Origin of the sequence: Pseudomonas sp. UBA3149, from assembly GCF_002364655.1 — a bacterium.
GTDB classification, from domain to species: Bacteria; Pseudomonadota; Gammaproteobacteria; order Pseudomonadales; family Pseudomonadaceae; genus Chryseomonas; species Chryseomonas luteola.
Genome location: NZ_DEYV01000047.1, coordinates 1 through 55,012, shown reverse-complemented (window position 1 = coordinate 55,012; position 55,012 = coordinate 1). Strand labels below are relative to the sequence as shown.

Sequence of the window (55,012 nt, the reverse complement as noted above, 5' to 3'; positions counted from 1 at the left end):
TGAGGCCTTGCGTGGAGATGGAGTCGACAAACGCTACCATGCGCTGGTTCGTGGTCACTGGCCTGCAGCAAAAAAACAGATTCGAGCGCCTTTGATGAAAAATAACTTGCGTTCCGGTGAGCGGATGGTTGAAGTCAATGTAGAGGGTAAGGACGCTCTCACGGAATTTCGAGTGCTCAGACGCTACGGTGATTTCGCTACTCTAGTAGAGGCAAAGCCGGTCACAGGACGTACTCACCAGATTCGTGTTCATGCCAAGCACGCAGGTCATTCCATTGCAGGGGATCCTAAGTACGGTGATGAGGCGTTTTCCAGGGAGATTCGGGATTTGGGCGGGAAGCGGCTGTTTCTTCATGCTGCCAGTCTTAATGTACCGCTCCCCGATGGGGAAACATTGCAACTGACTGCTCCTGTTGATGAGACCTGGGCGGCTACATTGAGTCGATTGGATGCCTAGTTACGACTTGCTGGTATTTGACTGGGACGGGACGCTCTCTGACTCGGTTGGTCGCATCGTGGACGTTATGCAGGCAGCTGCCGCCGACCTTCGGCTCCCCGTTCGAAGCGATCGATCGATTAAGTCCATTATCGGGCTGGGCTTGCCAGAGGCCATCCAGACGCTTTACCCGGAGATGACGCCAGGAGCTGTAGAGCGTTTTCGTCAGTGTTATAGCGATCATTTCGTTATGCGTGAGCAAGAGCCTTCTCCGTTTTTCGAGGGTGTGGCTGAAGGCTTGGCAGCGTTTCGGCGCAAAGGCTATCGTTTGGCTGTTGCTACCGGTAAAAGCCGAAGAGGGCTGGATAGGGTGCTTGCAGCCAAGGGGCTGGCTGACTTCTTTGACGTAACGCGTTGCGCTGATGAAACGGCCAGCAAGCCGGATCCGTTAATGCTTAACGAGATCTTGGCGCATTGTCAGGTGCATCCGTCAAAGGCGCTGATGATCGGGGATGCACCATTCGACCTTGAAATGGCTCGCAGAGCGCAAATGGCCTCGGTTGCAGTCAGTTACGGTGCTCAGCCAGTTGAGGTGCTGCGTAATTACGAGCCAACGCTTGTGGTTGATCGTTTTGAGGAGTTGCGTGTCTGGTTGGATGCGTAACGATTAATTGAACCAAGCAGGACTACCAATGGCAGATGATTGGAAAGCGTCGGATCGCCCGGCGGATGAAAAAAGCTGGAAGCTCATCGAAAAGGCGATGCTGGCCAGCGTGCATGAGCAAAGAAGGGCACGTCGTTGGGGAATCTTTTTTAAATTCCTAACGTTTACTTATCTTTTTATCATGCTGGCGCTCTTTGTTCCTTTTTCCGGGCTCAAGGGAGAAGCCTCGCGTGAGGGCTCCCATACGGCGCTTATTGAGGTGAAGGGAACCATTGCGGCTGATGAGAAGGCGAGTGCCGACAATATTGTTGGAGCACTGCGCGATGCCTTTAAAGACGAAGGTACCAAAGCCGTTATCCTTCGTATCAATAGCCCAGGAGGCAGTCCTGTGCAGTCAGGTTATGTCTATGACGAGATCAAGCGTCTGCGTGGATTGCATCCTGACATCAAGCTTTATGCCGTGATTTCTGATCTGGGAGCTTCGGGCGCCTATTACATCGCCAGTGCTGCCGATGCCATCTATGCTGATAAGGCCAGTCTTGTGGGCTCAATCGGCGTAACGGCAGCATCCTTTGGCTTTGTCGGAACCATGGATAAGCTAGGCGTTGAGCGTCGCGTTTACACATCCGGTGAGCACAAGGCCTTTTTGGACCCCTTCCAGCCTGCTAAAGAAGAGGAGACCCGCTTCTGGCAACAGGTGCTCGATACTACACATCAGCAGTTTATCGATAGCGTGAAAAAGGGGCGTGGTGATCGCTTGAAGGTCGAGGGTCATCCTGAGTTGTTTTCCGGGCTCGTATGGTCTGGAGAGCAAGCGCTTGGGCTGGGGCTAATCGATGGCCTGGGCAGTGCCAGCTTTGTAGCTCGGGAGGTGGTTGGTGAAGAAAAGATTGTGGATTACACCGTTCAGGAAAGCCCATTCGACCGCTTTGCCAAGCGCCTGGGGACCAGTGTGGCGGAGCGCCTGGCACTGCTGGTGGGGTGGCAGGGACCTGTGTTGCGATAAGTTGAGAGGCTGATGCTAGGGTACTACCACGCCCTCATTGAGTAGGAGATCGGTCAGCCGAATAAGCGGCAGGCCGATCAAGCTGGTCACGTCCTCTCCTTCGGTAGAGCGAAAAAGGGTAATTCCTAGTCCCTCGACTTTAAAGCTTCCAGCGCAGTCATAGGGTTGTTCAATATTGAGGTAACGCTCGATTTGATCGCTTTCCAGCGTACGGAAATGAACGGTAAACGGTACGCAATCCAGCTGGCAGGTTCCGGTTTGAGTATTGAGCAGCGCGAGCCCGGTCATGAACGTCACGCTTTTTCCGCTGGCATTCGACAGTTGCTTATGGGCGCGCTCGTATGTCAGAGACTTGCCAAGTATCTGGCCGTCAAGCGAGGCGGTTTGATCGGAGCCAATAATAAGATGGTTGGGGTAATTAGGCGCCAGCGCGCGGGCCTTGGCTTCAGCCAGTCGCATAGCCAAGTGACGAGCGCTTTCGCCTGGATGAGAGCTTTCGTCTATATTAGGTGAAGCGTATGTAAAGTTTAGTTTCAGGCGAGCCAGCAGTTCGCGTCTATAGGGTGAGCTTGAAGCGAGCAGTAACGGAAGCATTATAATGAGTCTCTGTGAACGCAGAATCGTCGGTCTAACCGACCAAAAGTCAGCAAAGGATACTATCCTTTGCCTAATTTCCTTTGACAGGCCTGAGGTCGTCTCTATAATGGCGCGCTTATGTTGAATGGGCCACTTCCACCTCACGTAGATCCACGCAAACTGGCTGATCGCGGTGTCACGCTTCGGGGTGAACTGCCGGTATCTAGTTTGCCACGTCTTTGCGAGCAGCTGTCGAGCACTGAGGGAACGGTGAAGGCCGTCCTCGAGTTCTTCCGTGATGAGCAAAGGCTTGTCGTCATTCATGGCGCACTGGATACTGAAGTGCAAATGGTATGTCAGCGATGCCTGGAGCCGGGCGCGTTTCCTGTACACGGCGAGTACGATTACGCAGTGCTATGGGAAGGGCAGTCGGCGGATGCGTTGCCAAAAGGTTATGACGCACTGGAAGTCGGTGAAGAGCCTTTGGATCTGATTGGTTTGATTGAGGATGAGCTTTTGCTTGCCTTGCCAATCATTCCAACTCATGAGCCCGGCATCTGCCATCATCCAGCAGGATTCGAAGCGCCTGAAGCGCCCGAAGAAAGCGCGGACGAGGAAAAGCGAGCCAACCCGTTCAGCGTACTGGCGCAGTTGAAGCGTGACCCAAACGTTTAGGAGTTAATGAGTTATGGCTGTTCAGCAGAACAAAAAATCCCGTTCCGCCCGTGATATGCGTCGCTCCCACGATGCGCTCGAGCCGAATGCATTGTCTGTAGAAAAGAGCACTGGTGAAGTTCACCTGCGTCACCATGTGTCTCCGGACGGTTTTTACCGTGGTCGTAAAGTGATCGACAAGGGTTCCGACGAGTAATCCTTGTCGTCACCTGTCATCGCTATCGATGCAATGGGCGGGGACTTCGGTCCCCGCTGCATTGTGCCTGCCTGTATTTCCTTCCTCGCTAGTCATCCTGCCGTTACGTTGATCCTTGTTGGTGATCCTGATGTCATCCAAGGCCATGTTGGTCAGTTCTCATTTGATGATTCTCGTCTGCGTATCCATGTAGCCACTCAGGCCGTTGATATGGCGGAAAAGCCTTCTTATGCCCTTCGTAACAAGCCTGACTCCTCCATGAAGGTTGCGCTGGGGCTGGTTGCCAGTGGCGAGGCTGACGCATGCGTTAGTGCAGGTAATACTGGCGCCCTGATGGCCTTTGCTCGACAGACGCTGGATACGCTTCCTTGGATAGAGAGGCCGGCCATCTATACCCATCTGCCTGTGATGGGTCGTCAATGTGTATTGGTGGATCTTGGCGCTAATCTGGACTGTTCCGCTCTCAATCTTTACCAGTTTGCATGCCTGGGGGCCGCTGCTGCTAAAGCAACAGGGATACATGAACCTCGAGTCGCTCTTTTGAATGTAGGTGTTGAGCCGACCAAGGGTAATAGTGTCGTCCAGCAAGCATCAATCCTGCTGGAGAAGTGCAGGCGCCTTAACTATGTCGGCTTCATCGAGGCGAACGCAGTGTTCCGGTCTGAAGCGGATGTGGTGGTGTGTGACGGATTTGTTGGCAATGTCCTGCTTAAAGGAAGCGAGGGGCTTGTTTCCATGCTTTTCAAGCAGTTGGAAGGGGCGCCTGTTTTTCTAAGGCTCCTGGCTGCTCCCCTGTTATATCGTCTGCGAAAAGACATGATGCCTGCCCGTCATAATGGTGCCGGTTTTCTCGGGTTGCGTGGGCTGGTTATTAAAAGTCATGGCAGTGCTGATGAGTTCGGCTTTCAGCGTGCGATAGAGCAAGCGGTGCAGGCAGTAGAGCTTCGCCTGGATGCTTTGATAAAGGCGAATTTTCTAGAGCTTTATGAGGATTCAGTGCCTAAGTGTGACTGACCTCGGTTGCCTGACATCAAACCAAGAACCTGCTGCGGCATGCTGTTAGGCTGTGGCTTTTGATGAGACTAAAAAGAGATCGACTATGTCTGCTTCTTTCGCTTTCGTATTTCCAGGCCAAGGCTCACAGTCCTTGGGTATGCTGGCCGATATTGGAGCTCAACATTCGCAGATACGCGATACGTTTGCTGAGGCTTCTGATGCGCTTGGCTACGATATCTGGTCACTGGTTCAGCAAGGTCCGGAAGAGCAGCTGAATCAAACGGACAAGACTCAGCCCGCTATTCTGACGGCGTCTATTGCCTTGTGGCGACTGTGGGAGGCAAGGGGAGGCGTACGTCCTTCTTATGTGGCAGGTCATAGTCTTGGCGAATATTCCGCTCTGGTTGCTGCAAGTGCTCTGGCCTTTACTGACGCTGTAAGGCTCGTTGAGCGCCGTGGACAGCTGATGCAGGAGGCTGTGCCAGCGGGCGAGGGCGCAATGGCCGCTATCCTGGGGCTAGAAGATGCAGATATCGTTAACGCCTGTGCTGAAGCGGCCCAGGGTGATGTTGTGAGCGCAGTGAATTATAATGCGCCTGGACAGGTGGTCATTGCAGGTAACGCAGCTGCAGTGATGCGAGCTGTCGAGCTATGCAAGGCGCGTGGCGCAAAACGTGCGGTTCCGCTTCCGGTAAGTGTGCCCTCCCATTGTGAGTTGATGCGTCCGGCAGCGGAGCGCTTTGCCGAGGCTGTTAACGCAATCCAATGGCAGCAGCCCTCCATTCCGGTCGTTCAGAATGTAAACGCCGGAGTCAGTGCAGATCTTGCAGCGCTGAAGCAGAACCTGCTGGCGCAACTGTACAGTCCGGTGCGCTGGGTTGAGTCCGTTCAACTGCTTGCGGACAAAGGGGTTACTCAACTGGTAGAGTGCGGGCCCGGAAAAGTCCTGGCAGGTTTGAACAAGCGGTGTGTCAAAGGTATAGAGACCTATAGTCTTGACGCGCCTGATGCTTTTGCTGCTACCCAAGCAGCATTGGCTTGATTTAAGGAGAAAACATGAGCCTCCAAGGTAAAGTCGCATTGGTAACCGGTGCAACACGTGGCATCGGACAGGCCATTGCTCTTGAGCTCGGACGCCTCGGGGCTACCGTGATCGGTACGGCTACCAGCGAAAGCGGTGCCTTCCGTATCAGCGAAAGCCTGAAGGCCAATGGTATAGAGGGCACCGGACTGGTGCTGAACGTTGCAGACAACGCTTCGGTGACGGCGGCGTTGGAACAGATTCAGCAGCAATATGGTGCGCCTGCTATTCTGGTCAATAATGCGGGCATCACGCGAGATAATCTGATGCTGCGCATGAAAGACGACGAGTGGTTCGATGTAATCGATACCAACCTGAACAGCCTGTTCCGTTTGTCGAAAGCCGTATTGCGTGGGATGACCAAAGCTCGTTGGGGGCGCATCATCAGCATAGGCTCTGTTGTCGGGGCTATGGGTAATGTTGGCCAAGCCAATTATGCTGCCGCCAAGGCCGGTCTTGAGGGGTTTACTCGGGCGTTGGCTCGTGAAGTAGGTTCCAGAGCGATCACGGTAAATGCCGTGGCTCCAGGGTTTATTGATACTGATATGACGCGTGAGCTGCCAGACGCTCAGCGTGAAGCGCTTTTGACTCAAATTCCACTGGGTCGATTAGGGCAAGCTGAAGAAATTGCAAAAGTTGTCGCCTTTTTAGCAACGGACAGTGCTGCGTACGTTACAGGTGCTACTGTTCCAATTAACGGCGGAATGTATATGAGTTAAGCGATTTTTGACGGGTTGAACGACTTTTTGTGAATTTTCAAGACTAGCAAAAAGTCAGTTCAGAGGTCAGGATGTCGCGTCAGCTTGAAATATTGAAAACCCTTTCTATACACTTACGCGCAGTCCGGCTGCACGGATTATTCCATAGGAGTGAAAACACGGTATGAGCACCATCGAAGAACGCGTTAAGAAGATCGTCGCTGAACAACTCGGCGTGAAAGAAGAGGAAGTAACCAACAGCGCTTCCTTCGTCGAGGATCTGGGCGCCGACTCCCTTGACACCGTTGAGCTGGTGATGGCTCTGGAAGAGGAATTCGAAACTGAAATCCCGGACGAACAAGCCGAAAAGATCACCACTGTTCAGGAAGCTATCGACTACATCGTTGCTCACCAGCAATAAGTCGGTTCTTCTGTAGAACACGAAAGCCGCACGCCTGTCCAGGCGTGCGGCTTTTCTATATAACGGTCATCAATGTAATAACTTTAGATGATCGAACAAACGAGCTATGAGGAAATCGTTGTGTCACGTAGACGCGTCGTGATCACGGGCATGGGCATGGTATCGCCGCTGGGCGGGGACGTGCAAAGCAGCTGGGAAGGCATTCTTGCTGGTCGCAGCGGTATTGCCCCGATTGAACACATGGACGTTTCTGCCTTTGCCACCCGCTTTGGGGGATCAGTCAAAGGATTCAACGTAGAAGATTATCTCTCTGCGAAAGAAGCTCGGAAACTCGACCTCTTTATTCAATATGGCCTGGCGGCTAGCTTCCAGGCTATGCGTGATTCTGGACTTGAAGTGACAGATGCCAATCGGGATCGAATTGGTGTCGCCATGGGGTCTGGTATTGGTGGTCTCTCCAATATCGAGAACAACTGCAAGGCCTTGTTTGATCAAGGTCCCCGCCGCATTTCGCCATTTTTTGTCCCTGGCTCGATCATTAACATGGTCTCCGGCTTCCTTTCCATCCACTTGGGATTGAAAGGGCCTAATTATGCAATCGCTACAGCATGTACAACCTCCACGCATTGCGTAGGTATGGCTGCACGTAACATTGCCTATGGTGATGCTGATGTCATGGTGGCTGGCGGTGCCGAAATGGCTACCTGTGGGCTAGGGTTGGGTGGTTTTGGTGCTGCACGGGCCCTTTCTACCCGAAATGAAGAGCCTACTAAGGCCAGCAGACCTTGGGATCGTCAGCGAGACGGCTTTGTGCTGTCTGATGGCGCGGGTGCATTGATTCTGGAAGAGCTAGAGCATGCTCAAGCGCGTGGCGCCCATATTTATGCTGAGCTTATTGGGTTTGGCATGAGCGCTGATGCGTTTCATATGACGGCCCCCCCTGAAGATGGCGCTGGCGCAGCACAGTGCATGAGCAATGCACTGAAAGATGCGCGAATCGATCCATCCCAGGTCGATTACATCAATGCGCACGGTACGTCCACGCCTGCTGGTGATATGGCAGAGGCTTCTGCGGTAAAGCGGATCTTTGGTGAGCATGCCTACAAATTGTCGGTGAGCTCTACCAAGTCAATGACTGGGCATCTGTTAGGGGCTGCCGGGGCTGTTGAAGCCATTTTCAGCATCCTGGCTATTCGTGATCAACTGGCGCCACCTACCATCAACCTGGATGATCCGGATGATGGCTGTGATCTGGACTTTGTGCCGCATAAGCCAAAGGCAATACCTATCGAGATCAGCCTGTCCAACTCCTTCGGCTTCGGTGGTACTAATGGTAGTTTGATCTTCCGTCGCTTTTCTGAGTGATGAAAGACTGGGTTAATGGTCAGCCGGATGAGGCTGGCCTTTCCTTCCGGGATCGTGGTTTGGCATATGGCCATGGGCTTTTCGAAACGATAGGCGTCCATAACGGCCAACCACGATTCCTTGATGATCACCTGATGCGGCTGCTTGATGGATGTCGTCGTCTGGCAGTTCCCTTGGAGCTTGATGCAATCAGGCTTGAAATTCTTGAGTATGCTGCGTTGCTACGCAACGGTGTAGCCAAGCTGATCATTACGGCCGGCCTCGGTGAACGGGGTTATGCGGCTCCGTCGAATCCACTTCCGCAACGTCTTCTGCTGGCCTCTCCTGTGCCTCGCTATCCATCTGAGAATGCTGAGCAGGGGATCCGTCTGTTTCCCTGCCAGACACGTCTGGCTTGCCAACCGCTATTGGCTGGACTCAAGCACCTGAACCGTCTTGAGCAGGTATTAGCGCGGGGAGAGTGGCAGGGAGCAAACTATGCTGAAGGCCTCATGTGTGATGCATTTGGACATGTTGTAGAAGGCGTTTTCAGTAACCTTTTTATCGTGTCCAGGAACACATTGATAACGCCCGTGCTTGATAAGTGTGGTGTTGCTGGTGTGATGCGCTCCTATCTTCTTCGTTGCGCGGATGGGCTTGGCGTCATGACCGAAATCAGGCCGGTGACGTTGAGTGAGTTCATGGCCGCTGATGAGGTATTTATGTGCAACAGTCAGTATGGTGTTTGGCCAGTATGTACGTATGCTGAGCATGAATGGCCAATAGGCCCGTTGACACGTCAACTTCAACAGATTGCCTCGAAGGCTCTGGATTCGTAATGCGAAAATTATTGGTTCTGCTCGAGGGCGGCTTGCTCTTGATGGGGCTGGCGCTAGCCGGAATGGGCTGGTTGCAACACAAGGCACTCGAGCAGCCTGTGGCGGTTGGCCAGGAACAGCTTGTCGAAATACCCAAGGGCGCTACGCCGGGCGGTATGCTCCGGCATCTTGAGGAGGAGAAGTTACTGAGCGGATCCTTCTGGTTGCGTTTGTATTGGCGTTTCAATCTTTCCGGACAGGCTCTGCACAGCGGTGAGTACCGAGTAACGCCAGGGATGAGTGTTCGTGAATTACTTGCCCTCTGGCAAAAAGGCGAGGTGGTCCAATACAACGTTACGCTCGTTGAAGGCTGGAACTTCCATCAGGTTCGGGATGCCTTGGCTCGTCAGGAAAAGCTGGAGCAAACATTGGCTGGACTGAGTGACGAAGACGTCATGGTACGTTTAGGCAAGCCTAGTATGCATCCCGAGGGACGTTTCTTTCCCGACACCTATCGTTATGTAAAGGGAATGCGCGACGTCGAAATTCTGAAGCAGGCCAGTCAACGTTTGGAGCAGGTTCTTGCCGAGGAGTGGGAGGCGCGCGCCCCGGATGTGCCCTATCAAGAGCCGTATCAGGCTCTGATCATGGCCTCTTTAGTGGAGAAGGAAACCGGGGTTCCGCAAGAGCGGCCTCAAATAGCAGGCGTTTTTGTTCGCCGTCTAGCGTTGAATATGCTCTTGCAGACAGATCCTACGGTTATCTACGGGCTGGGTGACAACTACAAGGGCAAGTTGACCCGAGAGCACCTGCGCCAACCTACGCCTTACAATACCTATGTGAATCCTGGTTTGCCGCCTACGCCTATCTCCATGGTAGGGCGGGAGGCGATTCATGCTGCGCTGCACCCCGAACCAGGTAAAAGTCTTTACTTCGTAGCGCGCGGAGACGGAACGCATGTGTTCTCCGATGATATCGATGCCCATAACCGCGCTGTTCGTGAGTATCAACTTAAACGCCGAGCCGATTACCGTTCGAGTCCGGCACCTATTACCAAGGAGTCTGAGTGAGCGGGTTGTTTATTACGCTGGAGGGGCCGGAAGGGGCAGGTAAAAGCACTAACCGTGATTATCTGGCAAGGCAATTACAATCGCATGGCCTTGAAGTGGTGCTGACACGTGAGCCTGGTGGAACTCCATTGGCCGAGCGCATCCGCGGACTTTTGCTCGACCCCTGCGATGAGGGCATGCATGCGGATACTGAGCTGCTGCTTGTGTTTGCTGCACGTGCACAGCATTTAAACACTGTAATTAAGCCTGCCCTTGATCGTGGTGCGGTTGTCCTGTGTGATCGATTCACTGATGCGACCTACGCGTATCAGGGCGGGGGGCGTGGGCTTTCGGAAGCACGCATTGCCACCTTGGAGCACTTTGTTCAGTCAGGCCTGCAGCCTGATCTTACCTTGGTGTTCGATTTACCTATCGAAATAGGACTTGAAAGAGCAGCCAAACGAGGTCGCCTCGACCGGTTTGAGCGGGAACAACACAGCTTTTTCGAGGCCGTAAGGCAGACTTATCTCTCCCGTGCCGCGGCTAGTACCGACCGCTATCGGGTGATTGACGCAGCCCAGTCGCTTGCCGATGTACAGCAACAACTTGATCAGCTTGTGCCTGAGTTGTTGGAGCGCGCCCGTGGTTGAGCGGTACCCGTGGCAATCGGAACTATGGGAGCGGCTGACTCATCGTGAGCGGCATGCCCATGCTTATCTATTTCATGGGCCAGCGGGTATTGGCAAGCGGGCGCTGGCCGAGCGGCTTGTAGGGCGTTTGCTTTGCCAGAACGTAGCAGCAGGGGAGGCATGCGGCCAGTGTAAGGCTTGTCTTTTGTTAAGGGCTGGAACGCATCCTGACTATTTTCTTGTAGAGCCGGAAGAGGTGGAAAAGCCTATCCGCGTTGATCAAATCAGGAGCCTAGTTGACTTCGTTGCCCAAACCGCACAGTTGGGCGGCCGCAAGGTCATTCTGCTGGAACCAACTGAGGCAATGAACCTTAATGCCTCAAATGCTTTATTGAAAAGCCTGGAAGAGCCTTCCGGTGACACGGTCTTGGTGCTGATCAGTCATCAGCCGAGTCGACTATTGCCTACCATCAAAAGTCGTTGTGTGCAGCAGGCCTGCCCCGTGCCTCGTCCAGAAGAAAGCCTGGCTTGGTTAAGGCAGGCCTTGCCTGATCTCTCCTCGGAGGATCTCAATGATGTGCTGACGCTGGCTGGTGGTTCGCCTTTAACGGCTGCTCGTTTGCATGCGATGGGCGTTCAGGCTTACCGATCACATGTTGTAGATGGCTTGAAAAAGCTCTTGAAGCGGCAGATTGCGCCGAGTCCATTAGCCGAAGGCTGGAACAATATTCCGTTACTGCTATTGATGGACTGGTTCTGTGAGTGGGCATTGTTGATCCTGCGCTATCAAATGACTCGGGATCAAGCGGTGACCGGTTTGGCCGATATGAGCAAAGTAATCCAGTATCTGGGTGATAAGGCCGATTCCACTCAGGTCATAAACCTGCAGAACTGGCTGCTCGAGCAGCGGCAGAAAGTAATGGGTAAGGCTAATCTGAACCGCGTGCTGCTACTTGAAGCGCTGTTGATACGGTGGGCAAGCCTACCGCAGCAGGGCTAGAATTCACTTAATAATGGTTGAGTGCTGTCGTATGAGTTTGCCTCCGAATCTGGGTCCTCGAAACGGAATTCTGTCCCTTACGATCAAGGACAAATCAGTACTGTATGCCGCCTATATGCCTTTCATCCGTAATGGTGGCCTGTTTATTCCAACAAACAAGTCATACAAGCTAGGGGATGAAGTATTCATGCTGCTCAACCTGATGGATGAGCCTGAAAAAATCCCTGTTGCCGGAAAGGTCGTCTGGATAACGCCCCGGGGCGCACAGGGAAATCGTGCTGCTGGGGTTGGCGTTCAATTCAATGACGGCGATAACACGGCTCGAAACAAGATCGAGACCTATCTGGCGGGTACGCTCAAGTCGGACCGCCCTACGCATACCATGTAATTCTTTCTTTCGTGCAAGCATGGCCTTGCTGAAAGCGCACGTTTTTACCAGGAAAACCCATGAAACTGATCGACTCCCATTGTCATCTAGATCGCCTTGATCTAACGGCTCATAATGGATCGCTGGACGCGGCGCTTGAGGCGGCAAGGGAGAGAGGTGTAGGGCACTTTCTATGCATTGGTGTAAGCGCCGAAAATGCTGCCGATGTGAAGACTGTTGCCGAGCGTTACCCGGACGTGCATTGCTCTGTTGGAATTCATCCATTGGATGTTTCTGCTGAAAAGGAGCCTGCGCTGGAGTGGCTGTTGCGCGAGCTGGATCATCCTCGTGTGGTCGCCATCGGAGAAACTGGGCTGGACTATCATTACGAGCCTGAAAGCGCTGAGCTGCAGAAGCAGTCCTTTCGGTTGCATCTTGAGGCGGGGCGGATTACCGGTAAACCTGTCATTGTGCATACCCGTGAAGCCAGCGCTGACACGTTGGCCTTGCTCAGAGAGGCTGATCTGACTGCTGCAGGAGTATTGCACTGTTTTACCGAGGACTGGGAAATGGCCAAGGCTGCCCTGGACCTGGGTTTTTATATCTCTCTTTCAGGAATCGTGACGTTCCGAAATGCCGAGGCATTGCGTGAAGTGGCTCGTCAGGTGCCAGCCAATCGGCTTCTTGTGGAAACCGATTCGCCTTATCTGGCGCCTATTCCTTATCGTGGCAAACCGAACCTCCCTCAATATGTTCGTGAGGTGGCTGAGTTTTTAGCTTCGGTTCGTGGTGTCGAGCTGGAAGCACTGGCCGAGCAAACTACAGAAAATTTCTACCGGCTCTTTCCTCTGGCAAAAGCTGTATAAAACCAATAGTCAAAAAAAACCCGGTTTTTTCTAACCGGGCCAAGACCATTAGGAGTTTAACGGGATGCACCAATAGCGATGTATCCCACCGATAACGCCTCGGGGGAGTGGCGCTGCCGGTAAGTAGAAGTATTGATCAGTCATGGGGAACATCCAGTCGGGATTGATCATTTTTTAAACAGATTTGGAATAGGCAACCTTTCATTGAGCACTTATCGCGACAACTTCCGGATGATGTCCAGCGTCTCATCCAGTACCTGTTGCGGTGTGTAAAAGTGTGGCGAAAGACGGATGCCAGCACCGCGTTGAGCGCAGATAATGTTCTCGCGCTTCAGGCCTTCAAAAAGAGTCGTATTGTCTTTGCCATCCAGCGTAAACGTTAGAATACCAGCGCTGCGATTGGGATCTGTCGCACTGTGGACATGAGCGCCGGGAAGTGCTTTCAGTCCTTCAATCAACATGTGCATTCTGGTATGTAATTCCTGCGCAACTTGCACCATGCCTATCTCATCGAGCAATGAGAGACTGGCCTTCAAGGCGACAGCGCCGAGCATGTTGGGGCTACCGCATTCGAAGCGGCGGGCGGTGCGTGCAGGTTTCCATTCCCGACTATTATAATCACCAGCATTATCGAGCATATGCCAGCCATATTCGTTTAGCGTCAGCTGCTCTCTAAGATCACTCCGACAATAAAAAACGCCAAGCCCCTCTGGGCCTAGCATCCATTTATGCCCGTCTGCCATGGCAAAGGCGCACTCGCAGGCTTGTACGTCCAGAGGAAGTGCGCCTAGCTGTTGAATTGCATCAACACACAACAGTACGCCTTTCTGGCGACAGCCCTGGCCTAATTTGATTAAATCCAGGCGTAGGCCGCTTGCATATTGCACTGCGCTGATCGCCAGCAGGCGTGTCCGGGACGTACAGGCCTCTAGCAGCGCCTGTTCAGGATTTTTCCCAGCTAGACTGACTTCAATGACTTCGACTCCAAAGCGGGACAGTGCCTCCCAAACGATTCGGTTCGATGGGAATTCTTCATTGCTGATGACCACTTGATCGCCGGCCCGCCAGTCCAGACCAAACGCAACAAATGACAGAGCCTCTGACGTATTCTTGACCAAGGCTATATCTGCCGTGCTGGGCGCGTTAAGCAGCTTCATCAGAAGCGCTCTCAATTGCTGCTCGATTTCAAGCCAGGCGGGGTAATCCTTGGCTCCCTGGATAACGTTTTCCTGTGCAAACGCCGTTACGGCCTGCGATGCACGCGCTGGCCAAGGCGCTACTGCGGCATGGTTGAGGTAGCGCAGGGTTTCATGATGCGGAAACTCGTTCATCCAGGTGTTCATAAGAGGCTCATCCATACAAAAATATGTATTTTTAGGCATAATGCCGTAATCAATGTGACATCGCCTGTCAGATGCGTATCGTCCATCTCGCGTTGTGCCAGCCGATGTTAATAGCTTCCCCTACCGATACCTTCCGCATTCAGACTCTAAAAAGAAACTTATTTCTATGCAGAAAGAACCTCGAAAGGTCCGTGAATTTCGCCGCCGTGAGCAGGAGATTCTAGACACAGCCCTCAAGCTTTTCCTGGAAGAAGGGGAGGACAGTGTTACTGTAGAGATGATCGCTGACGCGGTCGGGATTGGAAAAGGAACGATTTATAAACATTTCCGATCCAAAGCCGAGATCTATCTTCGCCTGATGCTGGATTACGAGCGAGACCTGGCTTCGCTGTTTCACTCGGAAGACGTGGCACGTGATCGGGAGGCTCTGTCCCGGGACTACTTTGAGTTTCGTATGCGCGACCCTCAGCGCTACAGGCTTTTTGACCGGCTGGAAGAAAAGGTGGTCAAAGCTAATCAGGTTCCTGAGTTGGTCGAACAATTGCATAAGATCAGAGCGTCAAACTTCGATCGTTTGACTCAGCTGATCAAGGGACGAATCGCTGAAGGGAAGCTGGAAGATGTTCCTCCTTATTTTCACTATTGCGCTGCCTGGGCGCTGGTGCACGGGGCGGTAGCCTTGTATCACTCTCCCTTCTGGCGAGATGTCATTGAAGATCAGGACGGATTTTTTCAGTTTCTCATGGACATCGGCGTGCGTATGGGTAACCGCCGTAAGCGAGACACGGAAATACCGGCTTCCCGGTGAGGTCCGAAAGTCTGAGCTTGAATAAATCGTTCTCGACCCAGATATCTTTTTTCTCTGTTAAGCAGTTGGAGTTCAAGCATGATCGTTGACCGTCAGGGTCGAGCCTTTCGCAACCTACGGATCAGCTTAACCGCTGCATGCAATTATGCATGTACATATTGTGTTCCCAATGGGAAACGCCTCGTAGCGGCTCAAGATGAGTTATCGGCTGATGCCATGGCTCGTGGTGTTGAATACCTTATTGAGGCTGCAGGCATCGAGCGTCTGCGTATTACTGGTGGTGAGCCACTGGTCACTCCCAAGTTCGAGCCTTTCTTGCAGGCGGTTTCCGCCTTAAAGCTCAAAGACATTAGTCTTACCACTAACGGCCAGCTGCTGGCTAAAAAGCTGCCCATTATCATCGACAACGGGGTTCGCCGTCTGAACGTCTCTCTGGATACGCTCGATGCGGAAGCCTTCCCTGTACTCGCGCGGGGAGGCGACCTGAAGACGGTGCTTGCAGGTCTTGAAGAAGCCCGTCAGGCAGGACTTAAAATCAAGGTCAATATGGTCCCATTGCGTGACCAGAATCTTGATCAGATATTGCCGCTGCTCGAATACTGTCTCGAGCGCGGCTTCGAGTTACGGTTTATCGAGCTGATGAGGATGGGGCATCTCGCGCGTGATCCCAACGGCTTCCAGCAGCAGTTCGTACGGTTGGCAGAGCTTTTAGAGATCATCGGTGCGGTCCATCCCTTTGTACAGGCTGATGCGCCTGTAGACGCCACTGCCTTGCGTTATCAGGTAGAGGGTGGGGGCTACTTCGGCGTTATTGCGAATGAAAGCGTACCTTTCTGCCGTAGCTGTTCGCGTCTACGCTTGTCTTCAACAGGTTGGCTGCATGGCTGCTTGTCATCTAGTAATCGCCACTTTGTTGGTGATTTGCTGGACAAGCCCCGTCATCTAGCGCTTCCGGCGCTACAGCGGTTGCTGGTCAAGGCCTTGGGCGATAAGCAGGACGTTGCGTTCTCTGGTGGTGTAACGGTGATGAAGATCATCGGGGGCTAGCATATAGATTGGCCTGGAAACTGCTAGACGCGTGTCAGCGCCGGTTTTTCGTCGCCGGTTCAGGAGAAAGAGATGCGTCGTTTCCTCGCCATTTGTGCGATTGTATTGTTGTCCGGTTGTATGAATGTCAGCGATATGGCTGCTGGTACTACTTATCACCTACGGGATGCTGGGTTTCTCGACTACAGCCATACACAGCGATTGAACAACTTCCGGTTGCAGCCGGACTCTTATATCTATATCGCACAAGGTGCGTTCGTGCCGCCAGGGCATCCATATGCCAGGCCCAATGTCGTAGCGGAACAGGCCTTCAATGGTTTCGTGGAATATTTTCCACGGGTACGTCGTGCCAAAGGGCCCATTGGATTGGACGAAGCCATACTCGAGGCACGTAACCTGGGGGCTCACTATCTGCTGTATACCCGCTTTGCAGCCGCTGATGATGCCATTGGCAACTGGCAGGAGTGGGAAGATCAGGAAGCGTTGGATCGAGTAGGTCGGGACCGCAGTGTGGTTCAGGTCATGCTGATCGAAACGGCAACTTATTATCTGGTCGATACGGCCCGTATTCGCAGCCGGGGCGGTTTCCTGACATTTTACAATGAGAAACCCGAAGACCTGCTAGCGCCTCCGCTTGCGGAGTATGCTCAGCATCTGTTGGGTTTGACGCGATAAGGAGTGTTCATGAGTGAGTCGCATAAGGTTGATGACCTGATCGCCCAGTTACCGAACGGGGAGGGTAAGGCATTGCCGCTGGTTCATTCATGGAATCCCCCCTTCTGTGGCGATATCGACATGCGTATCGCGCGCGATGGCACTTGGTTTTACCAAGGCTCTGCTATAAATCGACCTGCCATGGTCCGGCTGTTTTCAACCATCCTGCGTAAGGATGAGCAAGGCTATGTGTTAGTGACGCCTGTTGAAAAGGTAGGTATTCAGGTTGAGGATGCTCCCTTTGTGGCCATTGATTGTGATGTACAAGGTCAAAGGCAAAATCAGGTTTTGTGCTTTACAACCCAAGTAGGCGATATGGTGGAAGCCAATGCTGATCATCCCCTGCGCGTGGTCATTGATCCTAGTACGCAAGAGCCTTCGCCATACGTGCTTGTAAGGGATCGCCTCGAAGCCTTGATTCATCGTAATGTCTTCTATCGGCTCGTCGAATGTATGTCGCTGGAACATTATGAGGGGGCGATGTGGCAGGGCCTATGGAGTGGCGGGGCGTTTTTCCCGGTGGCTCGGCAGGACTGAAATAAGAAAGGGCTCCCTGGGGAGCCCTTTTTGTTACATGTTAGGGTAGTTGGGGCCGCCAGTGCCTTCTGGCGGTACCCAGGTGATGTTTTGGGAAGGATCCTTGATATCACACGTCTTACAATGCACACAGTTTTGGGCATTGATCTGGAAGCGTTTCTCGCCGTCTTCCTGCGTCACAACTTCGTATACACCAGCAGGGCAATAACGCTGCGCAGGCTCGTCGTAGAGCGGAAGATTGCGGTCGATCGGAATGGACGGGTCCTTGAGCTTCAGGTGAACAGGTTGGTCCTCTTCATGGTTGGTATTGGAGAGAAACACCGAAGACAGTTTGTCGAAGCTGATTTTGCCGTCAGGCTTGGGATAATCGATCCGTTTGGATTCAGACGCCTTTTTCAGGCAGGCATAATCAGGCGTTGTGTCATGCAGCGTAACGGGTAACTTGCCGCCAAACAGGTTCTGCTCGATAAAATTAAAGGCGTTGCCCTTTATTGCTCCATATTTATGGATGGCAGCGCCGAAATTGCGGCTCTTGTAGAGCTCCTCGTACACCCAACTGTTCTTAAACGTATCCAGATAACGGGTCAGCTCATCGGCTTCACGCCCGGCTACCAGAGCTTCGGCAATGGCTTCAGCGGCCAGCATGCCGGTTTTCATCGCCGTGTGGCTGCCCTTGATCTTCGAGAAGTTGAGCGTACCGCCGTCACAACCGATCAATGCACCGCCTGGGAACGTCAGTTTGGGAAGTGAGTTCAGGCCGCCCTTAGTGATGGCGCGAGCGCCATAAGATACACGCTTGCCGCCCTCCAGATATTGCTTGATTACCGGGTGATGCTTGTAGCGCTGAAATTCATCAAAGGGCGAGAGGTAAGGGTTGCTGTAGGACAGATCCACGATCAGGCCCACTACGACCTGGTTGTTTTCCAGGTGATAGAGGAATGAGCCACCCGGGTTATCATCGTCTAGCGGCCAGCCTGCTGTATGCACAACAAGGCCCTGCTCATGCTTGGCAGGGTCGACATCCCAGATTTCCTTGATGCCTATCGCGTAGTGCTGCACATCGGCATGGGCGCCCAGGTTGAAACGCTGGCTCAATTGCTTGCCAATATGCCCACGACTACCTTCGGCGAATAGGGTGTATTTGGCACGTAGTTCCATGCCGGGCGTGTAGTAGCCTTCCTTGGGGTTTCCTTCGCGGTCTACGCCCAGGTCGCCGGTTACGATACCGCGCACAATGCCGTTCTCATCAATCAGGGCTTCCTGCGCAGCGAAGCCTGGATAGATTTCTACACCCAGTCCTTCAGCCTGCTGGGCTAGCCAGCGGCACAGATTCCCAAGGGAAATGATGTAATTGCCTTGGTTGTGCATGGTCTTGGGGACAAGAAAGTCAGGCAGCTTCCTGGCACGTTCGGCGTCCTTGAGCAGGTAGATATCGTCGCGCTTGACTGGCGTATTCAGCGGGGCACCCAGTTCCTTCCAGTTAGGGAACAGTTCATCGAGTGCGCGCGGCTCGAACACGGCGCCAGAGAGAATATGAGCACCGACCTCGGAGCCTTTCTCTACAACGCAGACGCTGATTTCCTGACCGGTCTCAGCCGCCTTTTGCTTCAATCGGCAGGCAGCGGAAAGGCCTGCCGGGCCGGCGCCGACAATAACAACGTCGAACTCCATAAATTCGCGTTCCACGGACAGTCTCCTCAAGGCATTGATGCTAGTTATATTTTGGCGGCTGTAATAAAGAAAAACATTATATAGGGGTCTTTCCAGAGGTCCAATACAAACGTTTGTTTGAATTTTCTCTCGGACTGGTACATTCTGCTTGTGCTGCCTCCAGAAGCGGCTAGGGTTATGTCGGGTAACTGCCTGTTTGCATTATGGCTTGGTTAAAAAAGCGTTCGGACGGCCTTTGCTAAAGGCAAGTACCCTTTAACTGTGATGCCTTTAGCCTATCGCATTTCCTTCTGGCAGCACGCCGACTTGCCTTGGAGCGTTGACCCTCTCGACTGATGCAGTCAACATACGGCGGTTAATGGTTATTTGTAAGCCGAGAGCCGTTATTTGGTCGATTCGATCGGCTAGGCCTGCCTGGCTACCCTATTTATTCACTACAGAATAATGAGGAACTCATGAAGGTTCTTGTAGCTGTAAAAAGAGTGGTGGACTACAACGTCAAGGTCCGCGTCAAACCCGATAACTCCGGTGTTGACCTGGCCAACGTCAAGATGTCCATGAACCCCTTCTGTGAGATCGCCGTTGAAGAAGCGGTGCGCCTGAAGGAAAAAGGTATCGCTACCGAAATCGTGGCCGTGTCTGTAGGTCCGACTGCTGCACAGGAGCAATTGCGTACTGCGTTGGCTCTGGGAGCGGACCGTGCCGTTCTGGTCGAGACCAATGAAGAGTTGAGCTCGCTGGCGATTGCGAAGCTGCTCAAGGCGGTTGTCGACAAGGAACAACCCCAGCTGGTTATCATGGGCAAGCAGGCTATTGACAGTGATAACAACCAGACGGGTCAGATGCTGGGTGCACTGACCGGCTTTGCCCAAGGGACCTTCGCTTCCAAGGTCGAGCGTGACGGTGACGTATTGAACGTGACCCGCGAAATCGATGGAGGGCTGCAGACCGTTGCTCTGAACCTGCCTGCTATCGTGACCACTGACCTGCGCTTGAACGAGCCGCGTTATGCCTCGCTGCCAAACATCATGAAGGCCAAGAAAAAGCCACTGGATGTCTTAACGCCGGACGCTCTGGGTGTTAGCACGGCTTCGACTGTCAAGACGCTGAAGGTGGAAGCACCGGCTGGCCGTCAGGCAGGTATCAAGGTGAAGTCGGTTGCTGAACTGGTCGAAAAACTCAAGAACGAAGCGAAGGTGATCTGATGGCTATTCTGGTCATTGCCGAACACAGTAATGCTGCGCTCAATGGCGCAACGCTCAATACCGTGGCTGCAGCCAAAGCCATCGGTGGTGATATTCATGTTCTGATCGCCGGTCAGAGCTGCGGTGGTGCGGCTGAAGCTGCTGCCAAAGCCGAGGGCGTTTCCAAGGTGCTGGTTGCCGATAATGCTGCTTACGCCTACCAGTTGCCAGAAAACGTGGCGCCGTTGGTTGTTGAGCTGGTTAAAGGCAATGGGTACACCCACGTACTATCGCCAGCCGGTTCGAACGGCAAGAATTTCATGCCACGTATTGCTGCGCTACTAGACGTGGATCAGATTTCCGAGATCATTTCGGTAGAAAGTCCGGATACCTTCAAGCGGCCCATCTATGCCGGTAATGCGATCGCAACCGTGCAGTCATCCGCTCCGGTAAAAGTTATTACCGTGCGCGCTACTGGTTTTGATCCGGTTGCTGCCGAAGGTGGTTCTGCCGCTATCGAAGCGGTTTCTTCCATACAGGATGCAGGTATTTCCCGCTTCGTGAACGAAGAATTGGCCACGACAGGTCGCCCGGACTTGGGCGCTGCGAAAGTGGTGGTATCGGGCGGTCGTGGTTTGCAGAACGGTGATAATTTCAAAATTCTGTACTCCCTGGCAGACAAGCTGGGTGCTGCCGTAGGCGCTTCTCGCGCAGCGGTGGACGCAGGCTTCGTACCCAACGACATGCAGGTTGGTCAAACGGGCAAGATCGTTGCGCCGCAGTTGTACATTGCGGTAGGCATCTCCGGTGCGATTCAGCACCTGGCCGGTATGAAAGACTCGAAAGTCATTGTGGCCATCAACAAGGATGAAGAGGCGCCAATCTTCCAGGTGGCTGATTATGGACTGGTAGGTGACCTGTTCGAGTTAATCCCTGAGCTTGAAAAGTCGATATAAGCAATAGCCTCCTAAAAACCCGCTCGATCGAGCGGGTTTTTTATTGGGTAGATTTTTGTTGACGGACAAATGCCTTTCAACATGACAAAATTCTGGTTTTAGGCAGCGTCATAGAGCTGTCGCCTGACTCTGCAGGAAACCAGATAGTGAAAAAATCTTATTGTTGGGCAGCTTCTGTTTTGGCCCTGTTGCTTGCCGGGTGCGCCAACGATCCCGCACCATCCGAGCAAATGAAACTAACCACCCAGGCATTCGACCAAGCCCATGACATTGGGGCGGATGACTCCATTCCTGAATACAGCCTCGCCAACGACAAGCTTGAACGGGCCCGAAAAGCCATGCGGGTTGAAGATTACAAAAAAGCTCGTGTATTGGCGGAACAGGCTGAACTCGACGCTCGCCTGGCCGAGGCCAAGGTACTCAATAGCAAGAGCCAGACACATGTGGATGAACTCAACAAGCAGATCGCCCGATTACAAAAGCGTTTGGAGAGCACGCCATGATGCGTTCGGTACTGTCGGTGGCTGGACTTGCACTGGCGTTTTCAATGATCGCAGGGTGTACGAGCAGCAGCACCACTACTCGGCAGGCGTTACAGGACGCCAAATCCAGGTATGCCACGGTCAAGACTGATTCTGACGTGCTGCGTAGCGCACCCAAGGATGTAAAAAGAGCCGAGGAAACCCTGGATAAGGCGGAGCAGCTGGCTGGCTATTGGGGAAGCAGCAAAGATGTACGCCACTTTGCCTACCTGAGCCAACGCTACAGCGATATCGCCCGAGAGCATGCAAGCCTTCGCTTGAGCCAGGACAAGGCGACCCAATTACAACTGCAGATCGAACGCCTGCAATTGCAGTTGCGGGAAAAAGAACTCCGTTCTGCACGAGAGCGTAACGTATGGCTTACCGATCAGCTGTTTAACCTGGGTACGACTCAGACAGAGCGCGGTCTCGTCATGACGCTGGGCGATGTGTTGTTTGCTCCGGGACGATCACAACTCAATCCAACGGCTAATGAAACGGTTCTCAAGCTTGCCCAGTTTCTTCAAATCAACCCCAAGCGGGAGATCCGAATCGAAGGCTACACGGATAACTCCGGTGATGAAGATCGCAATCTTTCCCTTTCCAAACAGCGTGCCCATGCCGTCGCCAAGGCCTTGAGTGCATTAGGTGTAGAGGCAGGCCGCCTTCAGGTCATTGGATATGGCGAGGATTATCCGGTGACGTCCAACGGGACGGCCGAAGGCCGCGCCAAGAATCGCCGGGTCGAAGTAGTATTTTCTGACGAAAACGGTAATTTCATACCGGCACGTTGAGCGTAAACGGCAGGTTTGAACGGCCTGCCTGTCGCGCTCATGCTTAAAAGCGGCATCCCTTGTTTCATTGTCGACTGATTATCCGTTAGCACTGGCTGTATTGTCCTAAATTTACCAAGCTGTACCGGTGCAATCTGGTAAGACGATGCTACTGTTTCGGTTCAGTGACCAAGGGAATGCGTGCCATGACGAATCTGTTGCTCTATCAACGTATCGCTCATCAGTTGGCTGAAGATATTCGCCGGGGTGTCTATCAGCCGGGCGAGCGCGTTCCCTCTGTTCGCAAGATGAGTCAGCAGTTGGGCGTCAGTCATGCAAGTGTTTTGCAAGCTTATGCCACACTGGAAGACCAAGGGCTTATCCGGGCTCGTCCCCAGTCAGGGTTTTACGTACACCAGACGCCTGCCTTGACAGCGCCTACACCTGAAATCGGCAGGGTAGAGCGACCAACCCTGGTCACTCGCGGTGACATTATCAATCAAGTGCTTCTGGAGTCCCGACGAGATGACGTGGTTCCTTTCGGGGCTGCCATTCCTAATGTGGATTTTCTACCTATCCGGGCCCTGCATCAGCAGATCAGCAAGGTGACGCGCTTTCACAGTCAGCGTGCGTTCAGCTATATGTACAGCCCGGGTTACGAGCCCTTGCGCCGCCAGGTTGCGATCCGTATGCGGGATGCCGGGGTCTCTGTAGCGCCTTCTGAGGTTGTTATTACCCATGGCTGTGTGGACGCCTTGCAGATGTCCCTGCGTGTGCTGACCAAACCGGGTGATTTGATCGCTACCGAATCGCCTACCTATTACGGCTTGCTGCAATTGGCTGATGTGCTAGGTCTCAAGGTGGTCGAGATTCCCTGTGACCCACAGACCGGCCTAAGCGTAGAGGCATTGCAGCTGGCCGCGCGGCAGTGGCCTGTAAAGGCGCTGGTCATGACCTCCCGGCTGAGCAATCCCCTGGGCAGTACAATGCCTGAGGCGCGTCAAAAGCAGCTGCTAAGGCTTGCCAATGAGCGAGACTTCATGATCATTGAGGACGATATCTACGGTGAGTTGTTCTATGAGGTCGGTGCGACGAAGGCGTTGAAGGCCCATGATCGGAACGGCAGGGTGGTCTATTGTTCAAGTTTTTCCAAGACGATCTCACCTGGTGTGCGTATCGGTTGGGTCATTGCCAATCAATACCAGTCGGACATTCAGCGCTTACAGACCTTTACCACCCACTCTGCCTGTAGTCTGACGCAAATGGGTGTAGCGGCTTATCTTGAAAATGGCGGGTATGACCGTCATCTACGCTCCATCAGGCAGGAGTACCGCAAGAATATGACGGCCTGGCAGCTGGCCGTTCAACAGTACTTCCCAGAGGGAACCCAAATGAGCCGACCTATCGGCGGCTTCATTCTCTGGGTGAGCCTTCCAGCCAGGGTCAATACGAAGGATCTCCACCTCCGGGCGTTGCAGGAGGGCATCAGCATTGCGCCAGGCATCATTTTCAGCAATACGGATCAATTCAATAATTGTATTCGGCTCAATTGCGGGATGGCGTGGAATCGACAAACCGAGCGCGCTTTGATGACGATTGGAATACTGGCCAATCAGCTCTGCCAAGAGGCTCAGGTAGCTGCTTAACGGTGTGAACTCGTTCGCCATTTTGTGAGTCTGTTTACATTAGGCGTGAAGAGGTAAAGGTGTCGATGGGCTCGACCGAGGCCGCAAGCTGGCTGCCGATGATTGGAGTGCTAGGCAATGTACCGCTGGTGCTTGTCTGGCTGACAGGGCTGCTGGTGGCTTGCCTGAAATGGCGAACGCACCGCAAGGCGAGCCTGTTATGCCTGTTGAGTATGGTCATCCTGCTTGTCTGGCTTGCAGCCTATAGCGCGCTTACGCTGGCATTGCCGGTTTTACTGCCGCTCTGGCAGATCCCACTGGCGCCAGGGTGGGCGTATGCGTTACTCAACGCCGTCGGCAACCTGGTAAACGCAGTGTGCTATGCGCTATTGCTGTGGGCCATCTTCACAGGAAGGAGTTCACGACGTTCTGCCTGAGGCTTTCTTATGAGGACTCTACGTTGGATGGTGAGTGGTCATAAGCCGTGCTGGCTGGCGCTGGTATTGATACTCAGTGGGTGTGATAAGCCGGAAAAGGAACCGCCCAAAAAGCCAGCCGAACCGCAGGCGGCCTCTGTAGAGCAGACCGCGCCAAAACCAGTATCGCCAGCAGCTTCCCATGCCAAGCCAGTACCGGACACTTCGGCCCGGCAGGAACCCATCCTAACCTCCCGTGTCCCTGAAAGCTTTGATGAGGAGCCTGTGCCGGCTCCTCAGCCGGACAAAAAGCCTGAGCTGGTTATTGAAAAACCAAAGCCCAAACCGGTGCCCAAGACTGTAAAACAGAAGCTTCCCGAACCGGAGGAGCCACTCAAGGTTGACCTGAGTATTCCCAAAGAACTTATCGAGAGCGCAGTGCCTGTTACAGCAGAGCAAAAGGAGCCGACGGGCATGCTTCCTCCGCTGTTCGACAAGCATGAGGAGAATGATCGATTCAACCTGAGCGGTCGAATACTAAATCGTGAACGCTCAGATGATTTCGAAGGTGCTGAGTTGCAGTTTGAGTTCAGGCGCTAAGTCACAACTTAGGATACCTAGCGATTCCGGGCATCTTTGGCGTCCATCTCCGCGTTTCGCTGACGGATCCGCTGACGCTGCTCATCGGTGAGCTCTACCTTGTTGGCCGAGCTGCGAAGCATCAACAGGCTACCTACAATCGAGCCCACCGCAATAATCAAGAAAAGCCAGGCATACCAGGGCATGGTGCAGTCCTCCGTGCAAATGAAACAGTCTATGCTGCTTAGACCCGTCTAGGCAGTAGGAGTGCTTTTAAGCAAGGGTAAAACGCTATCGTCTTTCAAGTTGACCCCGGTCAGTTTTAGCTTTAAGGCCTGCTTGATCAGGTAGTCGAGTTTATGAACCGCCAAGCGGTACGGTAGCCCCTCGGGCCGTACATTGGAAATACAGTTACGCTCGCTATCCATACGTCCGCGGCGGGGCTGGCAGGTAACGTATAATCCGAGGCTGTCAGGCGATGTAAGACCAGGTCGCTCTCCGATCATCACGATTACCAGCTGGGCATTGAGCCGCTCTCCAATCTCGTCACCCAAGGCCACGCGGGCTTGCTCGGCAATGACCACGGGTATTTGGGACCAGTCGGTATCGAAACGCTCCTTTAGTAGCTCAAGTATGGGAACTGCATGGCTACTGGCCGCAAAGGACGACAGCCCGTCGGCAATGACGATAGCGATGTCTGGGGCAGGCGCTTCAGCCATTAACTGCTCACGGCTGGCGATATCCAGCATTCGGCCATGATCCGGGCGTAATAGATACTGCTGCCGATCCGCAGCCTGGCTGTGTACATGAATCGTGCGAAAACCTTTTGACTGGAGTTGCTCGCTCAGCATATGGACATCCAGCGGATGGTGTACGGCATCTCTTGCCTGCGCATGAGCCAGGCCGAATCGGAGTACTTCCGCCGTGGGAAGGCTTGAGCCAACACGGCCCAATGCTATACGTGCCGACGTATGGGTGCGCAGTTCGTCCCAGGGGTTTGTCTGGACCAGCGTAGGTTTGGCGGTTGTCATCATGCGGCTCCCGGCAGGTGGGGCAGGGCACGTAGCAGCTGGTGCTCGCGGTTGATGTCTCGTAGCTGTCCGGAGGGCTCTGTAATGGACATGCGGGTCAGCCAGGCTTCAAATTCGGGGGCACGCCTTAAATCCAGTACGCTCCGCAGATAAAGTCCGTCATGAAAGGAAGTGCTCTGGTAGTTGAGCATAATGTCGTCAGCGCCTGGAATGCCCATGATGTAGGTCAACCCGGCGACACCCAAAAGCGTCATGAGTGTGTCCATGTCATCCTGATCCGCTTCGGCATGGTTGGTGTAGCACACGTCGCAGCCCATCGGGACGCCCAGCAGCTTGGCGCAGAAATGGTCTTCAAGGCCGGCCCGGATGATCTGCTTTCCATCGTAGAGGTACTCGGGACCGATAAAGCCAACCACCGTATTGGTCAGCAGCGGTTTGAACGTCCGCGCGACCGCGTAAGCACGTGCTTCGCAGGTCTGCTGGTCAACACCATGGTGTGCGCTGGCAGAGAGGGCACTGCCTTGACCTGTCTCGAAATACATGACGTTATCGCCCAGCGTGCCCCGCTTGAGTGAACGGGCCGCATCATGCGCTTCCTGTAACAGGCTCAGCGTTACACCAAAGCTATCGTTGGCCTTTTGCGTGCCGGCAATGGATTGAAAGACTAGATCAACCGGGGCGCCTTTTTCGATCGCCTTGATTTGGGTGGTGACGTGGGTCAGTACACACGTCTGCATGGGAATATCAAAGTGCTGACGCAGCTCATCCATCATCTCCCACAGCGGCGTCAACGTTGAAAGCGAGTCACTGGCCGGATTGATACCGACAACGGCATCGCCTGCACCGTAGAGCAAGCCATCCAGCATGCTGGCCGCAATGCCTTGCAAATCGTCAGTAGGGTGATTGGGTTGCAGGCGCACCGAAAGATGGCCAGGTAAGCCTATCGTATTGCGGAAGCGGGTTATGACCTGGCATTTTTTGGCTACCAGGATCAGATCCTGATTGCGCATCAGTTTGCTGACAGCGGCGGCCATTTCAGGCGTGATGCCTGGCGAGACCGCTGTCAGGGTTTTGCTGTCCGTACTGTCGAGCAGGAGCCAGTCACGAAAATCGCCTACGGTGAGATGACTGATAGGGGCAAATGCAAACGCGTCGTGACTGTCGATGATCAGGCGTGTTACGTCGTCCTGCTCGTAGGGAATCAAGGCCTCCTCAAGAAAGCGTTTGAGCGGGACATCCGCCAACGCGATCCTGGCAGCCATACGCTCCTCTGCCGAGCCGGCTGCAAGCCCGGCCAGTTCGTCACCCGAGCGCGCCGGACTGGCCTTGGCCAGAAGTGTCTTGAGGTCTTCGAAGCGATAGGCCTGATGGCCGATGATGGTCTGGTAGATCATACACACTCCGGTTCTGTGACTGTCTCAGAGGGCCATCCCGAGGACAAGTGCTATCAGGCTCATATGGCGTTGACCTTCAGCAGGCTATCCGTGGGCGCCTGGGCACGCTGGCGTGCGGTAAAAAGAAAGTAGACGAAGCCGACGCCCATGAAGGTCAGGAAGACGAGGCCTATGACTGGGTTGAACCATGCCATGGCGACCAGGCAGACCAGTGCAATGGCCAATGCCAACGCGGGTACGAAAGGGTAGCCGGGCGCACGGTAACTGCGCGGCAGGTTAGGTTCGGTGCGGCGCAGCCTGAACAGGCTCAGCATGCTCATGATGTACATGACGATGGCACCAAATACCGACATAGTAATCATGGCGGCAGTCAACGACATGCCTTGGAGGTTGATGAGCCCGTCGCTATAGATAGCCGCAACGCCCACGACCCCACCTGCAATGATGGCGCGATGGGGCGTCTGGAAGCGTGACAGTTTGGCGAGTCCGACGGGCAGATAGCCTGCTCGCGCCAAGGCAAAGAACTGGCGGGAGTATCCCAGAATGATTCCGTGGAAGCTGGCTACCAGACCAAACAGGCCGATCCATACGAGCATGTGTAGCCAACCGGAATTTTCGCCTACCACCATCTTCATGGCCTGCGGTAAGGGATCATTGATGTTGGAAAGCGTACGCCAGTCTCCAACGCCACCTGCGAAAAGCATGACGCCAATGGCCAGTACCACCAGTGTCAGAATGCCCGTCGTGTAGGCTTTGGGAATGGTGCGCTTGGGATCCTTGGCTTCTTCGGCCGCCATTGCAGCGCCTTCGATGGCAAGAAAGAACCAGATTGCGAAAGGGATGGCAGCAAAAATGCCAGTAATGGCGGGCATACCGAAGGTATCCGAGCCTGCCCAGCCATTAAGACCAAAATTGGCGAAGCTGAAACCGGGTGCTACTACGCCCATGAAGACCAGCAGCTCCAGAACGGCCAGTACGGTCACGACCAGCTCAAAGGTGGCTGCCAGCTTTACGCCCAGAATATTGAGTGTCATGAATGTGATGTAGGCGCCTACGGCTGCAAGTTTGGGATCAAGCGCAGGGTACTGAACATTCAGATAAGCGCCGATGGCCATGGCGATGGCAGGCGGTGCAAAGACAAATTCGATTAGCGTGGCAAGGCCGGCAATCAGACCGCCTTTCTCGCCAAAGGCACGGCTGCTGTAGGCAAAAGGGCCTCCTGCATGGGGAATGGCTGTGGTGAGTTCGGTAAAGCTGAAAATAAATGTGGTATACATGGCGGCGATAATAAGCGCCGTTACCAGAAAGCCGAGCGTTCCGGCTACGCCCCAGCCGTAACTCCAGCCGAAATACTCCCCCGAAATGACCAGGCCTACAGCGATACCCCAGAGATGCAAGGTGCCCAAGGCGGGTTTTAATTGTGTAGTCATCTTGTCTTCTCACCGAGTGGGTTCACGGGTAACCATTGCAGCGAGCATGCCAGCCTGTTATTGGCTTTTTGGCGGCTTTCTAACACCATAGCTGCCCAAACGTAGGGCGCCAGCCAAAAAGTGACTCTTTGTTTTGGTGCATGGGTGTAGCAGACAAGCAATCCTTTTGCCGGGAAATGGCTTTCTGCGACAATAGGGCTTCCCTGGATTCATATGTGAGAGTGCCATGCCTGCTTGCCAGACACCGATTATTGTCGCCCTGGATTTTCCTACTGCCGAGGGCGCCCTGGCGTTGGCGGATCAACTCGATCCGGCGCAGTGCCGCGTCAAAGTGGGCAAAGAGCTGTTTACTTCCCACGGCAGACCTGTCATCGAAGCGCTGCATGCCAAGGGCTTCGAGGTCTTTCTGGATCTCAAATTTCATGACATTCCCAATACCACAGCCATGGCCGTCAAGGCTGCTGCCGAGCAGGGCGTCTGGATGGTGAACGTCCATTGCTCGGGCGGTTTGCGTATGATGACAGCCTGCCGGGAGACGCTCGACACCCTTTCCGGTCCCAAGCCACTGCTTATTGGCGTGACGGTGCTGACCAGCATGGAGCGCGAAGACCTAGCAGGTATCGGTCTGGACATCGACCCCAAGGAGCAAGTCCTGCGTCTGGCCGGATTGGCTGAGCGCGCTGGCATGGACGGGCTGGTATGTTCGGCTCAGGAAGCCTCTTCGCTCAAGGCTGCTCACCCCAGCCTGCAGCTGGTCACTCCGGGTATTCGCCCGGCAGGCAGTGCGTTGGATGATCAGCGTCGTATTCTTACACCTCGTGAGGCGCTGGAGGCCGGATCCGACTATCTGGTGATCGGCCGCCCCATCAGTCGCGCCAGTGATCCTGCTGCGGCATTGACGGCAATCCTAGCTGATCTACGCTGAAATCAGGAGATGCTCGCATGGCTCGCTCTAGCATGAGCGTTGCCTGCGAGCGTCACAAAAGATTTCAAGCCCTGTTCTTCGCTTGTACGGTTCAAGTAGCATCGGGCTGTTCAAAAGGAGAACGTAATGCACGCGCAACTGGAAACCTGTCTCCAAGCAGTCGACAGGGTCCTGCTCGGCAAGGACAAGCAAGTCCGCCTGGCCATGACCTGCCTGCTCGCCAAAGGTCACTTACTGATTGAAGACTTGCCCGGTATGGGCAAGACCACGCTGAGCCATGCCCTGGCCAAGGTGCTTGGTCTTTCGTTTCAACGTATTCAGTTCACGTCCGATCTGTTACCTGGCGATATCCTGGGTACCTCTGTCTTTGACAAGGACACCGGGCAGTTCGTCTTTCATCAGGGCCCGGTTTTTACCGAGTTGCTATTGGCTGACGAAATAAACCGGGCAACGCCAAAAAGCCAGAGTGCACTACTGGAGGCGATGGAGGAGGGGCAGGTCACTATTGAGGGTGCGACTCGCCCACTACCGGAGCCGTTCTTTGTCATCGCGACCCAGAATCCTGTTTCCCAGGGGGGAACGTTTGCACTGCCCGAGTCCCAGCTGGATCGCTTTTTGATGCGGCTTTCGCTGGGCTATCCAGGCCGCGCAGCCGAGCGAGCATTGCTGTTGGGTGGGTCGGGTAGAGACCAGCTTCCCAGGCTGGAGCCCCTGCTGGATCATCGGCAGCTGGCTGCTATCCAGAACGAAGTGCCCAATATCCATGCCAGCGATGCGGTGGTGGACTATGTGCTGCGTCTGGTCGAAGCAACCCGTACGCAACCTAACTTTGCCCTGGGTCTCTCACCAAGAGGCAGTCTGGCGCTGCTGGGTGCCGCCCGCGCCTGGGCGCTGTTGGACGGTCGTGACTATGTAATTCCTGAGGATGTTCAGGTTGTCTTGCCTGCCGTAGCCGGACATCGTCTGCGGGATCAGGCTGATCCTGCCGGTCATGGGGGCGGGGCGCTGGTCCAATGGCTGCTCCGTGAAGTCCCGGCACTCTGACGCTTATGAAGACAGGTTCTTTCCGTCGTCAGTGGAGCGCCTGGCTCGATCGACGCATACCCGCTGCGCCATCCATGGTATTGCACCAGAAGCGCATTTTTATCCTTCCCACCCGCCAGGGCACAGCGTTTGGCGTTGCGTTGATTTTGATGCTGCTTGCAGCCATCAACTACCAGAACAGCTTGGCGTACGGCCTGACGTTTCTGCTGTTTTCGGTTGGGATCGTCACCATCCTGCATACCTATCGAAATCTGGCGGGACTGCGGTTGACGGCAGCTGGGTCAGCGCCAGCGTTCGTCGACGAGCCCGTGCGGTTTCGGGTGCGTCTGGACGATGAAGGGCGCGCCCATCAGGCCATTGCAATCGGGTGGGGTAAGGACACGCTTCAATACACCGATGTCGAGGCAGGTAGCGCCAGTGAGTTGGACCTCTTCCTGACACCCGTGAGGCGGGGATGGTTGAGGCCCGGCAGGCTGCGGGTAGAAAGCCGATTTCCGCTGGGGCTGATGGTGGCATGGAGCTGGCTTGATCTGGAGCAGAAAGCCTTGATCTACCCAAAACCGATACCGGGTGATTTGCTGTTGCCGGCGGGTCTTGACGTAGACGCTGACGAAGGTGCCCGCACTCAAGGGCAGGGTGCTGATGATTTTCTGGGACTCAGACCTTACCAACCAGGGGACTCACGTCGCCGGCTGGACTGGAAAGCGTACTCGCGTGGACAGGGCCTATTGGTCCGGGATTTCGCCATGCTGACAGGCAGTGATTTATGGCTCGACTTTTCTGTATTGGACGGAGATGTCGAAGCACGACTATCCCAACTGTGCCACTGGGTTCTGGTTTGCTCCGCCAAGCAGCAACGGTTTGGGCTGCGCTTACCAGGAACCGTGCTGGGCCCTGATACCGGTGAGGCACATCAGTCGGCATCGCTCAAGGCACTGGCTCTGTTCGGACAGCCCTCATGACAGCCGTTCAACCTATCCCCCGTATCGCGCTGACCTGGTTGCTGGTTGCCCAGGCATTAGTCATTGCGCCCCACTTGTTCCATCTGCCGTTCTGGATCGTCGGGCTGTGGCTGGGGTGCGCGTTCTGGCGTATTCAGCAGTTCAGGATGAGGGCTCGGGCACCTACCCGGATTGAAAAAGCCGGCTTGCTGATTGTAGCTGCCGCTAGTGTCTGGTTCGCCCAGGGTACGGTGATCGGGCTGGACGGCGGAACCGCGCTGCTCATCTCAATGTTTGTGCTCAAGCTGGTCGAAATGAACACAAGGCGGGATGCCTTGGTAGTGATCTTTCTGGGCTTTTTTGCGATTGTCATTGCTTACCTGTTTGATGACAGCTTTCTTGCCGCCTTGTATAGCCTGTTGCCCATCTCTATGCTGCTGGCGGCGCTCATTGGCCTCCAACAGAGCGGCATGGCGCATCGGCCATGGCCTACCTACAGGTTGGCCGGAAGCCTGGTGCTTCAGGCACTGCCACTCATGCTCGTGTTGTTTCTCTTTTTTCCACGCATGGGACCGTTGTGGTCAATGCCACAATCGGGTGACAAGGCCGTAACGGGGCTTTCGGACAATATCGCTCCCGGCGAGATTGCCGAACTTTCCCAATCTGCCGAGCGGGCATTTCGAGTCAGCTTCGAAGGGACGCCTCCGCTACGCAATACGCTTTACTGGAGAGCAGTAACTTTCGAGCGCTTCGATGGCCAGCGCTGGTCGGTCAGCCAGGAAACTGCCTACAGCACCGTTCCACAATGGCAACCGGCTGGCGTTGCTATTCACTACACGGTGGTTATGGAGCCAAGCCAGAAGCCTTGGCTGTTTGCGCTAGACGTGCCGCAAACCAATCAGAGTGACGTCAGGCTGGTCGGAGATTTCCACCTGCAACGCCGAAGACCCGTTGATACGCCTTTGATGTACGAGGCGACATCATGGCCGCAAGTGATACGCGAGGAAGCTATAAATCCGGCCAACTCACGGCGCGCACTGCAACTACCTACCAACAACGACCTGCAAGCGCGTGCCTGGATTAAAGATCTGCAGCAGCGCTATCCCGAGCCTCAGGCATTGGCAGAGGCGATACTGCGCTATTTTCGTGAGGAGCCTTTTATTTACACCCTCAAACCGCCAGTCGGGGGGACGAATGCTATCGATGCCTTTCTCTTTGAGCATCGTCGTGGCTTTTGCGCCCATTATGCTGGTGCGATGACATTTCTCCTGCGTGTCGCCGGTATCCCTGCACGTATGGTGGCGGGTTATCAGGGAGGAGAATACAACCAGGCAGGCAATTACTTGACGGTCCATCAATTTGATGCACACGCCTGGGTAGAGTACTGGGTTTCCGGAAAAGGCTGGGTAAGCGCCGACCCTACGGCCCAAGTCGCGCCCGAGCGGGTAGAGCGTGGCCTTGAGGATGCGTTGTCAAGTGCACGAGGTGAAGGTGCTTTTCTAGAGTCGTCACCCTTCTCACCGATGCGCTATCGACAACTCGCCTGGCTTAACGAAGCCCGGATGGCGTGGGACAGGCTCAACTATGGCTGGCAACGCTGGGTTCTAAATTATCAGGCTGAGACGCAAGGCGACCTGCTGCGGAATTGGTTTGGCAAGGTCGATAGTGCCACGTTTGTTGCGACGCTTGTTGGCGGTGGGGGACTGTTGATGGGGCTATTGGCGGTATGGCTGCTCAAACCCTGGAAACAGGCAACTGACCCACAAACACGGCTATTCAATCAGTTCGAACGAGTGGTAAGGCGCTACGGACTGACTCGTGAGAAAGCTGAAACCGTCCGTCATTTCATGCAGCGTACTATTCAACGACTCCCTCACCAGCAAGGCGAAATTGAAGCGTTCTGCCTGACCTTCGAACGCCAGCGCTACAGCCGCGAAACTGTGGATGAACATCTTCTTAAAGCGCAGCTAAAGGCTTTGAAAAACGCTCTAAGAGCTTCAAAAAGCGCTAATCAGGCCTAGATAGAGCGCTCGATCAGCTGACAAAAAGCGAGTGGGACTTCTTGCTCGGCTCGTGAAACTGGATCGCCATTGCCGCTACGATACCTACGACGCCCACTGCAACACTGGTAAGACTATGGCACAGCAGGCCGCTGGTAACAGTCAGCGCAGACAGGCTGACAAGCGGGACCGACAGCATCAGTGCCGTATCGCGTGAGGAGGCCCGATTCATCATATGGCGCATGATTGCACTCCTGTTAATTGATACACTTACTGTAAGGGCTTTGATAATGTGGTCGCGAATCGTTCCTCACTATCAAAGCCATAGATTGCTTGTGCTTAAAGCTTGAGCTGTTGGATGGCCCTGTTCAGGTCGCCCGCCAATGCGGCCAGCTCCTGACTGGTTGCCGATGCATCGGATGTCTGCCGTACGGTATGCTCGGTAACGTCTCGTATACCGACCACTGAGCGGCTCATTTCCTCTGCTACGTGAGACTGCTGCTCGGCGGCAACCGCAATCTGCGTGTTGCTGTCGCGCATCTGCGCCACGGCTCCAGCAATCGCCGCCAAGGCCTGTCCGGCTTCGGCAGCTTCTTCAACACATCCATCTGCTTTGATCGAACTTTCGTTCATGAATTCAACCGCATCGCGCGTTCCTGCCTGAAGCGTTGCAATCATCTGAGTGATTTCGTTGGTTGAATCCTGTACACGCTGTGCCAGATTACGGACCTCGTCAGCCACGACGGCAAACCCGCGACCCATTTCGCCCGCGCGAGCTGCTTCAATGGCGGCATTGAGTGCCAGCAGGTTTGTCTGTTCGGCAATACCATGAATGACGCTGACGACGCTGCTGATTTTCTGGCTGTTGTCAGCCAGATGCTGGATCATTTCAGCCGTCTGCTGAACGCCCTGGGAAAGTCCGGAGATCGACTGGCTGACGCGCTCGACTACGGCCTGTCCGGCACCGGCTAAACGATCGGCTTCCTTGGATTGATCCCGAGTGTCGGCGGTGTGCTGGGCGATGTGATGGACCGTTGCAGACATCTCATTGATGGCTGTTGCCGTCTGGTCCGTTTCGCTCTGCTGATTCAACATGCCGCGCTGTACTTCCCGCATCGTGCTGGCCAGACGTGCTGCGCCCTCATCCAGTCGAGTGGCGGTCTCGGTCACCGTCATGACAATACGTTGATAGCCCCCCTGCATTGCATTGAACGCGTTGGCCATCTGGCCGACTTCGTCACGGCTGTTGAGCGGTACTCGTGCCGACAGGTCACCACTGCGCTCTACGTGCAGCATGACATCCTTGAGTGTATGCAGGTTGGTCAGGATGAAACGGATCAGAAGCTGAGAGGCGCACAGTAGTACCAGCATTAGCACGAAAACGGCCACACCGTATTCGAAGGCGCGATGCATAAAGACCTCGCCAAAGCTCACCCGCTCCACGGTTATGGCAAACGGCTGACCATCGGAGGTCTGGGCAACCCAGGCTCCTGCCAGCGCTTCGCTGCGCTCCAGTTCCACCCAGTCCCGCTTTCCACTCAGCGAGACTGCATCGACTCCAAGGCGCGCTAGCGCAGCGGTGTCGTTGAGTTTCACCGCTGTGTCTGTAACCGGGAATTGAGCAGCCGCTAACGTCGATAGATGGCTGGCTTCCAGTCTGGCAGCGTTCTGACCGGCATCAAGGCGGGCATTCTGCTCAAGATGCATGGCAAACAAGACCAGTAACAACGTCGTAAAGAAAGCAACGGCGTTGACGGCCCAGAATTTGTACTTCAGGGAAATGTCTCGAATCCAACCACTCATGGAATGTTGTGTCCGTAACGGGAGTTTTTCCAGCATAGAGCCGGAACAAAATGTCGAAGCGGTCTATAGAAGCGACCGCTTCTTTCCACTCAGGTTAACGGCACAATAAAGAGCAGCTTTAGGTCGGATCTTCAAAACTCGCGTCAATCACCGGCAGGTTGAAAAACTGCCGGGCTGTGACTGTGGTATGTGCGGCGAGGGCCTGAGGCGACTCGTGACGATGGCGAGCCACTTCATGCAGTACTTCAGTCAGGAATGCTGGTTCGTTATGCCCACTCTTGGGTTTGGGGCGTAGCGTGCGCGGTAGCAGATAAGGCGCGTCGCTTTCCAGCATCAGGCGGCCCATGGGAATGTCATTCATCAGCGGATGAAGGTGTGTACCGCGACGCTCGTCACAAATCCAGCCGGTAATACCGATGTGCAGGTCCAGATCCAAGTATTGATAGAGGGCCTGTTTTTCGCCGGTAAAGCAGTGCACGACAGCCGCGGGAAGCTTGTCGCGAAAATCGCGTATAATGGCCAGCAGACGTTCGCTGGCGTCTCGTTCATGCAGGAAGACCGGAAGTTGTAGTTCAACGGCTATGGCCAGTTGTTCTTCAAGCGCTTTCTCTTGCACGGAGCGGGGAGCAATGTCGCGGTTGAAGTCCAGTCCGCATTCGCCAAGAGCACGTACTTTCTGCTCTTTTGCCAGCGCCTTGAGGCTGTTACCTGTCGTGGCGGTCCAGCTTGCTGCTTCGTGTGGATGAATGCCGGCTGTTGTAAACAGCGTGTTCGAGTCATCCAGCGTGCGGCAAAGTTCGAGCGCAGCCTCGCTTTCAGCAAGGCTTGTGCCGGTCAGTACCATTTGAACGACACCCGCTGTGCGCGCTCGCTCAATAACGGCTTCGGCTTCTCGCGCCAGGCTGGGATGAGTCAGATTGACGCCGATGTCGATCAGTTGCATGAGAAATACCTAATAAACGGTGGCCAGCTGAGTATCAGTCTGTCCATTTAATAAAAAAGTCGATCATGAACAGGATTATGTCGGTGTTCATGGGTAGTTCGGCTTCCATTGCCTCCTGGAAAGGGAGGGCGTCGTTGCGCCTTGTCTTGCGCTTGGCCAACCATGGAGAACCGGATGGCGCGTCATCTTATTGTTGTGTGTTGTCTGCTGTTGTTGTCACCTTTTCCTGCCCAGGCACGGGTCGGAAGTACAGAGCACTGGAAGCAGGAGAAGACCGTACGTGACCTGTCTGCGATTCGAACTGCAGGCGTGCTGCGTGTCCTGGTCAATCAGAACCGTAACAGCTCCGGCGAACTGGACGGCAAGCCCATCGGCATAGAGTACCGTCGTCTTGATGCCTTCGAGCAGTATCTCAACGCCAAGGGCAAAAAGACTCAGCCGCTCAAGGTTGTTTTCATCCCAAAGCCTAAAGAGGAATTACTGGCTGCGCTAGAGCGGGGTGAGGGTGATATTGCTGCTCCGGGTGAGCTGTTTTCGGGGCCTATCGGGACCAAGATCGTACGCAGCCATCCACTGATGACCAATACGCCACTTGTAGTCGTCAGCCGATCAGGGCAGCGTCGCTATACTCGTCTGGATCAGCTGTCTGGTCGCCAGCTCACTCTGCCAGCCGGTAGCGCAGCCGAACCCGCGTTGCGCGAGCTGAATGCGCAACTGGCTAAGCGTAAGCTCAAGCCCATCGAGCTTGAGCGGGTTGACTCCAGCCTGGGTGTTGAGGATGTGCTGGAAATGGTTTCCGCTGGAATCTTCTCCCTTACGGTCGTTGAACAGCCTATTGCAGACCGCTGGGCCAAGGTCTTGCCCAAGCTTCATGTAGAGCGGCGGCTAGTAGTGGCCAAGCAGCAGGATATGACTTGGTTTGTCCGGCGCGATACCCCTGAACTGCGTAAAGCGGTGAATGGCTTTCTTGCTGGACATCGTATGCCGACCGGCAGCGATGTGGCGTTTCAAAAGGCCTACAAAGGCAGTTCCAAGGTCCGGAATCCGTTAGGTGCAGACGATCACCAGCGGCTTACCGAAGTTCGTCCGGTCCTGAAGCGATACGCGAACACTTACAATCTGGATTGGCTAACCCTGGCGGCTATGGCTTACAAGGAATCAGGTCTGGATGGCGCTGCCAAAGGTAGCGGTGGCGCAACAGGGCTGATGCAAATTACACCATCGGCGGCCCGAAGCGTTGGGGTCAAGAATATTCGCACGGTTGACGGCAATGTGCAGGCTGCTGCTCGCTACATGGCAAAGCTGCGCCGCCAATTCTTTTCAAGCCGCACGCTGGATGAGCGTGAGCGTCGGGCTTTTGTTCTCGCAGCTTACAACCTGGGACCAGAGCGGGTTCAGCGGCTGCGGACCGAAGCGAAGCGACAGGGGCTTAACCCTAACAAGTGGTTCTTTCAGGTCGAGCGAATTGCCTCTGAAAAATATGGGATGGGCGTCGTCAATTACGTCAGCAGCGTCAATAAATACTATCTGGCGTATGCCCGCGAGCGTGACCGGCTGGAAGAGGGCAAGCGCAGCATCCGTATTACCAGTCGTTAATCCGGTTGGCAAACCGCCGTGCTTGACAGCATGAGTACCGCTTGCCTAGGATTCGAATGCGCCGATTTAAACAGCAACTTGCGGGGCGCGAGTCTATCGAGACTCAAAAAATACCGCTAAAGCGCTGGCCGGTGATTGCCTCACCGCTGACCAGCGGGACTTATGAGGCGGATACCATCACCATGACCATTTCCCACTGCCAATTGCGCCTGACCCCCATTACTCACGGATCGCTCAGCTCGCATCCTTCCATTTTGCTTGGCGGACTGCATCAGCCCACACTGCTCCGGTATCTGGAAGGCTGGACAAGGCGTTGGCCTGCTTCTCGCTCCTTCCAGATCCGTTTTGCCCAGCAACCGCAGGAGTTGAGCCAATTTGCCAAGGACATGTTTGACTTCGCCGTCATCGAAGCGCCTTCCAGGGACCAGGCGGCTGCGGTCGTGCATGAATTGACACGGATCGCCCGGCAAGGCGTGATTACCCGGCGTCAGGGGTAATCAATTTCTACGATGTACCAGCGCTTCTCGCCGGTTGGTGTCTGCACGGTAATTTCCGCATCCAGCGGTTTACCGACCATGGCACGAGCCAGCGGGGCGTCGATGCTGATCTGGTTGAGTTTTATGTCGAACTCATCCGGTCCTACGATTCGATAGCGAGCCTGTTCACCCTCGTCATCTTCCAGGGTTACCCAGGCGCCAAAATACACCTTGTTGGGATCTGCCGGCCGCTCGCTGATAACCTTGAGATTCTCCAATCGCTTACGCAAAAAACGTACACGGCTATCGATTTCACGCAGCATTTTCTTGCCATAGGTGTACTCGGCATTCTCTGAACGATCACCCTGGGCCGCCGCTTCGCTCACGGACTGCGTAACTTGTGGTCGACGGACATTCCAGAGCTCATGCAGCTCGGCGCGCAAGCGCGCTTCGCCTTCGGGCGTAATCAAAGGGGTGCCTGCACTACGAGGTGGTCGGTATCGACTCATACATCCATTCCATATAAAAACCTGATTAACCTTCCCGCAGAATGCGTAGCGGACTGACCGTCAATGCCCGTCTCGTTCCCAAAAGACCGGCTGCAGCAATCATTGCTGCGCCTATCAGGGGAAGCAGCAAAAGCCATGGGTGTGGTTGCCATGGCATATCGAACACAAGGCGATACAGCAAAGCTGTAATGATCTCACACCCTAATGCTGCCAAAAGTCCACTGGTTGCGCCAAGCAAGGCAAATTCAACCCGGCGGGTGCGTATCAGGAGTCGTCGCTCTGATCCCAGTGCCCGCAAAAGTGCACCCTGGCGTATGCGCTCATCCAGTGTGGATTGAAGACCGGCAAACAAGACCGTCATTCCAGCGGCCAATACAAAGAGCAAGACGAATTCTACCGCAATGGTTACTTGGCCCAGGATGCTGCGTAGTTGCGCAAGGATCGCATCGATAGGCAGTAACGTCGCGGCTGGAAACTGACGTGCCAACTCAACCATGGCCCGGTCATGGCCAGGCGGAATGTAAAAGCTGGTGAGATAGGTGACGGGAACATTGGTAAACGTTCCCGTCTGAAAGATCATGAAGAAATTGGGCTGAAAATTATTCCAGTCCACGGTTCGCAGACTACTCACCTGCACCTCTATGATCTTGCCGGCAATATTGAAGCTGAGATGATCGCCTATCCCTACCTTGAGGCTCTTGGCTAGTTCTGCTTCTACGGATACGCCCGGCAGATCACGTGTTGGAGGTGTGGCGTCCCACCACCGTCCGGCAGTGATGACATTACCTGAGGGTAGTGTGTCAGCCCAGGTAAGACTAAGGTCGCGACGCGTGGCGCGGTCTCCGCGTGACTCGCTTTCTACGACCTCGCTGGCAGGCTCGCCATTGATCAACACCAAACGACCCTGCACGATGGGATATAACGGTTTCGGATTGGGCGACAGCTGGCTGATCTGTGCCGCAAAGGCGTCCTTCTCGGCAGGCAGGATATTGAGTGCAAAATAATTGGGGGAGTCCGCTGGCAGCTGGTCCTGCCAGCGGTCCAGTATTTCTCCGCGCAACAAGGCGATAAGCGCCATCGCCAACAAAATCAGCCCAAATGCCAGGGCCTGTCCGGCAGCAGCGACTGGATGACGAAGCAATTGGCCCAGCCCCAAACGCCAGGCAAGCGGTGCCGAGGCTAGCATGCGGCGTAATCCTTTCAAGCCCAGCAGCATTAGTCCGCCAAGCACTACTGTGGCAGCCAGTCCGCCACCTAGCAGTGCCAGGGTTAGCCTGAGGTCCAGCGATAACCGCCACATGATCAGCCCTAAGGCCAGCAGGGCAGTACCATAGACGATCCAGCTTCTAGGAGGGACAGGAAGAAGGTCGCTGCGCAGAACGCGCAGGGGCGGGACTCGGCCAAGTGCAGCCAGGGGCGGCAACGCGAAACCAGCAAGCGCGATCAGGCCCGTCCCCATACCCGCAAGTGCTGGAAATAGTCCTGCACTGGGAATCGTTGCGGGCAGCAATCCTGCCATCAGGTGGAACAACAGGAATTGGGCAAGCCAGCCCAGTACAGCGCCCAGTACGCTGGCCAGCAGCCCAAGCATGGCCAGTTGCACGCTATACAGAATCAAGGCTTCCCGGCGCGAAAGCCCAAGGCAGCGGAGCAGAGCGCTTGCGTCGAAGCGCCTGACTGCGAAGCGATTGGCCGACATGGCCACGGCCACGCCAGCCAACAACACGGCGGCGAGGCTCGCTAATCCCAGGTAGCGTTGCGCTCGGTCCAGGGCGCTGCCGAGCTGACGATTACCGTCGCGTGGGTCCTCGATTCGCTGATTGACATCGAGACTACGTTCGAGCGTTGCCCGGTAACGCTCCAGCTGATCGGTCGCTCCACTCCAGAGGTCTCGGTAGCGAACCCGGCTGCCCGGCTGGATGACTTCAGTGGCCGGCAGGTCTGCACTGTTCATCAGGACACGTGGCGTCAAACTGTAAAAGTCCCCAGCGCGATCGGGTTCGTAGGTCAGGATGCGAGAGATACGTAGTGTTTTACGACCAACATCGATCGTGTCACCTATCTTCAGTTCAAGTGCCGGTAACAGACGAGCCTCGACCCAGGCCTCCCCAGAATCTGGAAGGCCTCCAACTGTTTCCTGACCTTGTGGAGTGAACGTGCTCTTGAGCTGTCCCCTGAGCGGATAGGAGCCGCTGACGGCTTTGACGCTGGACAGTTGAATGGCCTGTTCACCGGCAATGACGCTGGAAAACTCTATGGTTTGAGCATGTTTCAGCCCTTGGGCAAGGCCGGCATCGATCTGCTCCTGATGAGCTGCCGAGGTACCTCGCAGTGCCAGGTCACCGCCTAGAAACTCCGTGGCCCTCAACACCATGGCTTCGTTCAGGCGAGCCGTGAAATAACCGATCGCACAGCTTGAGGCAACCGCAATCACCAGTGCAAAGAAGAGCACTCGCAGCTCTCCGGCTCGAACTTCTCGCATAAGCTGCCGGCTGGCTTGACGCAATAATCGGAAGAAGGGGAGGCGAGTCATTCAGGCCTCCAATGTGACTAGGCGGCCGCTTTCCAGACGTATCAGACGATTGCATCGCTGCGCGAGTCGCTCATCATGGGTCACCAGCACCAGGGTGGTTCCAAGCTCTGTGTTCAGTTCGAACAGCAGGTCACTGATACGGGCGCCAGTAGTAGTATCCAGGTTCCCGGTAGGCTCGTCGGCAAACAATACCTTGGGGTTAGCAGCGAACGCCCGTGCGATGGCGACTCGTTGCTGCTCGCCTCCAGAAAGCTGGCGCGGATAATGACTCAGGCGATGCCCCAGATTGACTCGTTCCAGAAGAGACTCGGCGCGATCACGCGCATTTTTGTAACCTTCAAGCTCCATGGGGAGCATGACATTTTCTAAAGCGGTCAGGCTGTCGAGCAGTTGAAACGACTGAAAAACGAATCCGACATGCTCGGCACGTATTCGCGCACGCTCATCCTCTGACAATGCGGCCAGAGCATGTCCCGCCAGAACAACATCTCCCTCACTCGGCTGATCTAACCCGGCCAACAGGCCTAGCAGAGTGGATTTGCCGGAGCCTGAGCTGCCTACGATGGCCAGGCTGTCGCCCTTTGCCAATTCAAGGTCGAGGCCATGAAGGATGGTGAGTTCACCTTCCGCGCTGGGTACAACCTTGCTAAGGTTCTGGGCAACTAGAATGCTGGCGCTCATGAGGATTCCGCATGCGTAAATGGTTATCGGGCGGCTGTCTCGCGCTGTTTCTAATTGCGCAACACGCCGCAGCACAGACGCTTTTGATCGTTGGAGATAGTATCAGTGCCGGTTTGGGGATAGAAACGGGCCAAGGATGGGCTTCGCTGCTTGAAAAACGGCTGGACGAACAGAAGGGCAGCTACAAGGTCATCAATGCCTCGATCAGCGGTGACACCAGTGCCGGCGGGCTTTCCCGGCTATCGCCGTTACTTAATGAGCACAAGCCTGATGTTGTGCTGATTGAGCTGGGCGGCAATGATGGTTTGCGTGGCCAGCCCCCTGCGCAATTGCAACAGAATCTTGCATCAATGATTGACCAGTCCAAGCAGGCAGGTGCCAAGGTACTGCTTCTAGGAATGCGGTTGCCGCCCAACTATGGCATTCAGTATACCGAGCGTTTCGCTGCGGTTTATTCCAGTCTGGCTGAAGAAAAAAAGGTCGCACTGGTGCCCTTCTTTCTGGAGGGGGTTGGAGGAATAGAGCAGTACATGCAGCCAGACGGAATTCATCCCAATGCAGCCGGACAGCCAAGACTACTGGAAAATGCCTGGCAAGCCTTACAGCCCTTGCTTGAACGGACGCAGAATGCAAAGCACTGACATTTTGTAAGATTTTACAGTTTGGGGCGGTTAAATCCGGTTCACCTGCTTTTCAGGTCAACGCCTTTCCGTTAAGGTTGCGCCCCCCTTCTGGAGCCTCAAATGTCGCGTCACGCCTGGTCCTTGTTTGGCTTTCAACTTATCGTGCCTGATTCACAGCTCGATCTGTTCGCCTGCCGGACAACACGGCTGCACATCGTTGCACGCCAGCTTGAGCTAGGCGGACATGCCGATCGCACATTGTGCGGCAGCCTTCTCCCGGCCGAGCCCAAGTTTCAGCCATTGGCTCGGCATTGGCTGAGACACTCGCAGTTATGCCCCCAGTGCATGGAACGTCTGGAAGCAGATAAACGGGGTGAAGTGGGTACTGTTTCGTTCCTCTGAGGTCTCACGACCTTATAGGCGCAGTGTTACACTGACACTATTTACAGCATTCTTTTCAAAGGATTTTTCGATGTTGTCTCGCGCATCATCTATCGCCTGTTTATCGCTTGCCGTTAGTCTGACTGCCGGTACGGCTTGCGCCCTGGAATTGCCGCTTCCACCGCCTGGTGAAGATATCGTGGGCGAGGTGCAGGTCATCAAGGCCGCCTACGAAGACACATTTGCAGACCTCGGTGAGAAGTACGATCTTGGCTATTCGGAGATGGTGGCAGCGAACCCGGGCGTTGATGCCTGGTTGCCAGGGGCGGGTACCGAAGTAGTTCTGCCTACACGGTTCATCCTGCCGCCTGGACCGCGTGAAGGGGTTGTCATTAATCTGGCTGAGTACCGTATGTACTACTATCCCAAAGGGGGTAATACGGTTTTCACCTACCCATTGGGAATTGGACGTGAAGGATGGGGGTCGCCTGTTGGGACTACCCGAATCACCGCCAAGACCAAGGACCCCAGCTGGTATCCGCCTGCATCGATTCGTGCCGAGCACGCCGCCGATGGTGATCCGCTTCCAGCCGTGGTTCCGCCTGGGCCGGACAATCCGCTTGGACCCTACAAGTTGAATCTTGCGCTACCAGGTTATCTGATCCACGGTTCCAACAAGAAATTTGGTATCGGCATGCAGGTCAGCCACGGCTGTTTCCGGATGCTGAATGAGGATCTCAAGGAGTTCGTTGGAATGATTCCGGTGAACACCCCTGTACGCATCATCAACGAGCCTTACAAGTTTGGTATCAGCCAAGGCAAGCTGTATCTGGAGGCGCATGAGCCGCTCTCGAGCGAAAATGGCAAGCCGGCCATGATCGACCAGCACACGGCTGTGGTGAATGCCATGATCCGTCGCGAGGACTTGAGTGGTCACGCTGAGCTGAACTGGGAATTGGTAAAGGATATCGTCACGGCGCAGGATGGTCTGCCTGTAGAGGTGGCTGCTACCATCAATCAGGCTTCGCAAACTGCTGCGACTGCCGCTGATCAGCCTGCTGCAGCGCTATAAAACAGTGTGGCAACAAAAAGCCCGCCAAAATGGCGGGCTTTTTGTTGCTCGCAAAAGCCGACCCGAGAGTCAGCTTAACAGGTCAGAGACCTATTATTTGCGGCTGGCTTTTTCCAGCATACGCAGAGCGCGCTCGTTAGCTTCGTCAGCAGTCTGCTGAGCTTTCTGAGCAGCAGCCAGAGCGTCGTCAGCATGACGATAAGCTTCGTCAGCACGAGCCTGAGCGCGAGCAGCAGCGTCTTCAGTAGCGGTCAGACGGGCTTCGCTTTCTTTGGAAGCGTGGCTGCAACCAGTAGCCAGGGCAGCTGCCAGAGCCAGAGCGGCAAATTTCAGAGCGTTGTTCATCATTATCCCCTTGAGGTGGACTTCCATATAGAGTGCAAATTTCCCAGCGGAAAATTGCGCGCTACATACTACTCATAACGTGTAGTAAGTAAACTGAGCGAATGCAAGGTTCGCGAGTTTTTTTCACTTTCCCTTTCATAAGCTCGATAAATTGACATTGCGTTGCTTAAAAAGTGTCCAAGGGTGACTGATGACGGGTTTTCCGACGGTATAAGGAGCGCGACTAAGGCAAACAGTTACATGGCTAATGGGTTGTATTAATGCAAACTTCAACGCACTATTAGGCTCTGAGTCTTGCGCCAGATGCTCGTTGTATTAAGCCTAAGGTCATGATTGTTGTGCGATGGCCGGCCCGAACGGGGCAGCCATTTCTGTAGTCTGAAAATAGGCTCGGCAGCAATGTCGCTTCCCAATAAGAGAGATAAGGCGGGTAATCGGTTTTCCGCCAAGGAGCAGATATGAACGAGTCGTTTTCAATCGACCACGACCTCTCATCTCACCAGTTTGTCATCCACGTCGATGGGCAGCGAGCGTATCTTGCCTATATGGATCTTGGTAAGCAGACCATGGATTTTTACAGAACCTTTGTGCCCGATAATCTGCGGGGCAGGGGAATAGCCGCAGCGTTAGCCGAACACGCACTGACGTACGCGGAGTCACGTGGCTACAGCGTCATTCCATCCTGCTCCTATGTCGAGCGTTATATCGAGCGGCGTCAGCAGAAGCTAACGGCTCCTCACTAATCGACAGGTATAAAAAAGCCGGGTAAAGAACCCGGCTATAAGAAGACTGGCAATCAATCGCGCTTGCGCTTGGGCAGTACATCCTTGAGCTTGTTATGCATGCTCATGATGCTCTGTTCCGTCATTTCCCAATCGATGCAAGCGTCTGTAACCGAAACGCCATATTTCAGTTCGTTGAGATCCTTAGGAATCGGCTGGTTGCCATAGCCCAGATGGCTCTCCACCATCAATCCGATAATGGACTGGTTGCCTTCGATTATCTGGTTGGCAACGTTATCCATTACCAGCGGCTGCAGTGAGGCATCCTTGTTAGAGTTTGCATGGCTGCAATCCACCATGATATTAGCCTTGACCTTGGCTTTGCTTAATTCACGTTCGCATACCGCAACGCTGACCGAGTCGTAGTTCGGTTTGCCGTTACCGCCGCGCAGAACCACATGACCGTAGGGGTTACCTTTGGTCTGCACGATCGAGACCTGTCCCTGCTGGTTGATGCCGAGGAAACGATGTGGGTTTGAGACTGATTGCAAGGCGTTGATAGCAACGGTCAGGCTGCCATCAGTGCCGTTCTTGAAGCCAACGGCCGATGAAAGGCCGGAAGCCATTTCACGGTGCGTTTGGGACTCCGTGGTCCGGGCGCCAATTGCAGACCAGCTGATCAGGTCCTGAAGATACTGTGGTGAGATGGGATCTAGTGCTTCGGTGGCAGTAGGCAAGCCTTTCTCGGCCAGCTCTAGCAGCAATTGGCGACCAATGTGCAAACCATCCTGAATCTTGAAGGAGTCGTCGAGGTAGGGATCGTTGATAAGCCCTTTCCAGCCGACTGTCGTCCGCGGCTTCTCAAAATACACTCGCATGACAAGGAAGAGGGTATCGGAAACTTTTTCGGCCAGAACCTTCAGGCGGTCGGCGTACTCGTGGGCTGCCTTGATGTCATGAATGGAGCAGGGGCCAATCACGACAAAAATCCGATGATCCTTGCCATCAAGGATATTACGCACCACCTGGCGACCCTGAGCGACTGTCTTGGAGGCGCTTTCGGTCAAAGGAATCTCTAGTTTGAGTCGCTCAGGCGTTATCAGGGGGTCGTTTGATACGACGTTTAGGTCATTTATAGGTAAATCGGCCATAGTGTTCTCGGAGGCCACGGTGCCTGCTTGGGCATAACCGGCTGGCGTTACGCGGTAAAAGGTGGACAAGAAGCTAACCATAACGTGTCTTCATAGGAGGCGACAATGGCCTTTTCCGGTTCGAGAGACGAAGCGGCCTGTTGCGTCCTTGAATGTCTTGACCAGTACGAAATAGCGAGGCTTTGTGGAATTAAGCGATCTTGATGCGGATCAGGCGTTGTTGGCGCTTTCGGGAGTAACGTTGCTTATCTTCACCAGTGAAGGGTGCTCAAGTTGCCGGTGGGCGCGAGAGCGCTTGCCGGAGATGAACTTGCCATGCGATCAAATCGCCTGGGTCGATGCGGAGCGAAACGGAGGAATGGTGCAGCGCTATGAGGTATTTCACTTGCCTGCTCTGTTCGTAGTACGTCAGGGGCTATTTTATGGCGGGCTGAAAACGCGGATGACCGAGTCTGAATTGAATCAGGGAATTCTGGCTTGTCTGAGCCGTGATGCTGATGATTTACCTTGATGAGAGAAGTGTGGTGTTAACTAACCAAGTCGCAAATTAAGGCATTTACCAGCATTTTGCACGGCGAAGTGGCAATACGCTGCTACGCTTTCCTATGATGAATAAGCATTCGGCATGTCGTATGACGGCCATCCACGTCAGTAGTTGAGGGGGCCAATTGATCCAATCGATTCTTTATGCAACTGATCTGGGCATCTACTCATCCTCTGTCTTGCAGCATGCGCTTTCCTTGGCGCGAGCGCATGATGCTAAGTTGTATGTCGTACATGCGGTTGAACCCTTGGGGTTGTTCGCTGACTCGATTTTGCAAACCTATATGGATGCCTCCACGTTGGCACAATTGAACAAGCAGGGTTTCAATACCGTTTTAGCCAATATTGAGCAGCGCGTGATCGAGTGTCTGCGCGATGAAATGGGGGAGACTGCGCAGGAGTTTGACCGTATCCGTTTGGTGCGGGTCGTTCAGGGAGATCCCGCTCAGGTCATTCTTGATCAGTCCCATGATCTGGCTGTCGATTTGATTGTGTTGGGCAGTCATAGTCATGGCAGTACTTGGGATACACCGCTGGGACGTACTGCAGGCAAAGTTCTGCAAATGGCGGATGTGCCTGTCTATCTTGTACCCATGTTGCAGCATCGCAGCCATTGATAATTACCAATGGCTATAAATATTTTCGTAGTGCGTTAGTATAGGTTATAACAATGGTGCTGTTAGCTATAGCAAGGAGCCATCATGAAGCTTCAGCAATTGAGGTACATATGGGAAGTGGCGCATCACGATCTCAATGTTTCTGCAACAGCGCAAAGCCTGTATACCTCCCAGCCAGGCATCAGTAAGCAGATCCGGTTGCTTGAGGACGAGTTGGGGGTAGAAGTGTTTGCTCGCAGCGGCAAGCACCTGACACGCATTACGCCAGCGGGTGAGCGGATTATCCAGACCGCTGGTGAGATCCTGCGTAAGTGCGAAAGCATCAAGCAGATCGCTCAAGAGTTCTCCAACGAGAAGAAAGGCACGCTTTCAATCTCCACGACGCACACCCAGGCCCGCTATGCATTGCCGGATGTGATCAGTGATTTCATGAAGCAGTATCCGGATGTCGCCCTGCACATGCAGCAGGGTACACCTATGCAGATTGCTGAAATGGCAGCAGATGGCACAGTTGATTTTGCCATTGCAACGGAAGGTCTTGAGCATTTTGGTGATCTGATCATGCTGCCCTGCTATCGATGGAATCGATGTGTCATCGTGCCCCATAGTCACCCCTTGGCCAAAGTGCCCAAGCTCACCCTGGAAGCCCTGGCTGAGCATCCCATCGTCACCTACGTATTCGGTTTTACAGGACGTTCCAAGCTGGATGAGGCCTTTAGCCGGCGAGGATTGGAGCCAAAAGTCGTTTTCACCGCAGCCGATGCCGACGTTATCAAGACCTATGTAAGGCTCGGTCTGGGGGTGGGAATCGTGGCGGATATGGCGGTTGACCATAAGCTCGACAGTGACCTTGTTGCGCTGGACGCCAGTGAATTGTTCGAGGCCAGCATTACCAAGATCGGCTTGCGTCGGGGGACCTTCCTGCGGGGATATATGTGTGACTTCATTAGTCGTTTCGCCCCGCATCTGACGCGTGAAGTCCTGGTGCAGGCGATGCAGTGCCATAGCCGCCAGGAAGTTGAAGACCTATTTGCTGAAGTCACATTGCCGACCTACTAGACTCGCTTAATCATCGTATGAAAGAAAGGGAGTCACTTCGTCTCATTTTGTGTCAGAGTGGCGGGGTGAGCTTTCCAGCAGCTCACAGGTGTCCCTTACAAGAAAAACAATACGAGGTTCATACGATGAAAGTGTCCCGAAAGTCTGCTGTTCTGCTAGGTATAGGTTTCGCTCTTATGTCCGGACTCTCCCAAGCCAGCTCGTTGCATGTTGATCGTGCCCCGTTCGGGTCACTTCCTGATGGCCGTGCCATCGAGCGCTATACGTTACAAAACAGCAACGGAATGCGAGTTGGCATCATTACTTATGGCGGTATCGTTCAATCCATTGAGGTGCCCGATGCGAAAGGGCATATGGAAGATGTCGTTCTAGGTTTTGATGATGTGAAAGGCTATCTGGATAACGGCACCGTTTACTTTGGTGCGCTGATCGGCCGATTCGGCAATCGCCTGGCCAAGGGTAAGTTCGAGCTTGATGGCAAGACGTATCAGGTGCCGATCAATAATGATCCAAACGCCCTGCATGGCGGGCCGGAAGGTTTCAATACCAAGGTATGGCAGGCCAAGCCTATCGAGGGCAAGGATTGGAAAGGCGTATCGCTTAGCTATGTTTCGTCTGATGGTGAGATGGGCTTTCCAGGCACGCTCACAACTACTGTGCGTTACACTCTCAACGAGCATAACGAGTTGCAGATCGAATATACCGCAACGACGGATAAGCCTACGGTAGTCAACCTGACCAATCACAGTTATTTCAATCTGGCGGGCGCTGGCAACGGGACCATTCTTGACCAGAAGGTGACTATCCATGCGTCCAAGTTCACCCCGATTGATTCAACGCTGATTCCAACCGGGGAATTGGCTGATGTGAAGGGTACGCCTATGGACTTTGTCCATCCGACTGCTATCGGTGCGCACATTCGTGACAACGACCAACAGCTGAAATATGCCGAGCCCAAACAGGGTGGTTTTGATTTCAACTGGGCATTTGATAAGCCGGGGCAGCTCGATGCCGTAGCGGTTACGGCTTTTGATCCATCATCCGGGCGGCGTCTAGAGATGTATACAACCGAGCCGGGTGTGCAGTTTTATACCAGCAACTTTCTGGATGGCACTATCAAAGGCAAGCAAGGCAAAGTTTATCCGCACTGGGGAGCGTTTACGCTGGAGGCTCAGCACTTCCCCGATGCACCAAACCAGCCCAACTTTGCCAGCACTCGCTTGAATCCCGGCGAGACATACAAGCAGACTACCATCTACAAATTCTCGACCCTCAAGCAGTAATCTCCTGCCTATGGGGCTGCACCGTCAGCCCCATATCCTGCCTTAGTTCTTCAATCAGCATTTTGGCCGGTGCGGTGACGTCCATGCCCTGGCGAATGACAACGCTATAGGGCTCGCTGTTGATTTGCAGGTCAATGGAAAACCGCTTGAGCAAGCCAAAGCGTTCACTGAAGAGCGCTACATCGCTAGGCATCACAGCCAGAAGATGCGGATCCTCCTGCAACAGGCTAAGCATCGTGAACGTAGAGGCCGTTTCGATGGGATAGCGCGGAAAGTCGAGCCCTGCAAGGCGAAACTGCTGTTCGAGCGCGAGGCGCATGGGCATGTTGGAGGGATAGACAACCCAGCGATAGCCTGTCAGCTCGTCCAGACTGGAAAGTGATGCGTTGGCCAGCGGATGGTTGGGATGAGCCACCAGCGCCAGGCTTTCTGGATGTTCGATCAGCTTTTCATACGCATCAGGCCGGGTGCTTACGCTGGTTCGGCAAATCACTACGTCTACCCGCCCTTGGTCGAGAAGGGCAAGCAGTCGCGCGCTGGTGTCCTCCGCGATATGAATCGACAGTTCCGGCTGTTTCTGGCGAAGCCGATTGAGCGACTGCATGAGCAGCGGCACCGCACCCATGATAACGCCAATGGACAACCGGCCACCCTGACCATGCAGGATGCCAATCATTTCTTCCCTGAGGTGGGCAATGTCGGACTGAATAAGGCGCGCATACCGAATCACGCAGCGTCCCAGATCGTTAGGCACCAGTCCCTGACTGGTACGTGTAAAAAGGGTGGCGCCTAGTGTCGCTTCAATTTCATGGAGGGCTTTTGTTGCACCCGGTTGAGTAATAGCAACCTGCTCGGCAGCCTTGTGCAGTGAGCCATGCTCCTCAAGGGCAATGAGAAGCTTGAGCTGACGTACGCGTAGGCGCGATGAAATGGAATTCAAAGATGGAATCATGGGAATAACCAAAGGTTATCACTTAATCAGTACCTCTCATTAGGCAGCGTTCTGCGCGCGCCGTAAAGTATGCGCTATCCATTCAGCCCATAACGATAAGAGCAAACCCCATGAGACTGATTCAATTTGAGACTTCAGAAGGCCAGCGCCATGTAGGAGTGGTTGAAGGCGAGAATCTCCAGATTGTACGTAATGTTCGCACGACACGTGAGCTGGCACTGAATGCAATCCGAAACGGACGTGATCTGGTTGCTGAGGTCCAGGCGCAGGGTACCGAGCCAGGGCCGAGTTATGACAGTGTGCTTGAAGCCCGTCGCGTATTACCTCCGCTGGATCATGACGATACGGCCCACTGCCTGGTTACCGGAACCGGGCTTACGCATCTGGGCAGTGCTTCTACGCGAGACAAGATGCATCAGCACAACAATCAGGACGAAGCCAAGTTGACCGACAGCATGCGTATGTTCAACTGGGGACTTGAAGGCGGACGACCTTCGGCCGGTGAAGTGGGGGCGCAGCCAGAATGGTTCTACAAGGGTGACGGCAGCATTGTTGTCCGTCCGGGCGAGGATTTTTCCCTTCCCGAGTTTGCCGAAGATGCCGGTGAAGAGCCTGAATTAACCGGCCTGTATGTCATCGGTGATGACGGGGAACCTTATCGGGTAGGTTTTGCGCTGGGAAATGAGTTTTCCGATCATGTCATGGAACGGAAAAACTACCTTTATCTAGCGCACTCTAAACTGCGCTGTTGCGCATTTGGGCCTGAATTACGAGTAGGTGAGCTGCCTCGCCACCTTTCAGGTATGAGCCGGATTCGCCGTAACGGTGAGGTCCTTTGGGAAAAGGAATTTCTTTCAGGCGAAGAGAATATGTGTCACAGCCTGGCGAATCTTGAATATCACCATTTCAAGTACAACCAGTTTTTGCGTCCGGGCGACGTACATGTACATTTTTTCGGAACGGCTACACTGTCCTTCGCTGACGGTATCAAGGCGCAGCCGGGAGATCGGTTCGAAATCAGCATGCCTGAATTCGGTAAACCTCTGATCAATGGCATCGCTTCCCATAAGCCGGATTTCGTAATAGGCAACATCAAAGCGCTATAACTTTCTGAACATCAAGTGCTTTAAACGTGGGTTGTCAGCTAAATCTGCCTTCATAAGAGGCCGGTTAAATCACTAAATTGCTATGTTGTATGATGACTTAAAGTTCGACAGGATGTACCTTTAGTGCCTGACACCGATGTTCTTCTCATTTTATCTGCGTGAGCATTGGCTCGCGCAGTGTCCTGAAACCCTTTATGGTCAAGGAGTTAAGCATGCAGATCACAGGACATAACTATGTTGGCGGAGCGCGTAGTGCTAAAGGCGAAACTATCGTCTATAGCGTGGATGCGACCTCTGGAGAACAGTTATCGTATAAGTTCTATCAGGCTACGCCTGAAGAAGTTGATGCTGCTGCACGTGCTGCGCAAGAGGCTTATCCCATCTATCGCAGCCTGAGCGCTGAAAAGCGTGCCAGCTTTTTGGAGGCCATTGCAGACGAACTGGACGCGCTGGGTGACGATTTCGTGCAGCTGGTTTGCCGCGAAACCGCATTGCCTGCTGGCCGTATCCAAGGCGAGCGTGGACGCACCAGTGGACAGATGCGCCTATTCGCTCAGGTCCTGCGTCGTGGTGATTTCTACGGGGCGCGCATCGACCGTGCCTTGCCTGACCGCAAGCCGCTGCCTCGTCCAGACCTGCGCCAATACCGTATCGGTCTTGGTCCAGTAGCCGTATTCGGTGCAAGCAACTTCCCGCTGGCATTCTCTACCGCAGGCGGCGACACCGCTTCGGCGCTGGCTGCCGGTTGCCCGGTTGTGTTCAAGGCCCATAGTGGTCACATGGGAACAGCTGAATATGTGGCTGAAGCCATTGTTCGTGCGGCTGAGCGTACTGGCATGCCGGCTGGTGTTTTCAATATGATCTACGGCGCTGGCGTCGGCGAGCAGCTCGTCAAGCACCCAGCCATCCAGGCGGTCGGTTTCACGGGCTCGCTGCGAGGTGGTCGCGCACTATGTGATATGGCTGCTGCACGTCCTCAGCCGATCCCGGTCTTTGCTGAAATGTCCAGTATCAACCCGGTTCTGCTGATGCCTGAAGCACTCAAGCAGCGCGGCGATAATGTGGCTAACGAGCTGGCCGCTTCGGTCGTGTTGGGATGTGGTCAGTTCTGTACCAACCCGGGCCTGATCATTGGCATTCGCTCGCCGGAGTTCTCTGCATTCCTGGAGCGTTTCGCCGCGACCATGAATGACCAGCCGGCGCAGACCATGCTCAATGCAGGCACCCTGAAGAGCTATGTCAAAGGTCTCGAGCATTTGAATGCTCACTCCGGTATTACTCATCTTGCCGGTGCAACCCAGCAAAATAACAATCAGGCTCAGCCACAGTTGTTCAAGGCTGATGTCAGCTTGCTGCTGGAAGGTGATGAGTTGTTACAGGAAGAGGTTTTTGGTCCAACTAGCATTGTGGTAGAAGTTGCCGATAAGGCCGAGCTGATTCGCGCATTGCATGGCCTGCATGGCCAGCTGACTGCGACGCTGATTGCCGAGCCGGGTGACTTGGAAACCTACGGTGCTGAGCTGACAGCTGTGCTTGAGCAAAAAGCAGGGCGCCTGTTGATCAATGGTTATCCAACCGGCGTAGAAGTCTGTGACTCCATGGTTCATGGTGGCCCTTACCCGGCAACGTCCGATGCTCGCGGAACCTCCGTAGGTACGTTGGCCATCGATCGCTTCCTGCGCCCGGTCTGCTACCAGAATTACCCGGATGCATTGCTGCCTGAGCCACTCAAGAACGCTAACCCGCTGGGTATTGCCCGTCTGGTTAACGGCGTTACGACACGCGATGCGCTGAGCTGATCGCTCCGTTAATGAAAAGCCCCGGCGTGCCGGGGCTTTTTTATGGCTATTCGCCCTCTAATACCAGAGTAAGAGCCTTACGTGCGTCTTCTAGTTGTACCAGGGTGGCATGTTTGGCGCCCAGGGCATCGCCATGTTGAATAGCCGTCAGGATCGCTTTATGGCGGGGAAGGGCGAACTCATGAAGGTTGGGACGCCTGTTTGATTGCTTGAGCGATTCGCGCAATGCCAGCGATAGCATGTTGCAGAGGTTAGCCAAGAGGTCATTGTGAGTGGCTTCGGCAATCTGACTGTGGAAATCCAAGTCCGGTTGTAACCACTCTTCCGGCGTCTTGGCTGCTTCCATGCGCTGATAAGCGTTCTCAATGGCCGCTACGTCATCAGGTGTGGCATGCGTAGCAGCAAGCGCGGCGGCTGCGGGCTCTATAATGCAGCGCACGCTTGAAAGCATGTTGAAGAAATCGTTTTGTGGCGTCGTTTCCATCAGCCAGTGCAGTACGTCGGGATCAAGCATATGCCATTCGCGACGAGGCCTGACAACCGTGCCCACCTTGGGTTTGGAGTAGACAAGCCCTTTGGCTACCAAGACCCGGGTTGCCTCGCGCAGCACCGGGCGGCTGACAGCATACTCCTCGCACAGCAACGCTTCAGGCGGAAGCTTGGAGTCTGCAGGAAAGTGGCCAGAAACGATATGCCGGCCCAACTCCTGAACGATTCGGGCATGCATGCTTTTGCGAAGTGAAGGTTTGCGATATTCCATGAGGCGCGACGTGGCGATCCTGTTTCGAGGCCGCGCATCATAACATTCGCCCCTCGCCAATGCGGAAAGGGGCGTTGAGAACTCACTCAATGTGAATGTCTCGGCACCTCGGAGCCACGGCAGCCAACGAGGAAGTCGAAATCGCAGCCCTCATCGGCCTGCAGCACGTGGTCCACGTACAGCTTGCGGTAACCGCCACCGAGCAGGTTGGCGTTCGGGTCCTGCCAGTCCGCCAGGCGGGCCTGCAGCTCTTCATCGCTGATATCCAGGTGCAGACGGCCGTTCTCGCAGTCCAGC

At 54.4% G+C, this 55,012-nt stretch carries 60 protein-coding genes and 1 pseudogene (1 of these 61 cut by a window edge); 43 read left to right on the top strand and 18 right to left on the bottom strand.

Going from position 1 to position 55,012, the window contains the following annotated elements; all coding sequences use genetic code 11:
* The 3 genes in view from rluC to B3729_RS23685 are tightly spaced (at most 28 nt apart) and all read left to right on the top strand, a layout consistent with a single transcriptional unit that may run on beyond the window.
* A protein-coding gene (gene rluC / locus B3729_RS23695) for a 23S rRNA pseudouridine(955/2504/2580) synthase RluC (RefSeq protein WP_010797724.1) crosses the window boundary here: on the top strand, positions 1-457 show its 3' end. Its footprint begins 497 nt before the window's first position; only the last 457 of its 954 coding nucleotides appear in the window; the start codon falls outside the window, past its left edge; it ends in the stop codon at positions 455-457.
* Positions 450-1,100 carry an HAD-IA family hydrolase gene (locus B3729_RS23690; protein ID WP_219653000.1) on the top strand — a complete coding sequence of 217 codons (651 nt, stop codon included), beginning with the start codon at positions 450-452 and terminating at the stop codon, positions 1,098-1,100. Before rluC ends, B3729_RS23690 begins: the two co-directional genes overlap by 8 nt.
* A gap of 28 nt (positions 1,101-1,128) precedes the next feature.
* The gene (locus tag B3729_RS23685) at positions 1,129-2,106 is read left to right on the top strand and encodes a S49 family peptidase (protein ID WP_010797726.1); all 978 of its coding nucleotides are present in this window, start codon (positions 1,129-1,131) and stop codon (positions 2,104-2,106) included.
* Positions 2,107-2,121: 15 nt separating this feature from the next.
* Here B3729_RS23685 and B3729_RS23680 read toward each other — a convergent pair whose 3' ends face one another.
* Complete coding sequence (locus B3729_RS23680; protein ID WP_010797727.1) at positions 2,122-2,700, bottom strand: Maf family protein; 579 nt, start codon at positions 2,698-2,700, stop codon at positions 2,122-2,124.
* A gap of 120 nt (positions 2,701-2,820) precedes the next feature.
* Between B3729_RS23680 and B3729_RS23675 the strand changes: the two genes are divergently transcribed.
* From B3729_RS23675 to B3729_RS23615, 13 genes are all read left to right on the top strand, one after another.
* The gene (locus B3729_RS23675) at positions 2,821-3,357 is read left to right on the top strand and encodes a YceD family protein (RefSeq protein WP_010797728.1); all 537 of its coding nucleotides are present in this window, start codon (positions 2,821-2,823) and stop codon (positions 3,355-3,357) included.
* A gap of 13 nt (positions 3,358-3,370) precedes the next feature.
* Positions 3,371-3,553 carry a 50S ribosomal protein L32 gene (gene rpmF / locus B3729_RS23670; protein ID WP_010797729.1) on the top strand — a complete coding sequence of 61 codons (183 nt, stop codon included), beginning with the start codon at positions 3,371-3,373 and terminating at the stop codon, positions 3,551-3,553.
* Positions 3,554-3,556: 3 nt separating this feature from the next.
* Entirely contained in the window at positions 3,557-4,567 is a 1,011-nt protein-coding gene (plsX, locus tag B3729_RS23665) for a phosphate acyltransferase PlsX (protein ID WP_286789169.1), read from the top strand.
* Positions 4,568-4,652: 85 nt separating this feature from the next.
* Positions 4,653-5,591: an ACP S-malonyltransferase gene (fabD, locus tag B3729_RS23660; protein ID WP_219653004.1), complete on the top strand. Its 939-nt coding sequence runs from the start codon at positions 4,653-4,655 to the stop codon at positions 5,589-5,591.
* A gap of 14 nt (positions 5,592-5,605) precedes the next feature.
* Positions 5,606-6,349 (top strand): 3-oxoacyl-ACP reductase FabG, encoded by a 744-nt coding sequence (gene fabG / locus B3729_RS23655; RefSeq protein WP_150347727.1) that lies wholly within the window; start codon positions 5,606-5,608, stop codon positions 6,347-6,349.
* Positions 6,350-6,512: 163 nt separating this feature from the next.
* Positions 6,513-6,749 (top strand): acyl carrier protein, encoded by a 237-nt coding sequence (gene acpP, locus B3729_RS23650; RefSeq protein ID WP_007160597.1) that lies wholly within the window; start codon positions 6,513-6,515, stop codon positions 6,747-6,749.
* 120 nt (positions 6,750-6,869) lie between these two features.
* On the top strand, positions 6,870-8,114 hold the full coding sequence (fabF, locus tag B3729_RS23645) for a beta-ketoacyl-ACP synthase II (protein ID WP_150347726.1): 1,245 nt from the start codon (positions 6,870-6,872) through the stop codon (positions 8,112-8,114).
* Positions 8,114-8,932, top strand: a complete 819-nt coding sequence (gene pabC, locus B3729_RS23640) for an aminodeoxychorismate lyase (RefSeq protein WP_150347725.1) — start codon at positions 8,114-8,116, stop codon at positions 8,930-8,932. The genes fabF and pabC overlap by 1 nt, the downstream gene beginning before the upstream one ends.
* The gene (mltG, locus tag B3729_RS23635) at positions 8,932-9,981 is read left to right on the top strand and encodes an endolytic transglycosylase MltG (RefSeq protein ID WP_286789168.1); all 1,050 of its coding nucleotides are present in this window, start codon (positions 8,932-8,934) and stop codon (positions 9,979-9,981) included. Before pabC ends, mltG begins: the two co-directional genes overlap by 1 nt.
* Positions 9,978-10,610, top strand: coding sequence for a dTMP kinase (tmk, locus tag B3729_RS23630; RefSeq protein WP_010797736.1), 633 nt, complete (start codon positions 9,978-9,980; stop codon positions 10,608-10,610). Before mltG ends, tmk begins: the two co-directional genes overlap by 4 nt.
* The gene (locus B3729_RS23625; RefSeq protein WP_286789167.1) at positions 10,603-11,589 is read left to right on the top strand and encodes a DNA polymerase III subunit delta'; all 987 of its coding nucleotides are present in this window, start codon (positions 10,603-10,605) and stop codon (positions 11,587-11,589) included. Before tmk ends, B3729_RS23625 begins: the two co-directional genes overlap by 8 nt.
* A gap of 31 nt (positions 11,590-11,620) precedes the next feature.
* Positions 11,621-11,977 (top strand): PilZ domain-containing protein, encoded by a 357-nt coding sequence (locus tag B3729_RS23620; RefSeq protein ID WP_010797738.1) that lies wholly within the window; start codon positions 11,621-11,623, stop codon positions 11,975-11,977.
* 59 nt (positions 11,978-12,036) lie between these two features.
* Complete coding sequence (locus B3729_RS23615; RefSeq protein WP_286789166.1) at positions 12,037-12,822, top strand: TatD family hydrolase; 786 nt, start codon at positions 12,037-12,039, stop codon at positions 12,820-12,822.
* Positions 12,823-13,034: 212 nt separating this feature from the next.
* On the opposite strand, the gene B3729_RS23610 is transcribed toward B3729_RS23615, so the two are convergent.
* Positions 13,035-14,165, bottom strand: coding sequence for an aminotransferase class V-fold PLP-dependent enzyme (locus tag B3729_RS23610; protein ID WP_286789165.1), 1,131 nt, complete (start codon positions 14,163-14,165; stop codon positions 13,035-13,037).
* A gap of 166 nt (positions 14,166-14,331) precedes the next feature.
* Between B3729_RS23610 and B3729_RS23605 the strand changes: the two genes are divergently transcribed.
* The 4 genes from B3729_RS23605 (at position 14,332) to B3729_RS23590 (ending at position 17,271) form a co-directional block, all read left to right on the top strand.
* Complete coding sequence (locus B3729_RS23605) at positions 14,332-14,973, top strand: TetR/AcrR family transcriptional regulator (RefSeq protein WP_010797741.1); 642 nt, start codon at positions 14,332-14,334, stop codon at positions 14,971-14,973.
* A 78-nt stretch (positions 14,974-15,051) separates the two neighbouring features.
* Complete coding sequence (locus tag B3729_RS23600) at positions 15,052-16,020, top strand: GTP 3',8-cyclase MoaA (protein WP_286789164.1); 969 nt, start codon at positions 15,052-15,054, stop codon at positions 16,018-16,020.
* Between the two features lie 72 nt (positions 16,021-16,092).
* Entirely contained in the window at positions 16,093-16,695 is a 603-nt protein-coding gene (locus tag B3729_RS23595; protein WP_074827447.1) for a DUF4823 domain-containing protein, read from the top strand.
* Positions 16,696-16,704: 9 nt separating this feature from the next.
* The gene (locus B3729_RS23590; protein ID WP_286789163.1) at positions 16,705-17,271 is read left to right on the top strand and encodes a DUF1285 domain-containing protein; all 567 of its coding nucleotides are present in this window, start codon (positions 16,705-16,707) and stop codon (positions 17,269-17,271) included.
* A gap of 33 nt (positions 17,272-17,304) precedes the next feature.
* Here the strand turns inward: B3729_RS23590 and B3729_RS23585 are convergent, their stop codons facing one another.
* Entirely contained in the window at positions 17,305-18,957 is a 1,653-nt protein-coding gene (locus B3729_RS23585) for an electron transfer flavoprotein-ubiquinone oxidoreductase (RefSeq protein ID WP_286789162.1), read from the bottom strand.
* A 440-nt stretch (positions 18,958-19,397) separates the two neighbouring features.
* Here B3729_RS23585 and B3729_RS23580 point away from each other — a divergent pair, with 440 nt between their 5' ends.
* From B3729_RS23580 to B3729_RS23550, 7 genes are all read left to right on the top strand, one after another.
* Positions 19,398-20,147 carry an electron transfer flavoprotein subunit beta/FixA family protein gene (locus B3729_RS23580; RefSeq protein ID WP_010797746.1) on the top strand — a complete coding sequence of 250 codons (750 nt, stop codon included), beginning with the start codon at positions 19,398-19,400 and terminating at the stop codon, positions 20,145-20,147.
* Positions 20,147-21,082, top strand: a complete 936-nt coding sequence (locus tag B3729_RS23575) for an electron transfer flavoprotein subunit alpha/FixB family protein (protein WP_286789161.1) — start codon at positions 20,147-20,149, stop codon at positions 21,080-21,082. Before B3729_RS23580 ends, B3729_RS23575 begins: the two co-directional genes overlap by 1 nt.
* A 146-nt stretch (positions 21,083-21,228) precedes the next feature.
* Positions 21,229-21,585 carry a DUF4398 domain-containing protein gene (locus B3729_RS23570; RefSeq protein ID WP_074827442.1) on the top strand — a complete coding sequence of 119 codons (357 nt, stop codon included), beginning with the start codon at positions 21,229-21,231 and terminating at the stop codon, positions 21,583-21,585.
* Entirely contained in the window at positions 21,582-22,397 is an 816-nt protein-coding gene (locus B3729_RS23565) for an OmpA family protein (RefSeq protein WP_286789160.1), read from the top strand. Before B3729_RS23570 ends, B3729_RS23565 begins: the two co-directional genes overlap by 4 nt.
* 185 nt (positions 22,398-22,582) lie before the next feature.
* Positions 22,583-24,022 (top strand): PLP-dependent aminotransferase family protein, encoded by a 1,440-nt coding sequence (locus B3729_RS23560; protein WP_010797750.1) that lies wholly within the window; start codon positions 22,583-22,585, stop codon positions 24,020-24,022.
* Positions 24,023-24,081: 59 nt separating this feature from the next.
* A complete protein-coding gene (locus tag B3729_RS23555) occupies positions 24,082-24,438 on the top strand; it encodes a hypothetical protein (RefSeq protein ID WP_286789159.1) in 357 nt (118 codons plus the stop codon).
* Between the two features lie 9 nt (positions 24,439-24,447).
* Entirely contained in the window at positions 24,448-25,017 is a 570-nt protein-coding gene (locus tag B3729_RS23550; protein WP_286789158.1) for a hypothetical protein, read from the top strand.
* A 17-nt stretch (positions 25,018-25,034) separates the two neighbouring features.
* On the opposite strand, the gene B3729_RS23545 is transcribed toward B3729_RS23550, so the two are convergent.
* The 4 genes from B3729_RS23545 to eat are packed head-to-tail and all read right to left on the bottom strand — an operon-like array spanning position 25,035 to position 28,851.
* Complete coding sequence (locus tag B3729_RS23545; protein WP_010797753.1) at positions 25,035-25,202, bottom strand: DUF2897 family protein; 168 nt, start codon at positions 25,200-25,202, stop codon at positions 25,035-25,037.
* A 48-nt stretch (positions 25,203-25,250) separates the two neighbouring features.
* On the bottom strand, positions 25,251-26,027 hold the full coding sequence (gene eutC / locus B3729_RS23540; protein ID WP_286789157.1) for an ethanolamine ammonia-lyase subunit EutC: 777 nt from the start codon (positions 26,025-26,027) through the stop codon (positions 25,251-25,253).
* Entirely contained in the window at positions 26,027-27,421 is a 1,395-nt protein-coding gene (locus B3729_RS23535; RefSeq protein WP_286789156.1) for an ethanolamine ammonia-lyase subunit EutB, read from the bottom strand. The genes eutC and B3729_RS23535 overlap by 1 nt, the downstream gene beginning before the upstream one ends.
* 59 nt (positions 27,422-27,480) lie before the next feature.
* Positions 27,481-28,851 carry an ethanolamine permease gene (gene eat, locus B3729_RS23530; RefSeq protein WP_286789155.1) on the bottom strand — a complete coding sequence of 457 codons (1,371 nt, stop codon included), beginning with the start codon at positions 28,849-28,851 and terminating at the stop codon, positions 27,481-27,483.
* A gap of 226 nt (positions 28,852-29,077) precedes the next feature.
* Between eat and pyrF the strand changes: the two genes are divergently transcribed.
* The 4 genes from pyrF to B3729_RS23510 all read left to right on the top strand — a co-directional run bounded on the left by pyrF (position 29,078) and on the right by B3729_RS23510 (position 33,782).
* Entirely contained in the window at positions 29,078-29,776 is a 699-nt protein-coding gene (gene pyrF / locus B3729_RS23525) for an orotidine-5'-phosphate decarboxylase (RefSeq protein WP_197873097.1), read from the top strand.
* Between the two features lie 126 nt (positions 29,777-29,902).
* Positions 29,903-30,820 (top strand): AAA family ATPase, encoded by a 918-nt coding sequence (locus B3729_RS23520; protein ID WP_010797758.1) that lies wholly within the window; start codon positions 29,903-29,905, stop codon positions 30,818-30,820.
* 5 nt (positions 30,821-30,825) lie between these two features.
* Positions 30,826-31,782 carry a DUF58 domain-containing protein gene (locus tag B3729_RS23515; protein WP_286789154.1) on the top strand — a complete coding sequence of 319 codons (957 nt, stop codon included), beginning with the start codon at positions 30,826-30,828 and terminating at the stop codon, positions 31,780-31,782.
* Positions 31,779-33,782: a transglutaminase TgpA family protein gene (locus B3729_RS23510; protein ID WP_286789153.1), complete on the top strand. Its 2,004-nt coding sequence runs from the start codon at positions 31,779-31,781 to the stop codon at positions 33,780-33,782. Before B3729_RS23515 ends, B3729_RS23510 begins: the two co-directional genes overlap by 4 nt.
* A gap of 13 nt (positions 33,783-33,795) precedes the next feature.
* Here the strand turns inward: B3729_RS23510 and B3729_RS23505 are convergent, their stop codons facing one another.
* From B3729_RS23505 to B3729_RS23495, 3 genes are all read right to left on the bottom strand, one after another.
* Positions 33,796-34,005 (bottom strand): hypothetical protein, encoded by a 210-nt coding sequence (locus tag B3729_RS23505; RefSeq protein WP_125888931.1) that lies wholly within the window; start codon positions 34,003-34,005, stop codon positions 33,796-33,798.
* Between the two features lie 95 nt (positions 34,006-34,100).
* The gene (locus B3729_RS23500; RefSeq protein ID WP_219653019.1) at positions 34,101-35,564 is read right to left on the bottom strand and encodes a methyl-accepting chemotaxis protein; all 1,464 of its coding nucleotides are present in this window, start codon (positions 35,562-35,564) and stop codon (positions 34,101-34,103) included.
* Between the two features lie 118 nt (positions 35,565-35,682).
* On the bottom strand, positions 35,683-36,507 hold the full coding sequence (locus tag B3729_RS23495; RefSeq protein ID WP_286789152.1) for a TatD family hydrolase: 825 nt from the start codon (positions 36,505-36,507) through the stop codon (positions 35,683-35,685).
* 174 nt (positions 36,508-36,681) lie between these two features.
* Between B3729_RS23495 and B3729_RS23490 the strand changes: the two genes are divergently transcribed.
* Both B3729_RS23490 and B3729_RS23485 read left to right on the top strand, forming a co-directional pair.
* A complete protein-coding gene (locus tag B3729_RS23490) occupies positions 36,682-38,103 on the top strand; it encodes a transglycosylase SLT domain-containing protein (RefSeq protein ID WP_286789151.1) in 1,422 nt (473 codons plus the stop codon).
* Between the two features lie 182 nt (positions 38,104-38,285).
* Positions 38,286-38,600: a hypothetical protein gene (locus B3729_RS23485; protein WP_286789198.1), complete on the top strand. Its 315-nt coding sequence runs from the start codon at positions 38,286-38,288 to the stop codon at positions 38,598-38,600.
* Here the strand turns inward: B3729_RS23485 and greB are convergent.
* The 3 genes from greB to B3729_RS23470 are packed head-to-tail and all read right to left on the bottom strand — an operon-like array spanning position 38,591 to position 42,302.
* Positions 38,591-39,088: a transcription elongation factor GreB gene (gene greB / locus B3729_RS23480; protein ID WP_010797766.1), complete on the bottom strand. Its 498-nt coding sequence runs from the start codon at positions 39,086-39,088 to the stop codon at positions 38,591-38,593. The two genes, B3729_RS23485 and greB, sit on opposite strands and share 10 nt — an antisense overlap.
* 25 nt (positions 39,089-39,113) lie before the next feature.
* Complete coding sequence (locus B3729_RS23475) at positions 39,114-41,621, bottom strand: ABC transporter permease (protein ID WP_286789150.1); 2,508 nt, start codon at positions 41,619-41,621, stop codon at positions 39,114-39,116.
* The gene (locus tag B3729_RS23470; RefSeq protein ID WP_010797768.1) at positions 41,622-42,302 is read right to left on the bottom strand and encodes an ABC transporter ATP-binding protein; all 681 of its coding nucleotides are present in this window, start codon (positions 42,300-42,302) and stop codon (positions 41,622-41,624) included.
* 11 nt (positions 42,303-42,313) lie between these two features.
* On the opposite strand from B3729_RS23470, the gene B3729_RS23465 reads away from it, so the two are divergent.
* From B3729_RS23465 to B3729_RS23455, 3 genes are all read left to right on the top strand, one after another.
* Positions 42,314-42,943 (top strand): arylesterase, encoded by a 630-nt coding sequence (locus tag B3729_RS23465; protein ID WP_010797769.1) that lies wholly within the window; start codon positions 42,314-42,316, stop codon positions 42,941-42,943.
* Positions 42,944-43,045: 102 nt separating this feature from the next.
* Positions 43,046-43,327, top strand: coding sequence for a hypothetical protein (locus B3729_RS23460; RefSeq protein ID WP_010797770.1), 282 nt, complete (start codon positions 43,046-43,048; stop codon positions 43,325-43,327).
* 70 nt (positions 43,328-43,397) lie between these two features.
* Entirely contained in the window at positions 43,398-44,378 is a 981-nt protein-coding gene (locus B3729_RS23455) for a L,D-transpeptidase family protein (RefSeq protein ID WP_150347707.1), read from the top strand.
* Positions 44,379-44,471: 93 nt separating this feature from the next.
* Here the strand turns inward: B3729_RS23455 and B3729_RS23450 are convergent, their stop codons facing one another.
* A complete protein-coding gene (locus B3729_RS23450) occupies positions 44,472-44,723 on the bottom strand; it encodes an Lpp/OprI family alanine-zipper lipoprotein (protein ID WP_026003970.1) in 252 nt (83 codons plus the stop codon).
* A 458-nt stretch (positions 44,724-45,181) separates the two neighbouring features.
* On the opposite strand from B3729_RS23450, the gene B3729_RS23445 reads away from it, so the two are divergent.
* Positions 45,182-45,466, top strand: coding sequence for a GNAT family N-acetyltransferase (locus tag B3729_RS23445; protein ID WP_010797773.1), 285 nt, complete (start codon positions 45,182-45,184; stop codon positions 45,464-45,466).
* A gap of 53 nt (positions 45,467-45,519) precedes the next feature.
* Here the strand turns inward: B3729_RS23445 and B3729_RS23440 are convergent, their stop codons facing one another.
* Positions 45,520-46,596 (bottom strand): 3-deoxy-7-phosphoheptulonate synthase, encoded by a 1,077-nt coding sequence (locus tag B3729_RS23440; RefSeq protein WP_286789197.1) that lies wholly within the window; start codon positions 46,594-46,596, stop codon positions 45,520-45,522.
* 184 nt (positions 46,597-46,780) lie between these two features.
* On the opposite strand from B3729_RS23440, the gene B3729_RS23435 reads away from it, so the two are divergent.
* The 4 genes from B3729_RS23435 to B3729_RS23420 all read left to right on the top strand — a co-directional run bounded on the left by B3729_RS23435 (position 46,781) and on the right by B3729_RS23420 (position 50,098).
* Entirely contained in the window at positions 46,781-47,107 is a 327-nt protein-coding gene (locus B3729_RS23435; RefSeq protein WP_074827414.1) for a thioredoxin family protein, read from the top strand.
* Positions 47,108-47,264: 157 nt separating this feature from the next.
* Positions 47,265-47,756: a universal stress protein gene (locus B3729_RS23430; RefSeq protein ID WP_019365963.1), complete on the top strand. Its 492-nt coding sequence runs from the start codon at positions 47,265-47,267 to the stop codon at positions 47,754-47,756.
* 84 nt (positions 47,757-47,840) lie between these two features.
* Complete coding sequence (cysB, locus tag B3729_RS23425; protein WP_074827412.1) at positions 47,841-48,815, top strand: HTH-type transcriptional regulator CysB; 975 nt, start codon at positions 47,841-47,843, stop codon at positions 48,813-48,815.
* Between the two features lie 125 nt (positions 48,816-48,940).
* Positions 48,941-50,098, top strand: coding sequence for an aldose epimerase family protein (locus B3729_RS23420; RefSeq protein WP_125888924.1), 1,158 nt, complete (start codon positions 48,941-48,943; stop codon positions 50,096-50,098).
* On the opposite strand, the gene B3729_RS23415 is transcribed toward B3729_RS23420, so the two are convergent.
* Complete coding sequence (locus tag B3729_RS23415; RefSeq protein ID WP_019365966.1) at positions 50,088-51,050, bottom strand: LysR family transcriptional regulator; 963 nt, start codon at positions 51,048-51,050, stop codon at positions 50,088-50,090. The genes B3729_RS23420 and B3729_RS23415 overlap by 11 nt on opposite strands.
* 110 nt (positions 51,051-51,160) lie before the next feature.
* Between B3729_RS23415 and araD1 the strand changes: the two genes are divergently transcribed.
* Positions 51,161-52,156, top strand: coding sequence for an AraD1 family protein (araD1, locus tag B3729_RS23410; protein ID WP_074827406.1), 996 nt, complete (start codon positions 51,161-51,163; stop codon positions 52,154-52,156).
* 212 nt (positions 52,157-52,368) lie between these two features.
* Positions 52,369-53,955 carry an aldehyde dehydrogenase (NADP(+)) gene (locus B3729_RS23405; RefSeq protein ID WP_125888922.1) on the top strand — a complete coding sequence of 529 codons (1,587 nt, stop codon included), beginning with the start codon at positions 52,369-52,371 and terminating at the stop codon, positions 53,953-53,955.
* A 46-nt stretch (positions 53,956-54,001) separates the two neighbouring features.
* Here B3729_RS23405 and B3729_RS23400 read toward each other — a convergent pair whose 3' ends face one another.
* Together B3729_RS23400 and B3729_RS23395 are read right to left on the bottom strand one after the other, a co-directional pair.
* Positions 54,002-54,715, bottom strand: a complete 714-nt coding sequence (locus B3729_RS23400; protein ID WP_074827402.1) for a FadR/GntR family transcriptional regulator — start codon at positions 54,713-54,715, stop codon at positions 54,002-54,004.
* An 86-nt stretch (positions 54,716-54,801) separates the two neighbouring features.
* A pseudogene (locus tag B3729_RS23395) lies at positions 54,802-55,012 on the bottom strand (dihydroxy-acid dehydratase); the annotation flags it as partial.

What these genes read in the sequence shown, in the direction of transcription:
- B3729_RS23690 (WP_219653000.1), top strand. Translation starts at nt 450, where the DNA reads ATGCCTAGTTACGACTTGCTGGTATTTGACTGGGACGGGACGCTCTCT.
- B3729_RS23685 (WP_010797726.1), top strand. Translation starts at nt 1,129, where the DNA reads ATGGCAGATGATTGGAAAGCGTCGGATCGCCCGGCGGATGAAAAAAGC.
- B3729_RS23680 (WP_010797727.1), bottom strand. Translation starts at nt 2,700, where the DNA reads ATGCTTCCGTTACTGCTCGCTTCAAGCTCACCCTATAGACGCGAACTG.
- B3729_RS23675 (WP_010797728.1), top strand. Translation starts at nt 2,821, where the DNA reads ATGTTGAATGGGCCACTTCCACCTCACGTAGATCCACGCAAACTGGCT.
- rpmF (WP_010797729.1), top strand. Translation starts at nt 3,371, where the DNA reads ATGGCTGTTCAGCAGAACAAAAAATCCCGTTCCGCCCGTGATATGCGT.
- fabD (WP_219653004.1), top strand. Translation starts at nt 4,653, where the DNA reads ATGTCTGCTTCTTTCGCTTTCGTATTTCCAGGCCAAGGCTCACAGTCC.
- fabG (WP_150347727.1), top strand. Translation starts at nt 5,606, where the DNA reads ATGAGCCTCCAAGGTAAAGTCGCATTGGTAACCGGTGCAACACGTGGC.
- acpP (WP_007160597.1), top strand. Translation starts at nt 6,513, where the DNA reads ATGAGCACCATCGAAGAACGCGTTAAGAAGATCGTCGCTGAACAACTC.
- pabC (WP_150347725.1), top strand. Translation starts at nt 8,114, where the DNA reads ATGAAAGACTGGGTTAATGGTCAGCCGGATGAGGCTGGCCTTTCCTTC.
- mltG (WP_286789168.1), top strand. Translation starts at nt 8,932, where the DNA reads ATGCGAAAATTATTGGTTCTGCTCGAGGGCGGCTTGCTCTTGATGGGG.
- B3729_RS23620 (WP_010797738.1), top strand. Translation starts at nt 11,621, where the DNA reads ATGAGTTTGCCTCCGAATCTGGGTCCTCGAAACGGAATTCTGTCCCTT.
- B3729_RS23615 (WP_286789166.1), top strand. Translation starts at nt 12,037, where the DNA reads ATGAAACTGATCGACTCCCATTGTCATCTAGATCGCCTTGATCTAACG.
- B3729_RS23610 (WP_286789165.1), bottom strand. Translation starts at nt 14,165, where the DNA reads ATGAACACCTGGATGAACGAGTTTCCGCATCATGAAACCCTGCGCTAC.
- B3729_RS23605 (WP_010797741.1), top strand. Translation starts at nt 14,332, where the DNA reads ATGCAGAAAGAACCTCGAAAGGTCCGTGAATTTCGCCGCCGTGAGCAG.
- B3729_RS23600 (WP_286789164.1), top strand. Translation starts at nt 15,052, where the DNA reads ATGATCGTTGACCGTCAGGGTCGAGCCTTTCGCAACCTACGGATCAGC.
- B3729_RS23595 (WP_074827447.1), top strand. Translation starts at nt 16,093, where the DNA reads ATGCGTCGTTTCCTCGCCATTTGTGCGATTGTATTGTTGTCCGGTTGT.
- B3729_RS23590 (WP_286789163.1), top strand. Translation starts at nt 16,705, where the DNA reads ATGAGTGAGTCGCATAAGGTTGATGACCTGATCGCCCAGTTACCGAAC.
- B3729_RS23580 (WP_010797746.1), top strand. Translation starts at nt 19,398, where the DNA reads ATGAAGGTTCTTGTAGCTGTAAAAAGAGTGGTGGACTACAACGTCAAG.
- B3729_RS23575 (WP_286789161.1), top strand. Translation starts at nt 20,147, where the DNA reads ATGGCTATTCTGGTCATTGCCGAACACAGTAATGCTGCGCTCAATGGC.
- B3729_RS23565 (WP_286789160.1), top strand. Translation starts at nt 21,582, where the DNA reads ATGATGCGTTCGGTACTGTCGGTGGCTGGACTTGCACTGGCGTTTTCA.
- B3729_RS23560 (WP_010797750.1), top strand. Translation starts at nt 22,583, where the DNA reads ATGACGAATCTGTTGCTCTATCAACGTATCGCTCATCAGTTGGCTGAA.
- B3729_RS23550 (WP_286789158.1), top strand. Translation starts at nt 24,448, where the DNA reads ATGAGGACTCTACGTTGGATGGTGAGTGGTCATAAGCCGTGCTGGCTG.
- B3729_RS23545 (WP_010797753.1), bottom strand. Translation starts at nt 25,202, where the DNA reads ATGCCCTGGTATGCCTGGCTTTTCTTGATTATTGCGGTGGGCTCGATT.
- eutC (WP_286789157.1), bottom strand. Translation starts at nt 26,027, where the DNA reads ATGACAACCGCCAAACCTACGCTGGTCCAGACAAACCCCTGGGACGAA.
- B3729_RS23535 (WP_286789156.1), bottom strand. Translation starts at nt 27,421, where the DNA reads ATGATCTACCAGACCATCATCGGCCATCAGGCCTATCGCTTCGAAGAC.
- eat (WP_286789155.1), bottom strand. Translation starts at nt 28,851, where the DNA reads ATGACTACACAATTAAAACCCGCCTTGGGCACCTTGCATCTCTGGGGT.
- pyrF (WP_197873097.1), top strand. Translation starts at nt 29,078, where the DNA reads ATGCCTGCTTGCCAGACACCGATTATTGTCGCCCTGGATTTTCCTACT.
- B3729_RS23520 (WP_010797758.1), top strand. Translation starts at nt 29,903, where the DNA reads ATGCACGCGCAACTGGAAACCTGTCTCCAAGCAGTCGACAGGGTCCTG.
- B3729_RS23515 (WP_286789154.1), top strand. Translation starts at nt 30,826, where the DNA reads ATGAAGACAGGTTCTTTCCGTCGTCAGTGGAGCGCCTGGCTCGATCGA.
- B3729_RS23510 (WP_286789153.1), top strand. Translation starts at nt 31,779, where the DNA reads ATGACAGCCGTTCAACCTATCCCCCGTATCGCGCTGACCTGGTTGCTG.
- B3729_RS23505 (WP_125888931.1), bottom strand. Translation starts at nt 34,005, where the DNA reads ATGCGCCATATGATGAATCGGGCCTCCTCACGCGATACGGCACTGATG.
- B3729_RS23500 (WP_219653019.1), bottom strand. Translation starts at nt 35,564, where the DNA reads ATGAGTGGTTGGATTCGAGACATTTCCCTGAAGTACAAATTCTGGGCC.
- B3729_RS23495 (WP_286789152.1), bottom strand. Translation starts at nt 36,507, where the DNA reads ATGCAACTGATCGACATCGGCGTCAATCTGACTCATCCCAGCCTGGCG.
- B3729_RS23490 (WP_286789151.1), top strand. Translation starts at nt 36,682, where the DNA reads ATGGCGCGTCATCTTATTGTTGTGTGTTGTCTGCTGTTGTTGTCACCT.
- B3729_RS23485 (WP_286789198.1), top strand. Translation starts at nt 38,286, where the DNA reads ATGACCATTTCCCACTGCCAATTGCGCCTGACCCCCATTACTCACGGA.
- greB (WP_010797766.1), bottom strand. Translation starts at nt 39,088, where the DNA reads ATGAGTCGATACCGACCACCTCGTAGTGCAGGCACCCCTTTGATTACG.
- B3729_RS23475 (WP_286789150.1), bottom strand. Translation starts at nt 41,621, where the DNA reads ATGACTCGCCTCCCCTTCTTCCGATTATTGCGTCAAGCCAGCCGGCAG.
- B3729_RS23470 (WP_010797768.1), bottom strand. Translation starts at nt 42,302, where the DNA reads ATGAGCGCCAGCATTCTAGTTGCCCAGAACCTTAGCAAGGTTGTACCC.
- B3729_RS23465 (WP_010797769.1), top strand. Translation starts at nt 42,314, where the DNA reads ATGCGTAAATGGTTATCGGGCGGCTGTCTCGCGCTGTTTCTAATTGCG.
- B3729_RS23460 (WP_010797770.1), top strand. Translation starts at nt 43,046, where the DNA reads ATGTCGCGTCACGCCTGGTCCTTGTTTGGCTTTCAACTTATCGTGCCT.
- B3729_RS23455 (WP_150347707.1), top strand. Translation starts at nt 43,398, where the DNA reads ATGTTGTCTCGCGCATCATCTATCGCCTGTTTATCGCTTGCCGTTAGT.
- B3729_RS23450 (WP_026003970.1), bottom strand. Translation starts at nt 44,723, where the DNA reads ATGAACAACGCTCTGAAATTTGCCGCTCTGGCTCTGGCAGCTGCCCTG.
- B3729_RS23445 (WP_010797773.1), top strand. Translation starts at nt 45,182, where the DNA reads ATGAACGAGTCGTTTTCAATCGACCACGACCTCTCATCTCACCAGTTT.
- B3729_RS23440 (WP_286789197.1), bottom strand. Translation starts at nt 46,596, where the DNA reads ATGGCCGATTTACCTATAAATGACCTAAACGTCGTATCAAACGACCCC.
- cysB (WP_074827412.1), top strand. Translation starts at nt 47,841, where the DNA reads ATGAAGCTTCAGCAATTGAGGTACATATGGGAAGTGGCGCATCACGAT.
- B3729_RS23420 (WP_125888924.1), top strand. Translation starts at nt 48,941, where the DNA reads ATGAAAGTGTCCCGAAAGTCTGCTGTTCTGCTAGGTATAGGTTTCGCT.
- B3729_RS23415 (WP_019365966.1), bottom strand. Translation starts at nt 51,050, where the DNA reads ATGATTCCATCTTTGAATTCCATTTCATCGCGCCTACGCGTACGTCAG.
- araD1 (WP_074827406.1), top strand. Translation starts at nt 51,161, where the DNA reads ATGAGACTGATTCAATTTGAGACTTCAGAAGGCCAGCGCCATGTAGGA.
- B3729_RS23405 (WP_125888922.1), top strand. Translation starts at nt 52,369, where the DNA reads ATGCAGATCACAGGACATAACTATGTTGGCGGAGCGCGTAGTGCTAAA.
- B3729_RS23400 (WP_074827402.1), bottom strand. Translation starts at nt 54,715, where the DNA reads ATGGAATATCGCAAACCTTCACTTCGCAAAAGCATGCATGCCCGAATC.